Below are 57,671 nucleotides of genomic sequence, written 5' to 3' on the forward strand. Positions count from 1 at the left end.
CGCCGATCACGGTACGTCCCAGGGAGACCATGGCGGCTGTGCCCAGACCTTCCAGCTTGAAGACCTCCACATAGTTGCTCCAGTGGACCCCCTTGGGCAGGACGGTGATCTTGCCGGCGGCACTCAAGGTGTTGTCGGAGATGCTGTTGATGATCAGGTAATAGAACGGGTAGACGCAGATGAAGGCGAAGAGGATGAAGAAGGCGATGTTGAAGACATTGAACACCTTCTCGCCCTTGGTCCGCTGCAGGAGGGGGGAGACACCCTTCGATTCGATTGCCATGCTGTCACTCATGATTGTTTTCCCCTCACGCTCAGATAATTGACTCGCCACGGGTCCGCTTCGAGGCCCAATTGACCAGGAACAGGAGGACCACGCTGACCAAGGATTTCAGCATGGATATGGCCGTTGCCAGAGAGAGGCTGTTCTGACCCATGCCCACGTTGTAGACGTAGAGGTCAAGCACCTGGATGTGCTTGAGATTGAAGGCGTTCTGGAAGACGAAGTACTGATCCATCCCGTTGTTCAGGAAGTTGGAGACGCTCAGCATCAGCATGACCAGGTAGGTGGGCATGAGCTGTGGGACCGTGACATGGATGATCTGCTGGAAGCGGTTTGCCCCATCCACCTGGGCGGCCTCATAGAGTTCGGGGTCGATGCCTGATATGCCGGCCAGATAGAGGATGGACCCCCAGCCCAGACCCTTCCACAGGCTCCACAGGAGCATCTTGAAGTAGGTCCCACTGTCGGAATCCAGGAAGTGGATGGGCTGTGAAATCAGGTGGATGTTCTGTAGGAGCTGGTTGATCATGCCGGTGGAGGAGAACATGGCGAATGCCACGGCGTAGACCAGGACCCAGCTGATGAAGTTGGGCAGGGTGGTCAGTGTCTGGATGACGTTCTTGAAGTGTTTATTGCGAATCTCATTGAGGCCGATGGCGAAGAACAGCGGGAAGAACGAGGTCAGAATACCCAGGCCGCTCATTACGAAGGTGTTAATCAGAACCTGGCCGACCGTGTGTAGCTGGGCCGGATTCTGGACAATCATCTTGAACCACTGGAAGCCAACGAACTGGCTCTCCGACAGGGGAATTGGAGGCTGGTAGTCATAGAAGGCATATACCCAACCGAGCAGGGGATAGTAACTGAAGAGGATGACCAGTATCAGAAAGGGGACGGTCAAAAGGAAGAGGTTGATGCTGTGTTTCTTCCTGCCGCTTATGCCCTCTTGGCGTTTAGCCTTACCCCGCCGGGTGGCCTTCAACGGAATGTCGCCAGTTGACATCCTGCCCTCCTGTCTTTTCCCATAAGCCCGCTCCCTTGCGTTGCCAGCCATGCGCCGTATGTATCCGCTACATCTGGGCGCCGCGTAGATCGTAGTCGGCTTATTTATATGTTTGTAAATAGATTAGTACACCGATTTTACTAAGCTGTCAAGCCGCGGTACTCTACAAGGCATGTCACCACATGAGGCAGGGCCACTTCCGCTCATGAATCTTGTCAGGAGGATCGGACACCCTCTTGACCGGTCCGTCCGGCAGATGGTTCTGTAGCCGACAGAGCGGGAGACAGAACAAACGGGATGGCCGCGTTCACTCTCCTGCCCGCGTGCCGCCGCCAGACGAGCTGACAGGTAGAGTCGAATAGGAAAGGCGGATCATGCACTTCAACCTCGAAAGCCCCTTCTGGCAGTTCGTGAACACCCTGCTCAGATTCACAGCCCTGAACCTGCTCTTTGTCGTCACCTGCATACCCCTGGTCACGATAGGACCCGCCCGCAGCGCCCTGTATGGAACGGTCTTCGCCTATGACGACCACGAGGACATACCCCTCTGCCGACAGTACCTGCAACGCTTCATCCGGGAGTTCAAGCAGTCCATCATCGCCTTCATCATCCACCTGGCGCTGGGTGCCATCGTCATTTACTCACTGGCCTTCTGGCTGAATATGAAGGGGGCGATGACCTATCTCGCCCTCATTATCCTTATCATCGGAACCGTCCTGCTGGTCCTCTCATATGAGTTCTTCTACCCCCTGCAATCCCGCTACACCAATACAGTCTGGGGTTTCTTCAAACTCTCCGTCGGTGTTCCCATGGGGATCCCCCTCTACGCCGTCTGCCTCCTGGCCATCGACGTGGCCTTCGCCTTCCTCATCTACTCTGTGCCCTTCCTGCGGGTCCTGGTCATCATCTTCGGCTTCTCCTGGCTGGCATACGCCAAGTCACTGATCTATCTGCGGGCCTTCGATCGTTTCGAACGCGGAACCAAGGGAGACACCAAGACTACCTACAAGAACGGTTCCCTGTGAGGTCGTATGGAAGTAGGCGTATGGCTGGTACCCCCTTTCACGCGAAATAGGCGCAGGGCAAGACCGGGACGACCCCATCACCCTGCTACCTGACCCTCCGAATGGCAGGGCACACTTCATACGGATTGTCCCGCGCACAGCCCGAGATGCGCAACGGTTGTGTCTTCCTCGCAAGGGTCTGGCGAAGACCAACCTGCTGTGGTCCAGGCTTGCTACAGTTTGGAACGGTTCGTGCTCCAACATAACAGGACGGTCTTTGGCAAATGGGATTCATACACTGGCTCATCAACCTACTCAAGGATCCGCGCAGCGCCATCGCAGGGTGGATTGCCATGGGACTGGTGCCTACATATGCATTCATCTTCCTGATCATCTTCATCGAGACGGGCGTGGTCTTCATGCCCTTTCTGCCCGGCGACTCCCTCCTGTTCGCAGCCGGCGTCTTCGCACACGACCCCACCAGCGGGATGGCATTGGACATCCTCCTGCCGGTCGTCTGCCTGGCTCCGATCCTTGGCGACCAGAGCAACTACTTCATAGGGCACTTTTTCGGACGGGCCATCATCAGGTCAGGCAGGGTGAAGGCCTTGACCCCGGAGCGGCTGGCCAAAACCGAGGGAATGATAGACAAGTGGGGGCCCTTGGCGGTATTCCTGGGCCGTTTCTTCCCCTTCATCAGGACCTTCATGCCCTTCATCTCGGGAATCTCGGGAATGAAGTGGAGCCGGTTCACCCCCTTCAGCGTTCTGGGGGGCCTGGTCTGGTCCACCCTCTTCACCCTCCTGGGTTACTTCTTCGGCGGCATTCCGGCCGTCCAGGAGCATTTCGAGCTGGTCATCATCCTTATTCTGCTCATATCCGTCATGCCGACCGTCATCGGACTGATCAAGGCCAGGGCAGGCAAGGGCAAAAGGGCCGAATCCGCGCAGACTGCCGCTGACCGGGACGATCTCGGGGAAAGCAAGCAGGACGGGAACCCCAGCGACTGAATACGACAACCCATCCGGCAGCCGCGGAAACCGAGCCATGGGTTTGTAACACGGAGCCATGGCACAGACCGTCCAGATTGCGTTTGTGCCCACCGTGCGATACAGTACAGTCTGTTGTTCGGCTACGGTCGGGCAACGAATGGGGCTGTAGCTCAGTTGGTAGAGCGCTTCGTTCGCATCGAAGAGGTCGGGGTTTCGACTACCCTCAGCTCCACTTTTCACCAGTAATTCCGGGCATGCATGCCTGGCCCGTCAGTCGGCTCGGCCTCCGCTATTTATTCTAATGATTGAACTATAATATCTGTATGAGATTCTGCCACAGTTGGCGGGCTCACTAAGGCGACATAATACGGATTGTGCCGCGCAGCTGCATGCTCAGAGCAGCACACAGGAAACATCCGGCAGGTCCTGTCCTGCAGGCAGAGCCTGCCCAGTCATGGAACAGGGGATTGAATTGACGATGAAGCGATTCAGATCATTTATCACGAAGACATGCAAGACGGGAACGACAGGGTGGGGTCCGGCCCTGACCGCGGCCACAACGGCCCTGACCGCCATGGGGCTGGTCCTGGCACCTGCGGCGAGCGCGGACACACAAACCCGCACCGAATCAGACCCAGAGAACATCACGGCCTCGACTACCATCCTGCCGAAGACCGGGCTGACGCCTTCTCTCCGGTTCGCCAGGGAGATGGGCAGGGGGTGGAACCTAGGCAATTCCTTCGACGCGGTGGACACCAATTGGTCCTCCCCCGATCAGGGCGAACAGGCCTGGGGGAATCCCAAGGTGACTCCCGACCTGCTCAAGGCAGTCAAGGACAAGGGCTACACCAGCATCCGGATTCCCATGACCGTCTACCGGCGATACCAGGACCTGGGCTCGGCCAACAAGGACGGCTACCGTTACCTGATCAATCGGGATTGGCTCAACCGGTATCGCCAGGTGGTCGACCAGGCGACCGGACTGGGAATGCACGTCCTGGTCAACATCCACCATGACTCCTGGATCTGGCTGAAGCAGTGGAATGGGCAGGTCGGGGCCAAGGAGGAGGTCATGTTCTCGGATTTCTGGAAACAGCTGGCCAGAACCTTCGCCGACGAGTCGGACAAGGTGGCCTTCGAGACCATCAACGAACCCCAGTTCAACACCTGGGACTACCCGTCCGCCCAGGAGAAGTTGGACAGATTGAACACGGAGGCGCGCTCCATCATCCGCTCCGTGCCCGGCAACGAGCACCGCATGATCGTCATGCCCACCCCTTCCACCACCCCTTCCGACGAGTACACCAGGCATCTGGCCTCCCTGATCAAGAGCTTCAACGATCCATACCTCGCGGCCACGGTCCACTACTACAGTGAGTGGCTCTACAGCGCCAACCTGGGGATCACCGGCTTCGACGAGAGGATCGGCACCGACAACCAGGGCCGCCCGACCACGGCCAGGACCTCGGCCGCCGCCACCTTCAGGACCATCCAGGACAACCTAACCAGCCAAGGCATCGGCACAGTGATTGGCGAGTACGGCCTCCTGGGCTATGACACGGGCAGCGACGTGCTCCAGGAAGGGGAGGAACTCAAGTACTACGACTACATGAACCAGATGGCCCGCCAGGGCGGAATTGGGCTCATGCTCTGGGACAACGGCTCCATGATTTCACGTCAGGCCCCGTATGGGTGGAAGAGCGCCCGGATCGGCTCCGAACTCCAGGCGGCCATGGGCGCCGTCTCTTCCTATGCCACGGGTCCCGACACTGTTTATCTTGCCTCCAAGGCTCAATCGGGACTGACCATTCCCCTGACCCTGAACGGGAACTCCTTCAACTCGATCAAGGGCCTGAAGGCCGGTTCCGACTACACCTACGACGCTTTCTCCCAGACGGTGACCCTGACCGCCTCCTATCTGAACCGGATCCTGTCTGCCCCTAAGGCACCGGCCTACGGTCAGCTGGCCGATCTGACCCTCACATTCACCGCCGGCGCCGACTGGCATGAGTATCTGGTTCGAGCAGGGCAGGCCACCTCCTCGCCCGCCGTGGGCCAGCGCAGCGGAATCACACTCCCCATGGACTATGAAGGGAACGCCGTCCGCAGGGTCTCCGCCAAGGAATACGGGCGGGCCGTCGGCCCCAACTCCTCCTGGTGGTCCTATCTCCAAGCTGGTTCAGCCTTCTCCAGTGACAGGAGGGCCGGCACCTTCACCCTGAATGGGAATTTCTTCTCCGACCCCAGCGTGACTGATGGAACCGTAGAAGTGACCATCGAGTTCTTCAACGGCTCCTCGATCATCGTCCCGATGACCATTTCATCTGGCTCCGTACAGGCAGGGGCATCGCGCCCGGCAGACCAGTAAGCGCAAGAGCGGTATGTGGTAGCGTTCGGCCCCGGACCGACACGAAGACGGGTCGGGGCCGAACGTTGGTGCTCATGCCCGTATTAGCCTCGGGGATGGGCGAGGATGCCGGAACGGGCCACCTGACCCAGCCAGGCCAGGGAGGGCTTGGGATGACGCTCGAAGGTCTCGTGGTCCACGGATACCAGGCCGAAGGTGGGTTTGTAGGACCCCCACTCGTAGTTGTCCAGGAGTGACCAGTGTAGGTAACCCTCCACGCGCACACCCTCATCCATGACCTGATGAAGGCCGGCCAGGGCGTCAAAGGTATAGTCGATCCTCCGACTGTCATCGGCTGTGGCGATCCCATTCTCGGTGACCACGATGGGGATGTGCCCGGCGGTCCGCCAAGTGTGGCGCACGGCCTCCCCCAGGGCGGCAGGGTAATACTCCCAGCCGGTCAGGGTCTTCTCCGCATCCTCCGGGACCCGTCGGGGGCCGTCGTGGCCGATGAAAGTACGCAGGTAGGCCTGCACCCCTATGAAGTCGTCGCCTCGTGCGGCCTGGGTGAAAAAGTCCTCACGAGGATAGCGGTACTCCTCCATGTCCTGCTCACAGCCCGGCAGGGCCTGGAAATCCTGACAAGCAATGGTCCAACCGGACTTGATTCCCGGTCGGCGGGAAAGGACTGCCCGAGCCCTCCTGTGGGCCTTGACCAGGGATTCGGAGATGCCCGGATCGGGGGTGGGTAGGGAGGCGGCAGCCATGTCGCTGCCCTCCTGCCCCCCTTGGGTCAGAGCCACCATATTGGGCTCGTTGATCGTGCAGATCCAGGTGACACCTTCCAGAATGGGGATGAGGTGCTCCACGTACCGGCCGAAGAGGTCTGCGGAGGCAGGATCGCGCCAGCCCCCCCGCCTGGCCAGCCAGCGGGGCAGGGTCATGTGGTTCAGGGTGACCATGGGGGTCACCCCGGCCTGGAGGCAGGCTTTGATCATGGCCCGGTAGTGTAGGAGCTGGGCCTGGGAGAAGAACCCCTCCTCAGGCTCCACCCTGGCCCACTCCACTGAGAAGCGGTAGGTGTTCAATCCGCTGTCGGCCAGGAGGGATATGTCTTCCGCGTAACGGTTGTAGCTGTCGTCAGCATCCCCCGAAGGCTCGCTGAGGTCGCTGTCCGGCCGGTGCTCACGCTCCCACCAGTCGGCATTGATATTGTTGCCCTCTATCTGGTGGGCAGCCGTGGCCGCCCCCCAGAGGAAGTCCTGTGGAAACGTGTATGTAGGCCTTGGCATGTTATGTACCTTCCTTGTTGGATTTGGTGGGCTGACCCTGCCGGCACCTTCCAGACGGCTGGATTCCCTTACGCGATTCGATTGCCGGTAGGTGCACGACGCCGCGAAGATAGCGACACCGACTTCCCCGCAAATCGCAGACTGTCGCTCTGCGTGTACAGACACCCTGCCCACTTGGCCGAGAAAGGCAGGCGGACGACCTGCTGTCGAACAGCTGACCGCCCAGCCACCTCCCTTGTAGAGATGGGTGTCGGCACTTACTTTACGGTCTGTCCGTCGACTGTGAGGAAGATGTCGATATGGTCAGCTCCGGCCAACTGGCCCTGCGTCACAACCAATCCGCCCTTGCGGTAAGGCAGATCCAGGATCCGGCCCTCAAGCCTGTGTCCATCGGCCTCAACCCTCAAGCGGTCCGAACCTGTACCCTCTGAGCCGGTGTCCCCTGGTCCAGCGATCGGCCCACCAGCCACATGGTAGCGGATGGTACGCGGCTGGCCGAATAGGGTCATGGTCACCTCCAGTCCGTCATCTTCCTGGGACAGGACCGGGTCGAAGACAACCAGCCCATCGTGCAGCTGGAGGCCGAAGAGGTGCTGGACCACTTGTCGGCAGTAGATGCCGGGGCCGGAGGAATAAATCCTCCATCCTCCCCTCACACCTACGGGGTCCTTGGCCCCCTCCTTGAGTCTCGACCATTGGGAGGCGGCCGTGTATCGGTCGGGGAAGTCGGCATCCGACGAAGCGAAATAGCAGTTGCGTTGCCTGGGCTCGCTTGTAGGCAGGCGGCGGAATTGGCCCACCGGGCTGATTCTTAGGAGTTCCCTACCCAGGCGTGTCCTGCCCAGTAGGCCCAGGGCCTCCGTGTAACGCACATGGGCGTGCGTATACATCAGGCCGATCTCCCGGCCCACGTTGGCGGCCTGTTCGGCCCTCTTGAAAACCCTGGTCACTCCGTCATGGAAGGAGGCCGGGCAATCCATGAGCCTGACTCCGTCCGGATAATGAAGATTGCCTTCGATGATTCTCTCATGGTCCGCCTCCTGGTCAGGTGTGAGCAGGCCAGCGATGATGGAGCGAGTCATAGGAATCAACCTGTACCGTATCTTGGTCCTGGTATCTGAGGGGTGTATGACCGGGCGGGGTTGCCCATCGACGAAATTGACGTATCCGGCCAGGACCCCTTGGAATATAAAGTTATCGGCGAAGTCGTCCTTGATTCTGCCGGCCTCCCCGGCAAAGCGGGAGGCCAGGTCGGTCCGGCCGGCGGCCTCAAGGAGCGGTTGCAGTCCGCAGCAGGCCTGGTAGAGGAGGGCGATGGTCCATGTGGAGGCCATCTGTCTTTTCATGGACTCCTGGGCCGGTTGCAGGGTATCGTCCCAATCCCCCTCGCCATAACAGAAGAGGTCGGTGTCCGGGACCCTATGCGACTGGATATAGTCCAGCGTCCGGGCAAGATGGTCGGCCACCGTGGGCAGGCCGGAAGAGGGGCTACCTTGACTGACCGGGCTTGCATCTCCAACTGGTCCCACTGATGCGCAGGGGTGGGTGGCATCATCCCGCCAGAAAGCCACGGGCTCATCCAGGATGTCCAACCTACCGCCTGCTTCGACGTACTCAGCCAGCGCCAGCAGGGGCCAGACGGGGATGTCCCCGTGGGAATCGTGCTGGTAGAAGTCCGCATACTGGTCGAACATGAACCACTGCGGCAGGGAGCCGTCGGGGTTCTGGTGGGCGAAGACCTTGAGGAGGATGGTCCGGGCCAGATCGGTATGACCGAAGGTCAGGGCCAGTTCAAGAGGCCCCTGGCAGACATCCCGTGTACCCCAGGCGGCGCCCCCATACTGTTCCAGCCCGTGGGGTGACAGAAAATGAACCAGGGCGTTCTGCACCAGCCAGGGCAGGAGGTCGTTGAATTCGGCGAATCTTCCCTCCCCTGCCACATGCAGTCCCTGCATGAAAGAGGTCATGGCCAGGTAATGGGCATGGAGGAGCTCCCGTTCGGAGGGGGCGGGGGCCGTATCGGGTGTGCTCTCCTCGCTTGCGCCACCATTCATGGATCCGGCGATGGTGACGGACAGGGCCCGGCCCCCGTCCGACAGGAAGGTGACCATGGCCGGATCGGTGGTGTGGACCCCTGCGCCCGGCTCGAAGAGGGGACCGTCATCCCCGGCCCTTGCATCGGGCGATGAGATGACATAGCTCAGTCCCGGACAACGTTCAGCCGTCAGGCTGCCCGGTGCAGGGGTAAGGGAAATGGCCCCCACCATCCCCCGGGCGACATCGGCAGGAGCGAACCTCCGGATCCAGGTGGATGGATCGTCCAGGCTGACGGTCAACAGAGCCCGGATCGGACCGTCGGCCTCCAAATGGATGTCGATGGCGGCCCTGTCCAGGTGGGCGATGGTGGACACCGTCAGGGTCCTGCCTTCCAGACGGTAGACCCAGCGGGATCCGCCCAAATCCATGATGTAGGCCGAAGGAACACCCAGAAGGCGCCAGGTCCCATCCACCTGGACCAGGATGCGGACCCCCCGGGAGCGCAGGAGGCCCAGACCGGTCTTCTGGACGGAAACCAGCAGGTTCATGTTGGTGTTGCCCAGGACCACCTGGGAAGCGAAGACACCCCCGGCGTAGGTGGTGGCGGCCATGGTGGGCCGTGACGGGTCGGTATCCGGGTTGCCGGACAGGAGAATCTGCCCGTGGGAGCGGTCCACCTCCAGTTCCTTGCGTGCGCTTACCACATGGCAGGCATCATCTCCGAAGTAAGAGAGCAGATGACCTGTCTGGTCCGCCTCCGGCTGGCGGACGGGCCCTCCGCCCAGTTGACTGAACTCATCCTCAGGCAGAGAGTCGCCATTCAGCAGTGCGGAAGAGACCAGGAATGAGGTTGCCGGCTCAGCCTGCGGGGCAACGGGAGAGGCAGGTAAGGTGTCGTGGGAGCCGGTGGACGGACCGTCATCGGCCTCGGTCTTGCCTGCACGACTCCGACTTTGCTCAAAGGCCTCTGCACAGGCGGCGCAGGCCTTGCCCAGGTCACCCCTGTAATCGGACAGTGCCGTGTTCCACACCTGCCAGGTGAGGCCTCCCCGGGTCAACGGCGCCCTGGGAGAGAGGAGGCAGGCCATGGCGAACTCATACTGGTCTACGCCCCCCCGGTCCCAGTCGGCATCACCGAGGGCCGCGGGCTGACCGTCCAGACGCGCACCAAGCCCGTAGAAGTCGTAACCGTCAGTCATGAATGCCCTGCACCCCTGTGAGATTCCCGTGACGTACAGGGGGAGCCGAGGGGCGCAACCCATCGTCTGACGGGCTGACAGGACGTTGCCAGAATCGGGGACGTCCTGCACATGGTAGGCGATGTACTGGGAGATGTAGGACTCGGCGCCGGCAGCCATGGACGGCTCCACCAAGGCCAGGTCCTGAGCGGAAACCAGGTCCCACAGATCGTCAGGCAAGACGGCGTCATCACATTCCTGCCTCTCAATACCAGAAGTCGAGCCACCCTGGTCGATCGTGACCGACACCACCCAGGTCCAGGACGCCCCCCTGCCAGTCCCGCCGCCTTCGCCACCTGATGGAAGAGCCAGGGAAAGCGCAGGAGATATGGCGCTTGGAACAAGTCGAACCCACCAACGGACGCCCATGTCCCTCCCCTCCCAGACTGGGCTGCCGGCTGCCGGAGCGAAGGAGGCCCGGGAACTTGATCCGGTCAGTTGGATGGAATCGATCCGCCCCTCCCGATGGCGGCGGAGCCAGAGACCGGCAAGGGGACGGTCATGGATGCCTGGCCTGAACTGGGTGACCTGGATGCCCCCCGCATTGATCAGTGTCAGGTCCCCGTTGAAGTTGAACGAAGCCGAGAAGTCCCTTCTCTCGACGGTCATGCCTTGGGGCCGCCGCATCCGGTCCCCGTCTCCCTCGCCGTCACCTGCGCCCCGATCGGGAGACTTGCCGCGTGGAGTCTCTGTGTTCATCTTCCCCGCTTTCATTGCTGATGGGCTTATTCCTGCTGAAATTCACCGTTCGTTCTGTACAGAAGTCCAGAAGTCGTCCAGGAGGGCCGCCGTCTCCTCAGGCCTGTCGATGTTGGGACAGTGGCCGGCACCCGCAATCACCTCGTAGCGCGCGCCCAGCAGGCGGGCCATCCTGGCCTGCCAGTCCTGGGGCCAGGAGAAGTCGTCGTGCTCGCCATGGAAAACCATCATGGGCAGGCCGGTGGCAGCCAGCTGTTCGGTTCTGTCATGCAGGTCGGCCAGCTGGTCTATGGTCCCGATGAGCTGGTCCCGGCTGGTCCGCTCTGCCCGAAGACGCTGGAATCTGTCTTGTGGATTCAGCTCCTCGTCCGGCAGGCTGGCCCTGTCCGGGTTATCCAGCCTCCACAGATCCCCACCAGGGTGGTCCAGGAGCCGCTGACGCAGGTCCGCCTTCCGGCCCGGCCAACCGTGGGGGCCGGACGACATGAGGGTAAGGCTGGCAAAGAGGTCAGGGTCGGCCAGGAGGGCCGCCTGGGCCACCACCCCGCCGAAGCTGTGTCCCAGGAGGTGGACCCGTTTGGCCCCGGTGTGCTCGATCAGGATACGGGCTACATCCAAGGCATCACCGGCCGTGGCCCCCCTGTCATAGGCCTTCCTCCCTTCAGGGGCCACCGAGTCTGCCTGCCCCCTCTGCGAGTAGGACCAGACATCCCAACCATCCTCTCCCAGGATGGAACTGATCCGGTAGAAGTCCTCCTTGGAACCTGTGAAGCCGGGAATCATCATGGCCACTCCCCGCGCCCCCCTTACCCCCTTGGGGGCATGGAGGGCGGTCAGGTCGCCCACGGGGGCATGTATGACCATGGGCTCGATGTTCTCCGGCAGGGGTAGGTCCCCAAAGGGCACACCCCTGTCCACGACATGGTGGGATAACATTGTTTCTCCTGTGGCTTTCTGCCCTCAGGCCTGCGTGCGCAGGCTGGGGATGGCGTCGAGCAGCTTGATCGTGTAGTCGTTTTCAGGATGCTGAAGAACCTGGGCCGTCCGTCCCCGCTCCACCACCGTGCCCTTGTTGAGGACCATGATCGAATCGGTGATCAGTCGGGCCGACAGGAGGTCGTGGGTGATGTAGAGCATGCTCACGTTCAACCGGACCCTCAGGTCGTCAAGGAGGGCCAGGATTCCGGCCCTCAGGGTCATGTCCAGCATGGAGACCGGTTCATCGGCCACCAGGACATGGGGGTTGCTGGCCAGCGCCCGGGCTATGACCACCCTTTGGCGTTGCCCTCCCGACAGCTGGTGGGGGAGTTTGGCGGCATACTGTTCCACAGGGGTCAAGCCCACCGTGTCCAGCAGTTCCAACATCCGCCTGCGCGCATCGTCCCCCCTCAGGTCCGTGTAATTGAGGATGGGCCTGGTCAGCGTGTACTCCACCGTGTGGAGAGGGTTGAGGGCCGAATAGGGGTCCTGGAAGATCATCTGGATGTCGGAACGCAGGGACCTCAGATCCTTGCGCCGCTTCATCTGATCAACCCGCCTGCCGCCCAGGGTGATGTTGCCTGAGGTCGGCCTTTCCACCCCGGTGAGCATTTTGGCTATGGTGGACTTGCCGGATCCGGATGCTCCGACCAGGGCCAAGGACTGACCCGGGGAGAGGGTGAAGGAGACATTGTCGACGGCGGTCACCGAATCCTCACCCCGCTTGCGGGAGGGGTAGATTTTGGAGACGCCGGTCACCGTGACCGTCATGTCTTCCTCATCGTCGGCCTGCGAAGTGGTTCCACCAACCGAGCCGGAGGCCTCGGCCTCATCGCGAGGCTTCAAGCCGGGCACTGAAACGTGTTCGGCTCTGGGATCACCATAATGGCTGAGGAGCATCTTGGTGTAGTCGTCCTGGGGATCGGTCAGGATCCGCTCGCTGGGGGCATCCTCCACGATCCGTCCGTTGTGCATGACCAGGACCCTTTGGGTGGACTCAAGGACCACACCGAGGTCGTGGCTGATCAGGATGGCGGTGAAGCCCTCCTGTTTCTGCAGCTCCCGGATGGTCCCCATCACCTCGTGCTGGACCAGGACGTCCAGTGCGGTGGTCGGCTCGTCGAAGACCATGAGCTTGGGCTCCAAGGCCAGGGCCAGGGATATGGAGACCCTCTGCCTCATGCCGCCCGACAGTTCGCCCGGGTAGGCGTCAAGCACGGAGTCCTGCAGACCTACCTTCTCTACGAGCTGCCTGGAATGCGCCTCGTAATCCTTCTTCTCCACGTTCCCGTGGGCCTTGTAGATGTCCACGAAGTGCTTGCGTACGGTCCGCACCGGGTTCAAGGCGTTCATGCCCGACTGGAGGACCATGGCGAATCCGCCGCACCGCTGTCTGCGGAGCTCCTCCTGGCTGAGAGTGGTGATGTCCTTGCCCCCGAAGAGCACACGCCCCTTGCTGATCCGGGCCGGCGGCTTTGAGAGTCGTGTGACGGCGAAGCCCAGGGTGGACTTGCCCGACCCCGACTCACCGACCAGGCCCACGAATTCACCCTGGTCCAGCGAAAAACTCACGTCCTCGACCGCCTTGACCGGTTCCTGGTCTGGGCTGTCATATTCGACGGACAGGTTCTCGACACGTAGCAGTTCCATCATGCCTTCCCTTCACGCAGACGGGGGTTGCTCAGGCGGTCCACACCGAAGTTGATGAAGGTCATGGAGACCGCCAGGAGGGCGACCATGAGACCTGGCGCCAGCAGGAGTGCCCACTGGCCGGTCAGGATCACATTGTTGTTCTGGGCCCAGTAGAGCATGGTGCCCCAGCTGACCGTGGTCGAGTCACCCAGGCCCAGGAATTCCAGGCCTGCTTCCGACAGGGCGCCGGAGGTGGCCGCACCGAAGAAGTTGTTGATGATCAGGGAGAGCATGTTGGGGAAGATCTCATGGAAGATGATCCGCCAAGAGCTGTCCCCCGCTGAAGGCCGCTGCAGTGACGAAGTCCCTGGAGCGCAGGGACTGGGTCTGCGAGCGCAGGACCCGGGACCCCCAGGCCCAACCGGTCAGGACGATGACCAGTATGATCACGCTCATGCCTCCGTTCTGGAGGTAGGCGGCGATGATGATCATCAGTGGGAGGGAGGGGATGACCAGGAATAGGTTGACGATGAAACCGACGAATTCCCCGGCGAAGGAGCGGATGTAGCCCCAGCTCAGGCCCACCAACACGGCGATGCAGGTGGATAGGAGACCGGAGACCATGGCCACCATGACGGAGACCCTCCCGCCCCACAGGAGCTGGGAGAGGACGTCCTGCCCGTTGCTGGTGGTACCCAGCCAGTGCTGGGCGCTGGGTCCGATGCTGGCCTCGAAATCGCCGGCCTTTGGGTCATAGGGGCTGAGCCAAGGGGCGAACAGGGCCGAAAGGACGATCAGGGCCAACAGGACCAGGCCGAACCTGGCCTTGGGCACCTCCCAGACCGTCTTGAACCCCTTGCCTATCACCTCCAGGGCCCGGAGGACGGGATTCCGGTCCCTGGCGGTACGGGCCTGTGGCCCTTGGGGGTCATTCCCATCACCTTGTGCGGAAGTCTGCATCCCTGTGCTGACGATGCTGTTCGTCATCGCCCTCACCTCCTCGTCCTCGGGTCAAGGACCCCGTAAAGAATGTCCACGATGAAGTTGGCCACAAGCACGCTGATGGTGATCATCAGGAAGATGGCCTGCATCAGGGGGTAGTCCTGGTTGGTCACGGCCTGATAGAGCAGGAGGCCGACCCCCGGATAGTTGAAGACCTGCTCGACCAGGAGGGAACCGCCGACCACGCCGCCCAGGACCAGACCAAAGGAGGTCAGGTTGGGAAGGAGGGCGTTCCTGGCCGCGTACTTGAGCATGACCGTCCGCTGGCGCAGGCCGTTGGCTTCGGCAAAGGTGACGTAATCGTCCCCCAATGTGTTGATCATGGTGTTGCGCATGCCCATCACATAGCTGCCCAGGGAGGTCAGCAGGATGGTCAGTGCCGGCAGTATGGAGTGCTCCACGGCGTCGGATATGAAGTCCATCGAGAAGTTGGGTATCGCGGTGGACGAGTAGGCGCCGGAGGTCGGGAAGATGCCGGCCCTGTAACCGAGGAAGAAGAGGAGCATGAGGGCCAGCCAGAAGGAGGGGAAGGCCGAGAGGAAGGAGCTGGAAATCGTACCGGTCACATCCACGGCGGTCCCCCGCTTCCAGGCCATGAGGGCCCCGAGTGCAGTCCCGACGATGAAGGAGACGATCGTGACCAGCCCCACCAGTGTCAGGGTCCAAGGAAGGGCAGCCCCCACCAGGTCCGATACGTTCTGCGGGAAGTTGCTGTATGAGACGCCGAAGTTCAGGTGGACCACATCCCCCAGATACTGCCAGTACTGGCTGAGCAGGTTGCCCTTGGGCATGCCCAGCTGGGCTTCTATGGAAGCCCTGACCTCAGGGGTGACCGGCCCGTTCTGGGACAACTTGGCTATGGCCGCGTCGGCAGGTGATCCAGGCATCATCCTGGGCAGTAGGAAGTTGACGGTTATGGCCGCCCAGAGGGTAACGAAGAATAGACCAATTTTCCCGAAAAAATATCGCACGTGACGACCTTTCATCCGTCAGGGGCGGGGGGCGGCCCAGTAGGCAGACAAGGAGGGACCGGCCGTCCCGACGGCCCGGCAGGACCGCCACCGAACCAGCCCGCTCCTCTTCTGCCCTGATGGGCCCGGCCTCTCAGGCCTTCTTGATATGGGTTACCACCATGAGAACCGACTGGGTCCAGGTGCTGGGTGAGGTGTAGGGGTCGTCCTCACTGGGCCAACCCGTGTAGTTCCGTGTGCTGAACAGGCCCCAGAGACCGCCGTAGAAGAGACCGATCACCGGCACATCGTCGTAGACGATCTGCTGGAGCTGGTCGACTATGGCCTTCTGGGACTTCTCATCGGCCGCCTGCTTGAGCTGGGCCAGGAGTTCATCGGCCTTGGGGTTCTTGTAGCGCTCGAAGTTGGCGTTGGCTGACTGACCCACGGGAACCGCGAACTCACTGTTGAGCAGGCCGTTGTAGTCCTGGAAGACGCTGCCGGTGCCTCCGAAGGAGGAGATCAGGAGATCATAGTCGCCGTTGTTCTGCGCCTGCGTGTATGCGGCGGGCTGGGGCTGGGTGAGCTTGACGGCTATACCCAGCTTGGTCAACTGGCCCTGCATGGTCTGCACCCCGCGCAGCCAGTCGGTGTAGCCGCTGGGCACGGTGATGTTGACCTCGAGCTGCTTGCCGTTGGAGTCCACCAACTGGTCGCCCTGCTTCTTGTAGCCGGCCTTGGCGAAGTACTCGAGGGACTGGGCCTCGTCCTGGGAGACCTTTCCCTTGTTGGGAATGGAATCATTGACCCACTTGTCATGGTTGGGCAGGATGAGGCCGGTCTGGGTGGCACCATCCACATAGCCTTCCTCGGCGTCCTTGGCGATCTTGTCGCGATCAAGGGCATAGCTGAGGCCCTTGCGGAAGTTCACGTCGCTGAAGGGGGCTTTGGTCAGGTTCGGATAAAGGGAGACCGTGCCCCCCGGGGGGAACCAGTAGTGGTTGTGCTGCTTGTCGGCGCCCACCCATGTCTTGTCCACGTTGTTGATGAAGGAGTAGGCCCAGTCATACTTCTTATTGACCAGGTCCAACTGCTTGTTGGAGGCGGGAAGGACGATGGTGTCGGCCGCAACCTTCCCGGCCTGCCAGTAGTCCTTGTTCTTCGCCAGGGTGTACTGATTGGGCTTGAAGGTGCCCAACTTATAGGGGCCGGTCCCGACGGGGTTCTCATTGGTCCACTTGAGGGGGTCCTTCACACCCTTCCAGATGTGCTCCGGGACGATGTTCTGCTGACTGACGATCGACACCGCAGGCACATCGTTGTCCTTGAACTGGAAGGTCACTTTGGACCCTGAGGCCTCAAGGGAGGAGATGTGCTGCCAGACCCCCAGGGAATCCATGGCCGCATCCTTCTTGACCAGGTTGAAGGTGAAGACCACGTCCTGAGCCGAGAAGGGCTTGCCGTCGCTCCACTTGACCCCGTTACGAATCTGGAACTCCACCGTCTTGGGGTCCACGATCTTGTGCCCGCTGGCCAGGAAGGGGGTTGAGGTCCCATCGAGGCTGTTGACTACTTCGAGGGGTTCGTAGATGAAGTTGATGCCTATCCTCTTGCTGGTCGAGAATGGGTTGAAATTACGGGTGAAAGTTGGACTGCCACTGTCACCACCGAAGAGGATCTGATTGCCTGCGGCAGCCTGCTGTGTTGCCTCGGACTTACTTCCGCATGCCCCCAGTCCCAGGAGGGTGACCCCTGCAACCAGTGTTGCAAGGATTCTCACCGCCACTGTTTTCCGTCTCATATGTCTCCTTTGTCTGCATTGACATTCACGGGCCAAATCCGTCCTCTGCTATCGGGGTGTAGTCGGCACGCGCATGCACGGGTGGGTTCCCGGACCTGCACGGCATCCTCTGACCGGACCGGATCAACCATCGTGCTCTCTACTGTATGCGCTTACATTTAAATGTGCAAATCATTCCCATCAGGAGTTTTTAAGCGTGGAGATTCCTTCATTTACTTATATAGTTACCTATATTCCCAGATAAGGAGCATTGATGTTAGCGCTATCAAATCTTGCAATCAACTGCACGTTTCGATGGTATGCTGTATGGGATGTATGAAAGAAAGGAAAGCGGATGGCAAGGAAACCGACCGTATACGATGTCGCCCGCGAGGCCGGCGTATCCATAGCCACCGTCTCCAGGGTCCTGCGCACACCGGAGATGGTGAGGCCCGAGACCAGACAGACTGTGCTCAAAGCCATAAACCTCCTGGGCTACCTCCCCAGCGGCAGCGCACGGAGCCTGGCCGCCCGGCGGACCAACACCATAGGCCTTTTTCTGCCAAACATCGATCAATTGGACCAGATCAGCGACTTCGAACTGGTCAGCGAGGATGCCGCCGACATCGTCGTCGATCCACCCCACGATCAGAAAGACAATACGGATTCCCTCTACTTCGACGAGGTGTTAAGGGGGTGCGAACTGGAGTCCTGGCGGCAGGGCCTCAGCCTCATGGTCAGCATCGGCCTGAGGGGGAAGGGTGACGACATCCCCCAGCTGATCAGCACCATGTCGGAAAAGGTGGATGGTCTGATTGTCCTGGCAAGGTCCGTGCCTGACAGCGTCCTGGCCTTCCTGCGCAAACGCCTGCCCGTTGTCATGATCGCCAATGCTCCATTCAACCAGGAAAGCGAATTCGATCTGGTCCGCGTGAGCAACCGCAAGGGCATGTACACCCTGGTCAGGCACCTGTTCGAGAAACACCGGGTACAGCGGATGGCTTACATGGCGGGCATGGATGATTCTCCAGACAATGGCAAACGCTACGAAGGGTTCTGTGAGGGTCTGAGGTCAGAGGGGTTGGAACCCTCGGCCGCGCCAATCTACAGAGGGCAATTCTCGCAGTCCGTCGCCTATCAGATCGCTGCCAGCCTGGTCAGGCAGGGCACCCTCCCCCAGGCCCTGGTGTGCGCCAACGACCAGATGGGGCTTGGGGTACTGAGGGCCCTGTCTGATGCGGGTGTAAGCGTTCCCGACCAGGTCATCGTCACCGGGTTCGACGGAATCAAGGAGGCCTCCGTCTCACAGCCCCGCCTGACCACGGTCCGACAGCCCATGGTCGAACTGGGCCGGGCCGCCGTCTCCACCCTGGTCAGGCGCCTGAACTCACCGGAGGAACCGCCCATTTCCACCGAACTCCCCGTGAAGGTCCAACTCCGGGAGAGCTGCGAGGGAACCATGGCCTGACCCATGCGGTCTGACCGGTCACGCCGATAGAACAGCGGGAGCAATCAGTGGGACTTGACCTGACGGAAGGGATTATTGTCCCGTCTCCGTCTGCCTCCGCGGTGCCTGTGATCACCGTTGCGGTAGGTGCGACCGCCGTCGTCGAAACGACCGCCATCGTGGCGACCCCGCCCACGAGCTGTGCCCGCACGGCCACGATTGCCCCTGCCTCGATGGCCACCGGCTTGGACGGCTTGATCGGAGTCGGCATGCCCGTGCCGCCTACGTCCGTCGAAGGGGCGATCCTCGTCAAGCCCGTCAGCCCACTTGCGATGGGGATTCCTTCCATCACCGTCACGTCCCCGGCCAGAGCCCCTCGGCCGCCTGTCGAACCGATCGTACCCCCGTCTCCTACGGGCGGGCCCACCGGATCGACGACTACGAGAACCGGCCTGCTTGCCGTCCTGTGATCCTCGGGTTTCCGCTATGGCGGCCTCCAAGGACCAGCCCTCAACCAGGGGGGCATGGGGTCCCACAAGATCGCCTACCTCCTGGGAGTTGGCCGTGACCCCGACCGGCTTGGCATCTATATGGGCCATACGCAGCATCCGCCGGGTATCTCGCCTCTGATCGGGCAGGACGACCGTCACCACGTCGCCGGAGTGGCCAGCCCTTGCCGTGCGCCCGGAACGGTGGAGGAAAGACTTGTAGTCGGCCGGAGGGTCCACCTGGACCACCAGATCCACCCCGCTGACATCCATGCCTCTGGCCGCCACATCGGTGGCCACCATGACCCGGACCAGGCCCTCCGAGAAAGCCTTGAGGTTCCGGTCCCTCTGCCCCTGGGAGAGGTTGCCATGCAACTGGACGGCAGGGATGCCATTGTCAATCAGATTCTTTGCCAGCTTCTTGGCTTGGAACTTGGTCCGGGTAAACAGGATCCTCTTGCCCTGCCCTGCGGCCAGCGTGCGGACCAGGTCGTGCTTAGCAGCCTGCGTCGTCTCGAAGATGTGGTGGGTCATCAGATCCACATGCTGGGTGGCGGAATCCACCTCGTGAATCTTGGGATCCTTGAGGAAACGTTTGACCACGGCATCCACTCCATGATCCAGAGTGGCCGAGAAGAGCATGCGCTGACCGCCCGGTCTGACCTGGGCCAGAATCCGCTCCACGGCGGGAAGGAAGCCCATGTCGGCCATCTCGTCGGCCTCGTCCAGCACGGCGATCTCCACGTCCTCCAGGCTGAGCTTGTGCTGGCGAAGCAGATCCTCTAGGCGACCCGGGCAGGCCACCACGATCTTGGCACCGCGCCGAAGCGCATCGACCTGACGGCCCTGGCCTACCCCGCCATAGACAGTGCAGGTCCGCATGCCGTAGGCCTGGGCCAGCGGATTGAGAACCTCATCAATCTGATTGGCCAGCTCGCGGGTGGGAGCCAGGACAAGACCGCGCGGGCGTGGCAGACTGCCTGATCCGGCGGGTCCACCGCGACCATGGGTGGCCCGTCCTCCCTCGTCGGCAGCCAGTCGAGCCACCAGAGGGATGCTGAAAGCCAGGGTCTTGCCGGAACCGGTCCGGCCCCGGCCCAGGATGTCACGGCCAGCCAGGGCATCGGGCAAGGTATCCCGCTGGATGGGGAAGGCGCTGGTCTTGCCGTCCTTGCGCAGGACGCGGACCAAGGGTTCAGGTACACCCAGCTGGTCGAAGGTCACGGGCTCCGCGGCGGGTTGTCCGGAATTGGATGAATTGGAATCGGGCATGGATGAAGCAGTCACAATGACCTTTCACAACAGGGAAGAAAACGGTACTGTCGGTCGACAGTTCGCAGGCCGCGTGCAAAGCAGAGAATGACGAATTTCGCGCAAGCGGTTTCCCCGTACTCAAAGCATTCAGGCGACAGTCAGCCGCAGCTCTTGGGCGAGCGGCCAACCTGTACACCATAGCACAGGCCCCTCACCTGTCTCAGGAGCGTACGCTCCAGACGATCAGCGATTTGGAATCAGTCGGATCAGCCTCGTCATGCGTCGTATCCTGCCGCCAGAGCCGGGCCCTGCTGGACCGCCTGACTTCGACAACCCGACCGTCGGCAGCGGCTGCGAACATACTGGACCCCTGTGACTGGTGGGAGCGCCGCAGCTGGCGCCTCAGCTGACGATTCTCCTCGGCCAGGGCCAGAATCCTGGTCACACCGGCCAGGTTGATGGACTCGTCCTGGCTCAGATGCTGGGCCTGGCCCAGCCGGTCCAAATCCCGCAGGGAGTATCGGCGCGCACCCCCTTCGGTCCGTTCCGGCACAATCAGACCCAGCCGGTCGTATTGGCGCAGGGTCTGCGGATGGATGTTGGCCAACTGCCCGACCTGGCCGACGGTGAAGACCGGCAACTCGATGTCCAAGCCGGCATCGTCGGCAGCATCCAGGCTGATGTGCCCGGCCACCAGGCCGCGAGCGCAGGCCAGATAAATCCGCCTGGTCTCGGGATCCACCCTGACCATGATCATCACTCCTCCCCGCTGTTCGTTCCGACTTAATCCGGCACCCGGATTGTCATATCTTCATGCGCTCCCCGGCGATCTGCTCGTCGAAGTCACCGCTGGACTTGGCAAAGTCACGCATGGCCTTCTTCTGGGCCATGCCCAACCGACCAGGCATGCGAATCTCAAGCCGCCCCACCAGGTCGCCCTTGCCGCGCCGGTCCTGGACTCCCTTGCCGGCGATGCGGATCTCGTCGCCGCTGGAGGAGCCGGCCGGAATCCTGAAGGTGACGACCTGGTCGTCGATGTCCCGGGCCTGGACCTTGGCCCCCAGGGCAGCCTCGGAGACCGTGACCGGCAGGGTCATGACCAGATCCCTATCCTTCATGGTGAACCGCTGGCTGGGCTGGACGCTGATCTGCAGGTAGAGGTCGCCATTGGCGCCCCCGTCCCTGCCGGGCCGACCCTTGCCGGCCAACCTGATCCGCTGGCCGTTGCGAACCCCAGCGGGGATATGCGTCTTGAAGCGCTTGCCGCCCACACTCAGGGAGACCGTGGCCCCCTTGACCGCCTGACGGAAGGACAGGCCGATTTTCGAGTTGCGATCCTCACCCTTGACGGGCCTGGGCCTGGTCTCCTGGTAAGTGGTCCGACCTCCACCGCCGGCACCCCCACCGAAGGAGGAGAAGATGTCAGCAAAGTCGGGTTGTCCCGAACCATCGCCGAAACGGATGCGGGTGCCTCCCGGCGCCCCGGCCCCGCCGAACATGGAGCCGAAGATGTCCGAGAATGCATCGGTGTTGAAGCCACCCTGGCCTGAGCCTCCGGCGAACCGGGCTCCCCCCATGCCGAACTGGCGGATGGCATCGTACTTCTGACGCTGCTCCTTGTTGCTGAGCACGTCGTAGGCCTCGGAGATGTCCTTGAACTTCTCCTCGGCCTCCTTGGTCTTATTGAGATCGGGATGGTATTTGCGGGCAAGCTTGCGGTAGGCCTTGGTGATCTCCGCTTCGCTGGCGTCCTTGGAGACACCAAGGACCTTGTAATAGTCCTTGCTCAGCCATTCATTCTCAGCCATCCATGTCTCCTTTCCTCATAAGCTACGAATATATCGAATTGGAATCCGCCCTTTCGCGTGCGGCGGCGGGCAGGACCATACCCACCAGCCGCCGCATGCGAAGGCGTCGATTCAGCCTGCGGAAGGTCCGCAATCACCGTCCCTGCTACTGACCGGGCGAGGTCACCACTACCCTTGCGGCCCGGATCACCCGGTCGCCGATCCGATAGCCCGCCTCGACCACCGTGTCAACGGTCTCTTTCTTGGCATCGGGGTCCGGCTTGTGCAGGATGGCCTCATGCTTGGTGGGGTCGAAGTCCTCGCCTTTTTCACCGAACTTCTCGACACCGAACTTCTCGAAGGTCTTGTCGATCTTCTTGGCCACGGCCTGGAAGGAGTCGTCCATCTGCCCGTGCTCCTTGATCCGGTCAATGTCATCAAGGGCCGGAAGAAGGGCGGTCAGTACATCCACGATGCCATGCTGGCGGAAGATGTCCTGCTCCTTCTTGGCACGGTTGCGGAAGTTGACGAACTCGGCCCGCTCGCGCTGGAGGGCCTCCAGATAATCGGCGGCCTCCTTCTTGGCCTGGCCCAGAGGAGTCAGCCCGTCTGATCCCTTGTCGGTGCTCTCCTCCTTGGCCGAGTCAGCATCAGTCTTGTCATCAGCCTGAGCATCCGCTGACGACGCGTCCTTGGCGGAGGAATCCGACGTGGTCTGTCCGGCAGCCTGGCTCCCGTCTGCTGCGCCCTTGTCGGCGTGACGTCCGCGAGCCGCTTCCTGGTCGGGCGTCGAGGCGGCGTCAGAGGCCTTGGCCTCGTTCCCGTCCGGTCCGCCGGCGGCGGCCGGGTCACCCTTCAGTGGCCCGGCATCATCCTTGTCGAAGGCCGACATGTCACTCGCCGTCCTTCTTCTTGTCGTCGTCGTCCACGACCTCGGCATCCACCACGTCGTCATCGGCGGACGAGGAAGAGCCTGCACCCGAGGCAGCACCGGCGGCACCTGCAGCGCCCTGAGCGCCTGCACCGTCAGCGGAGCCCTGCTGGGCGTAGAGGGCCTGGCCGATCTTCTGGGCAGAGGTCATCAGCTCGCTTTGGGCGTTCTTGATCTTGTCCATGTCCTCGCCCTTCAGAGCCTCTTTCAGAGCGTTGACCTTGTCGGTGACCTCCTTGGCCACCTCGTCGGAGATCTTGTCCTTGTTGTCGTTGACCAGCTTTTCGGTCTGGTAGGCAGCGGACTCGGCGGCGTTGCGGGTGTCGGCATCCTCACGACGCTGCTTGTCCTCGGCCTCGTGAGCCTCGGCCTCCTTGACCATGCGATCAATCTCGTCCTTGGGCAGGGCGGAGCCACCGGTGATGGTCATGGACTGCTCCTTGCCGGTGCCCTTGTCCTTGGCGGAGACGTGCACAATGCCGTTGGCGTCGATGTCGAAGGTGACCTCGATCTGAGGAACGCCACGCGGGGCCGGAGCGATGCCGGTCAGCTCAAAGGTCCCCAGAGGCTTGTTGTCGCGGGCGAACTCACGCTCGCCCTGGTAGACCTGGATCAGCACGGAGGGCTGGTTGTCCTCGGCGGTCGAGAAGACCTCGGACCGCTTGGTGGGGATGGCGGTGTTGCGGTCAATCAGCTTGGTCATGATGCCGCCCTTGGTCTCGATGCCCAGGGAGAGCGGGGTCACGTCGATCAGCAGGACGTCCTTGCGGTCGCCCTTGATGACGCCGGACTGCACGGCAGCGCCGACGGCCACAACCTCATCGGGGTTGACGGTCTGGTTGGCTTCCTTGCCGCCGGTCAGTTCCTTGACCAGGTCCTTGACGGCGGGCATACGGGTGGAGCCGCCGACCAGCACCACATGATCGATGTCCTGAACCGAAATGCCGGCATCGTGCAGCACGTTGTTGAAGGGCGTGCGGCAGCGGCCCAACAGGTCGGAGGTCATCTCTTCGAAGTGCGCCCGGGTCAGGGTCTCGTCCAGGTGGACCGGGGTCCCGTCGGGGGTCATGGCCAGGTACTGCATGGAAATGCTGGTGGACGAGGAGGAGCTCAGCTCCTTCTTGGCCTGCTCGGCGGCCTCCTTGAGCCGCTGCAGGGCGATCTTGTCCTTGGACAGATCCACGTTGTACTTGTTCTTGACCTCGGTGACCAGCCAGTCGATGATCTTCTGATCCCAGTCATCGCCGCCCAGCTTGTTGTCGCCGTTGGTGGCCTGGACCTGGATGGTGGAGAAGCCGTCGTCATCCTTGCCGATCTCCAGCAGGGAGACATCGAAGGTGCCGCCGCCCAGATCGAAGACCAGGATGCGCTCATCCTCCTTGCCCTTCTCCAGACCGTAGGCCAGAGCTGCAGCGGTGGGCTCGTTGATGATACGCAGGACGTTCAGACCGGCGATCTTGCCGGCATCCTTGGTGGCCTGGCGCTGAGCGTCGTTGAAGTATGCAGGGCAGGTGATGACCGCGTCAGTGACGGGTTCGCCCAGGTAGGACTCGGCATCCCTCTTGAGCTTCATGAGGATCTGGGCCGAGATCTCCTGCGGGGTCCACTTCTTGCCGTCGATCTCAACGGACCAGTCGGTGCCCATGTGACGCTTGACCGAGCTGATGGTCCGGTCCACATTGGTGACGGCCTGGCGCTTGGCCACTTCGCCGACCAGAATCTCGCCGGACTTGCTGAATGCCACCACCGACGGCGTGGTCCGCGCGCCCTCAGCATTGACGATTACGGTGGGCTCGCCGCCCTCCAGGGTTGCAATGCAGGAATTTGTGGTTCCCAGATCGATGCCAACTGCACGTGCCATACTCGTTACCTCCTGATGAAATGGGGCGTAGGGTCTGACCCCGCACCTCGACGTTCACGTTCTCCGCTCGCGCTTCGTTCGTGGTCCCGATGGCCGACTTCCGTCGACCCGGACAAGCAGCCATCATGACCACTCCGAAACTTGAGCCTACATCACTCAACTTCTTCTGGCAAATATTATTCCCATTATCAAGAACGCTACTGAAAAACGAGCAAATACCGGGATGGCAGGAGTCCGGCTCACCCTTTCTGCATAATCCCGGCAAGTGCGCGGACACGGGCCATATCGAACACCTTGTCAGCACTCACTGCTTGCCCATGTTCATCAGCCAATGGAACGCGCCAATTGGGGTATTCATCGACTGTGCCAGGCTGATTCTGCGAACGAGCCTCGCCCACTCCATCAACCAACGCAGCGACCTTGAGCAGGCAGGGGGACTCGGCAATGGCACGGTGCATAGCCTGCACAATTTCCTGCATATGGCCGTCCTCATCACTGGCAGCTGCCTTATCCAACCAGCCATGGTCCTGCAGAAAGCGCAGCATGGCCGCATGCTCCTGCTTGGCGGCATGTTCAAAACTGGCGGGCGACGTGTTCAGCAGGTGCAGCTTCTCTCTGAGTCGCACATGCTCATAACGAAGATATCCAGCCGTGGGAGGCAGATCATGCGTAGTCACGGCCGCCAATGCACACTGACGGTACTGTGCCGGATCTGTAAACCGTCCATCTTGCTGCTCAAACCACTCAATGACGGTGCCCAGAATGCCACGTTCAGCCAGAGCCTGCGAAGCGTAACGGGGAACGACACCCAGATCCTCCCCGATGACCATCCCTCCGGAACGAGTCGCTTCAATGGCCCAGACCGCCAGCATGGCATCCTGATCATAGGACACGTAGGCTCCCTGGCTCGCAGGTAACCCGTCAGGAATCCACCAAAGTCGGAACAAGCCCAAGGCATGATCGATGCGGACGGCCCCGCAATGAGCGAACATGGCATGGACCAATTGCCTATAGGCCAGAAACCCGGTCCGCTGCAAGCTCATCGGGTCAAGCGGCGGCTGCATCCAATTCTGCCCCTGCTGATTGAAATCATCTGGCGGGGCGCCCACCGTAGCACCGGATGCATAAGATTCCGGATGGGTCCAGACATCGGCCCCAAGAGGATTGACACCAACAGCCATGTCTTCCATCAGACCAATAGCCATGCCGGCATCCCGGGCAGCCCTCTGCGCCCCTTCCAGCTGCTGATCAGCAACCCATTGCATCCAGACATAGAAATCGAAGTCGTCATGATGCTCCTGCAGCAGGTTACTGACGGCGACAGAATCCGGGCCGAGTCTATGAAACCATGAGTCGGGTCCGGACTCAGGTCTGCCCCAGCATTGGTATGCCAAGCACCACAAGGCGAAGTCCTTGAGCTCAACGCCACCGGAATCAATAAACTGTTCCAGCTGTCCAGCACGTTCCTGACTCAGCTCACCCTTGTCATAGATGATCCGCAAGGCTGCCTCTTTGCACTTCCAGCTATGATCCCTGTCAATGACGTCGGGATTGGTGTCATCCATTGATACCTGTTTCAGGAGCGCACGGATACCATGCTTATCCCCTGCCGACAGATTCTGGTATTCGTCGATCAGCTCAGGTCGAATATAGAGGGGATTGATAAACACACGAGAGGCCGGGAAATACGGCGAAGGCGTCATTGGAGGCACTGGCTCGGCGGCATGGATGGGATTTATCAGCATGAAATCAGCCTTGGTCTTATCAGCAGCATCCACAAGAAGCCTACGTAGATCCCCGAAATCGCCGACACCCCAGGATTGCGGCGAGCGCACCGAATACAGCTGAACCATCCAGCCCCATCGTGGATGCTCGGCAACCGCAGCCGGCAGATCAATATGTCCCGGCGCAGCAATCACCGTCGACACTGCGCTCCGCATGCCGTCCGATACGGTGAGCTCGTGGTACCCAATCGGAATCCTGCCGTCCAAAACCAGAAAGAGGGATCGACCGTCATCCGGGCCGCCTCCCGACGTGATGACCAGCGACGATGATTGATCTGTTCCGTCCTCGAGCTTCAACGAAGCTCGCACGGAACCTGCAGCTGCACGAAGCGGCACCCTGACAGCATTGCCCACGGTCTGCACGATGGTCGGCGGACACAGCTGTTCATTCCGGTCACGAAGTATGCGCTTCAGCGATAGATCGATCTGAGCATCGCTCTTGGCGGGAACGCCCATTGCCCCCAGCACCCTGACGAGCACATCGGCATCTATATGCTGCAATTCGCCTTGCTGATCCTCATATTCAGCAGCGACACCGCACAAAGCGGCAAGACGTGCCAATGCGCCTGTAGTGTCAGGCAATGACTGCACTGCTTTCGCACTCATGATTCGACCTCATTCCACCCTGCGCAACGTGTACCTTCCTGGCGTCCCAATGGCATTACCCCCGGACCGTCGCCCCGTGACATAGTTGATCTCCTTTGCTTACTTTGGCAGCAGGTCGAATACCGGGAGCAATCGCACGAGGTTCAACGGCCACCAAGATTGTTCTTGCAATCGTTGTCATTCCTTAATTGGCATTGCATCGCCTTTTCATTTACATCCGAGTCAATTTGATGGAATCGTATACATGTTTATGTCTATTGCGAATTGCCGGTCCGATACCTGTCAAGGGTGGGTTTCTGGATCGGCGTATGGAGCATGACAAGTGTTCCATACCCTAGAACCACGAGAAGAAAAAGCCCCTGGGGAAGACGAAGCCAGCAGACGGCCAAAAGCAGTAAATACGCCAAGTCCATGACGACCAAAGCCGCTGTGCGCGGCCAATTGACAACGCCAATGACCAGTGCATTCAGCATGGTCCTCAGGACAGTATTTTCAAAACCGGCTTGCAGCGACCAGACCCATTCGAAGACGATGGCCCATAGCAGCCCCAGGGCGAATCCAGGTATCAGCAAGAGGGGTACGCGCACCAGGAGCCATCCGCATATCAGCAGGCAACCGATCGGGCCCAATATCAGCCATATGCACGTGGACTGCATAAATTCCACTCGAAAGGCATGGAAAAAATCGGCAGTTACATGGCCTCGCCCCTGAAGGGACCTTCGAGCAGCGTAATGTCCTGCCGACAAAGCCGCACCAATGGTAACCAAGGGCAGACCCGTAACCAGCATGAGCATGTTGATCCAGATGGCATCCGCCAGATCCGACAATCCGCGCATAAACCCTGAATCGGGAGAAAGAAAACCCATCAAACCTCCATGCAATGATGATCGGCACAGGAGCCCGCCCCAGGGAGGAACAGCCGGGCAGGCCCCCATGTCTGAAACATCGGCCTACCCCTTCACTGCTCCGGCAAGCACACCTTTGATGATGTACTTCTGGCAAATCAGGTAGAAGATAACGATCGGGATGATTGCCAGCACCAGGCATCCCATCATGGCGCCCATATCCACACTGCCATAACCGCCTTTAAGGTACTGGATGGCTATGCTCATCGTTTTGAACCTGCGCATGTCCAAGGTCAAATATGGCAAGAGGAAGTCATTCCATATCCACATAGCCTCGAGGATGGCGACTGAAACGATCGAGGGCCGCATGATTGGCACCACGATTCCAAAGAAAGTACGTGGAATACTTGCTCCATCAATCATGGCTGACTCCTCCAGCTCCCGGGGAATGCCCTTGATGACGCCAGTGAAAATGAAAACGGCCAGACCAGCCCCGAATCCAAGATAGACAAGGCACAATCCCCAAGGTGTATTAAGCCCCAGCATGTCCGCCAGCTTGGACAGCGTAAACATGACCATCTGGAAGGGCACGACCATGTTGAACAGGAACAGGACATACAAGGTTCTGGCCGCCCAATTATCGACGCGGACGATCCACCATGCACACATGGAGGTGCAGATCAGAATCAACAGCACCGATCCAACCGTAATGAGCACCGTCCATCCAAAACTGGCAATCAAGTCGGTCCGCTCGATGCCACGCCGGTAATTCTCCAAACCAACGAATGCCCTGCCTACAGGTATCGAGAAGGCATTGCGCGATATATATGCCTTGTTTTTGAAGGAATTGACCAGCACCAGCACCAGAGGGAACACCCACAGTATGGATACCAGAGTGAAAAAGACGCTCCATAAGCCGGATTTTTTGGTTTTCTCACTCATGCCGTTACCTCCTTGCTGGTGGTAAGCCGGTTCTGTATCAGCGCAATCAGCGCCACGATAACGAAGAACACCACTGCCTTCGCCTGCCCGACGCCCTCAAACCCGGTCCTGCCATAAAACGTCCGGTAAATGTTCAGCGCCAGGAGCTCAGAGGTGTTCGAAGGCGCGCCATTGGTCAATGCCAGGTTCTGATCGAACATCTTGAACCCGTTGGTCACTGTCAGGAAAGTGCACACAGTTATCGACGGCATCATCAGGGGTAGCGTGATCATCATCAGCCGTTGCCGGCTATTGGCACCATCGACCGAGGCGGCTTCCAGCACATCACCGGGAAGAGCCTGCAGGCCGGCAATATAGATGATCATCATGTATCCGATTTGCTGCCAGCAGTACAGGAGCACCATTCCCCAGAATCCGTACATTCCCGAGTAAGTGATGGATCGGCCCCATCGGGAGAGCACGCCGTTGAGCAGCAGCAGCCAAATGTATCCAAGAACGATGCCGCCGATCAGGTTCGGCATGAAAAAGACAGAGCGAAACACATTCGCCCCTCGGATCGCCTTTGTCAGCATGTAGGCCACCGCGAATCCAGCTACGTTGACAACAACAGTCGTCACTATGGTAAAGGCGACGGTATAGACCAAAGCATGCCAGAATTCCCCGTCGGCCAGCGCTGCACGGTAATTGGCTAACCCGATGAATCGTGCATCAGTCACTGTCGTAAAACGACACAGGCTCAGCCACACACCCATAAGAAAGGGGACAATAAATCCGACTATGAAGGCCACCACTGTGGGCACGGTAAAAAGGACCCACCAACGCCGTATCGATCTGACTACCATGGGTCATCCATTCCTTCCCCGGCTCCATCCAAGCCCGCCATGACCATTCCTCAGAAATTCGGACAAGTCCATGACGGGCAGCTGCTCATCTCAGCAAGCGAATGGAAGAGCCGACGCTCTATATATCAGGCCTGACGATTGGCCTGATACTCCTTGGCCCAATTGTCTACGAACGCCGACTTGACCTTGTCCCAGTTGCCGGTGCCCTGAGCGTACTCCAGAAGGGCGTTGCCCAGGTCATTCTTCCACTGCTCGGAGGGCATCATGGTGAAGTTCCAGCTAACCTGGGTCTTGCCGGACTTGGAGTCTTCGACTGCCTCCTCAACAAGAGGGTTGTCGGATTTTACATCGTCGAAGCTCTTGAAGGGGGTGGTAAAGCCCATATCGCTGCTCATGGCTTTCTTGCCCTTTTCGGACGTTATCATCCAAGCCAGGAATTTCTCCGTCGCCCGCTGATCATCCTTGGAGGCCTTCTTGTTGATGCACCAGTAATTCTCCGAACCTGTCGCCAGTCCCTGATCCTTCTCGCCGGGAGCGCCGATGTAGATGGGCATCATGCCGATCTGATCCTTGGACATACCTGCTTTCTCCAAATCAGTCCATGCCCAGGTTCCATTCTGATATAGAGCGGCCTCTCCAAGAGCAAATTCCGAATTGGCGTCATCGCCGGTCTTGGAGCTCAGCTGCTTGGGATCAGTGGTGGAATCCTTCAGATAAAGATCGAAGATTTGTTTGAACTGAGGCAGATAAGTGCCCTTGACGGATTTTGGCTGAGTGGTGATCTTATCATCCTTGAGTTCGTAATAGAGAGGGATATTGGCCAAATGCGTCTTGAAGCGCCAATCGGAGCTTGAGTCGAACCCCGCCGAGGTAAAGGCACCCTTGACGCCAAGCTCATCCTTGTGCTGCTGAATGCCATCAGCAACCGCCTTGAGCTTGTCAAATGAATTTATATCCTTTACGGACTTGACCTTGGCATCAGACAACTTCATGTACTTGCCCATGATGTCCTTGTTATAAATCAGCCCATAGGTCTCCATGGCATAAGGAACTCCCAGGACCTGCTGACCGTCATCCGACTTGAGCGCCAGGTCTTGATTGGTCAGTTGACGATACACTTCGCTTTTGGACATGTCTGCCGTATAAGACTTCCAACTGGCTAGGCCCACGGGCCCATTCACCTGGAATAAGGTCGGAGCCTGCGATTTGGCCATCTCCGACTTCAGCGTCTGTTCGTATGTATTGGAGGCCGCCGTTTGCACATCAACCTTGACGCCGGTTTCCTTGGTATATTCTTCAGCGATCGCTTTCCACTGGTCCGCTGCTTCTGGTTTGAAATTCAGGAAGAAGACCTTGCCAGCGGCTGTCTTACCACCATCAGCCGATTGAGCCGATCCGCAGGCGCCCAAGGCTCCGACGGACAAAGTCAGAGCCGCCAATAGACCAATTCCCTTGGTTATCGTATGATTCATCATCGAACCTTTCTTTCTTGTTCAGTCGAATTCCTCGCTGTCACTTGTGTCCAGCCAGCGACTCGTACCGAACTGAAATTCGACCTACTTCTATTGTCCACAAAAAACGGAAAAATGCAAACGATAGCAATAAGGGATAGCGGGATGCGATTTGCTAAGTCATTTCATCGACATGTCCGTTCTATGATTCGGCTCAACATGACTCTTTTAAGCCCACAAGACTCAGGATTCTCTATAATTCAATCGTTGTCATCAATGCGTCAGCCTTTCACACGGTGGCTTCAACAGCATTCGTGCGATCGATTTCAAAACCTATATAAAGACTGCAAACGCGCTACTTCCCGGATATAACATCTGCGACGGATTAGATCTGCATCCCAGGTTCTATAATAAAGATGAAGTAGATGAAGAAGGAAATTGCTATCGTTATCTATCAGATACGAGGGCAGGCTCCGTCACATCGAACTGGATCATGGAGGAGGATTCGAATGAGGTGCTGCATCATAACGGCATCCCCAGCGAACGTCTCCTCTTCGGCAATCGGAGGCACCCAGTGAAATCCACCATCCAGGACGTTGCCAGGAAAGCCGGCGTATCAGTCTCCACCGTATCCCGGTCTTTCACTCGTCCACAGCTGGTTTCCGCGAAAACACGCGCCAAAGTCCTCACAATTGCCCGTCAGTTGGACTTTAGCATATCAAGATCGGCAGCAGCGCTGAAGTCAGGACAATCGATGCGCATTGCCATGCTCATAAGCGACAGTGTGACCAAATGGTTCAACAGCCATGTCTTCGCGGGCCTCAATGATGTTCTTCAACAATCAGGCTACGATATCTCCATTTATACAATGAATACCTTTGAAGCACGCAGCCGGTTTTTTTCCGATTTGCCAGTTCGTCGGAACGCAGACGCGGTAGTGGTTTGCTCATTCAACATAGAGCCGGATGAAATCGCCAGGCTGGGGAACATGGATGTGCCTATCGTAGGCATCAACATCCCGGCCATCAAGGAATTTGACGCAGCCGTTTATATCGACGACCGCGACTCCATGCGTCTGGCTGTCAACCATCTGATCGGCCTAGGCCATCGACGAATAGCATTCATTAGGGCAGGGCACGGTTCACCCTTCCGCTATAGGGCTGACGAGCGGCTTGAAGGCTTTATGGATGCCTGTCGCAAGGCGGACATTCAGGATGAGGCCACTGCCATACAATGTCCTCTCGGGCAGGATGTCTACAACTCAGCCTTGTCCCAACTCCTGGCACTGGAACCAGCGCCGACAGCTGTATGCTTCCAAACTGATGAATTGGCTATACCAATTCTTTACCGTCTTCATCGCTATGGCCGAGAAGTCCCTGACGATCTATCCGTTATAGGTTTTGACGACAGCACCTACAGCGACGCAATCGGACTGACCACCATACAACAGGATCCTTACGCCATGGGCAGGGCGGCAGCAGACAAAATACTCAGCCTGATCACAGGAAAGGATGCGGGGGAACTTTACCAAATGTTCCCCACGCACCTGATCCTCAGGGATACAACCAAACCTCCCCGGTGACCTTCCTGCAATCGTCAGGCCCCGCTTATCTGCGTGTTCCTGGCATCCAAATCCGGGTCAGATAATCCTCTACCGCCCGATCGGAACTGAAAGAGCCACATCGGGCGATATTGAGTATGGCTTTGCGAGCCCACTGATCGGGCTGTCTGTATGCTTGGTCAATCCTGCGCTGAGCATCCATGTAGGCTCCGAAGTCAGCCATGACCATGAATTGATCGTGCTTCAGCCAATCCTGGACAAGCTTGCGATAAGTATCACGATCACCATGCGAAAAGGCTCCTGATGCCACCATGTCAATAGCAGCTCTCAGACGAGCATCCTTGTCGTAATATGCCATAGGAGCATATCCCTCAGCATCCAAAGCATGCACCTGATCCACGTTCAGCCCGAAAGCAAAGAAGTTCTCTGCACCCACCTTCTCGCGTATCTCCACATTTGCCCCGTCCAAAGTTCCGACAGTCAGAGCCCCATTCAGCGCGAATTTCATGTTGCTTGTCCCGCTGGCCTCCTTGCCGGCCTGCGAAATCTGCTCATCAAGGTCCGTGGCGGGAATCAGGTGTTCCGCCATGCTGATGTTGTAGTTTGCCGGGAAATACACCTTAAGCAATCCATCGGTCCGTGGATCCGCATTGATGACTCTGGCCACATTGTTGATCAGCTGGATGGTCAGCTTGGCCATGGCATAACCAGGGGCGGCCTTTGCACCGAAAATAACCGTTCTTGGCTGCGCCCGATGATTGTCGGATCCTCCGGCGATTATATCGGAGTAATCAGCAATGACCGCCAGTATCTTCAATGACTGCCGCTTGTACTCATGCAGGCGCTTGACCATGACATCGAACATGGTTGAAGGGTCGGGGCTGAAGCCATACCGTCGTTGAGCATAGAGAGCAAAATCCCTTTTATTGTCATCCTTGACGTGCATGAAGCGCGCCACGAAGCCGTCATCATCGGCCAGCGGTTCCAAACCAGACAGTTTGGAAAGGTCGGCAACCCAAGAATCAGTCCCCAAACCCTCCGTAATCAGATCCGAGAGCCGCGGATTTGCCAGTCTCATGAAGCGTCTAGGAGTCACTCCATTGGTTACGTTGGTGAACTTGCCAGGATAAACGGTGTGAAAGTCCCTGAGCGTGACCTCTTGCAGAAGTCTGGAATGCAGCTGTGCAACACCGTTGACCTTGGTGGATCCAACCGTAGCCAGATAGGCCATGCGAATTGTAGGATCCTCGCCTCGCGTGATGATACGCATGGCATCAATCCGCTCCTGGTCAACCTGTTCGTCCCTCAAATATCTGACAAAATCAGCATCGATGCGCTCGATGATCTCCATATGCCTGGGCAACAATTCCGCAAAAAGCGAGCGCGGCCACTCCTCCAAAGCCTCTGGCAAGAGCGTATGACAGGTATAGTTGAAAGTCCTCTGTGTGATCTCCCATGCCTGTGCCCATTCATAGCCGAAGTCATCCAAAAGGATGCGCATCAGTTCGGCGATCCCGATGACCGGATGCGTATCGTTCAACTGGAAACAAATATGATCAGGCAGAGCACTCAGATCAGGATGAGCCTGACCATGGTAGAAGGTCGCTATGGCATCGGCCAAGGATGCAGCGACAAAGAAATACTGCTGCTCCAATCTGAGACGCTTGCCGTCCGCAGTGGAATCCTCGGGATAAAGGATCGCGCTGATGGTATTCGCTCGCACCTGAGCCTGTACCGCGCCATCGTAGTCCGACTGGTTGAAGCGTTGCAGATCAAAGCCGTCATATGCTTCAGACTGCCAGAGACGAAGCGTATTTATACGCCCGGATGCATAACCAGGGATCGGATAGTCATAGGGAACCGCCTGAACCGACCAGGCCGGGCGCCAAACCCTGTGGCCATCCTGCCCCGTAACCTGTCCTCCAAAAGCAACCCTTTGCGCTCTCTCCACCTGTCGATATCCCCAGGCATCGCCGGCAGACAACCAGTTATCGGGCTTTTCCAACTGTCTGCCATCCGCATCGAAGACCTGCTCGAATATGCCATAGCGGTACCGAATACCATACCCGATGGCCGGCAGATCAAGCGAGGCCAAAGAATCCATAAAGCAGGCTGCCAGTCTGCCCAATCCGCCGTTGCCCAAACCGGGCTCATGCTCTGCTTCGATGACGTCATCGGGGTCAAAACCCAATTCCCGCATGGCTTCATTAAATTGATCAGTCATCCCTGCGTCCAGAAGAGCATTGGGCAATTGCCGCCCCAGCAGATACTCTGCGCTCAAGTAGCCCACAGTCCTGGTCGTGCCTTCGGCCATGCGTCGATTGCTGCACTTCCAAGATGGCGCCATACGATCGCGTACCAGCTGAGAAGCTGCTTGATAAATCTGAACCGGCGATGCTGCAGCCTCATCGACTCCCCAGCGTTGAACCAGTCGTTTGCGAACCCCCTCAGCAAACTCGGCTGCTGATATTGATGCTCTTGGCTCAGTCAATTCCGTCATTGGGCAGTTCCTCCATTCTCGCCATTGATGCCAAACCTCGCCTCGGCCCGGTCTGCTTTGACAGTGGCCTTCCCCGTCCTTGCCCGGAAAGGCCATTACCAACACCGAATCGCCATCAATGACATAGCGCCAAGCGACTACTTGTATTGCACACGTTATCATAATAAGAAACTTGTCTGCCTGCAAATCATTACTCAGCCTTTACGATCACTGGAGAAACAGCAACTATCCTTCAATCTGCGGCAAGTCTTAGAGACGAAGAGATGACATATATTAATGACACCGTTTGCAATTCAAAATCAGCTCTACTGTCACAAAATCCTCCGATGATGCAGACAGGCAGACTGAGGCTCCTGCTCAGCACATACCGTCCGCGGTATTGCAACCAGGCTAGCCAAACAGCCTGTCGGAGGAATGAAAATGGTCCCCGGGCCTAAGAAAGCAGCCCAGGGACCATGGAGGAATTGCAGTTTCAGCCCTTTACAGCACCAGCCAATACTCCACTGATGATGTACTTCTGACAGATTACATAAAAAATGACTATGGGAATGATAGCCATGACAAGACATCCCATCATCGCTCCCATATCGACAGTCCCGTAACCGCCTTTGAGATATTGCACTGCAATGCTGATGGTCCGATATTTTCGCAGATCCAAAGTCAAGTAGGGCAGCAGGAAGTCATTCCAGATTCCCATGGCTTCCAGAATCGCCACTGACACTATGGAGGGTTTCATGATGGGCACAACAATCTCAAAAAAGGTCCTGGGGACACTCGCCCCGTCAATCATGGCCGACTCCTCCAGCTCTTGGGGGATTCCCTTGACCACTCCGGTGAATATGAACACCGGAAGTCCGGAGCCGAACCCAAGATATATGATCCACAGGCCCCAAGGCGTGTTGAGCCCTATAATGTCGGCCATCTTGGACAGGGTGAACATCACCATCTGGAAGGGAACGATCATGTTGAAGAGGAAGACCAGATAAAGCGATTTTGCCGTACGATTGTTCACCCGGACGATCCACCAGGCACACATCGAAGTACATAGCAGAATCAGTGCGACAGATCCTACCGTTACCACTACCGTCCATCCAAAACTGGCAAAGAAGTTGGTCTGTTCAATGCCCTTTCGGTAATTGTCGAGGCCCGCGAACATGTCGCCCAGCGGAAGGGAGAAGGCATCATGAGTGATATAGACTTTGTCCTTGAAGGAATTGATACCCACCAGCACTATCGGGAATACCCACAGTAGGCACACCAGTGTGAAGAACAGTGTCCACCAGCCTGAATGTTTGGCTTTGGCACTCATGCGGTTACCTCCTTGCGAGCGGTAAGCCTGTTCTGCAGGATAGCGACAAGGGCCACGATGACGAAGAAAATAACCGCCTTGGCCTGGCCTGCTCCCTCGAACCCAGCCCGTCCGTAAAATGTCCTATAAATGTTCAACGCAACCAGTTCTGAAGAATTGGACGGTGCTCCATTGGTCAGAGCCAAATTCTGATCGAACATTTTAAAGCCATTGGTGATCGACAAAAACGTACAAACGGTTATTGATGGCATCATCAGCGGAATGGTGATATGGAACAGGGTCTGGGCGCCGCTTGCTCCATCAACCGATGCAGCTTCGATGACATCACCGGGCAGGGTCTGCAACCCGGCGATGTAGATAATCATCATGTAACCGATCTGCTGCCAGCACATCAGCAATACCATTCCCCAGAATCCGTACGTACCTGAAAAGGTGATGGACTTACCCCAATGCTGGAGGACACCGTTGAGCAACAGCATCCAGATATAGCCGAGCACGATGCCACCTATCAGATTGGGCATGAAGAAGATCGACCGGAAAAGATTCGCTCCCCTTATCGCCTTCGTTAGCAGACTGGCGATCGCGAAGGCACACACATTGACGATTACCGTAGTGACCACCGTAAACAAGGCCGTGTACCACAAAGCATGCCAGAATTCAGGATCCGATATGGCTGCAGCGTAGTTTTTCGTTCCTATGAAATTGGCATCTGCAATAGTCGTGAAACGACATAGACTCAGCCAAATCCCCAATATGAAGGGGATGACGAATCCAATCACGAATGCCACAAACGTAGGCAAGACGAACAAGGCCCACCAACGGGAAATCGTCTTGCCGGCCATCGATATCATTATCAACCTCCGAGACAGAATCCAATGATTCATCCATACCGGTGCGCATCCAGCCGAACAGACATCCCGTGTTCGCGCGGCATGCGTACCGTGTATATCCTTTACTCATGCACAACCGCGCCAGTTCCACTCCGATTACGGCGCAGTCAAGCTTCCCTCACGACTTGTGAACCGTGTTGTACTCGGATGTCCACCCATCGACGAAGGACGATTCAACCTTGGACCATGGCCCAGTCCCCTGGGCGTATTCCAACATCGCATCGGCCATGGTCAAAGCCCATTGAGCCGTGGGAAGCGGGCGGATGACCAAGTCATAGCAGTTCCGCTTGGCATAAACATCATTGGCACGCAGTATGGGATTCTTCGTTTTGAAACCCGCCTTGGCATAGGATTTGAAAGGAGTCTCGAAGCCCATGGTGTCAGTGACGATTTTTCTGGCTCCAGCGTTATCGAGCATCCAGTCCAGAAACTTCTTGGTAGCGTCTTTGTCTTTTTGCGAGGCTTTGCTGTTAATGGCGAAATAGTTGGAGCTGATCGTTAACCCGGAGTTTTCCTCACCCGGGATTCCCATATACAGCGGGAAAACTCCCATATCCTTATCCGAGACTTTCTTGCCGCGCAGCTGTGGATACGCCCACGATCCCATCTCGATGAAAGCCGCATCACCAAGCGCAAATTCCGAAATAGCATCGTCCAGAGTCGCACCTGAAAGCTGTGTTGGCGCAACCGTCTCGTTCTTGATCATCAAATCGAATATCTTCTTGAGATTAGGCACATACTTGCCCGATACCTTTGAAGGAATCACCGTCGTGTTCTGATCTCGATATTCGTAAAACACCGGTATATGCGGCAGCATGTCGCCGTACCTAGGCCGTGAACTGGCCTCGAATCCAGCAGAGGTGAATGCTCCTTTGATGCCTAGATCGCTTTTATGAGCCTGAATCTCTTCGACCATTTTTTTGAGAGCATCAAATCCTCGGACTTCCTGTTCGGAGTGAATGCTCGCCCAGTCTGCGGCGAAATATTTTTTCAGAATCGCACGATTGTAGATAATGCCATACCGGTCAAGCACAAAAGGAATGGCCTTGACTGTATCGCCATCTTTGAGCACATAATCACGGTTCTGCAGATCCTTGTACATGCGCGTCCCGGAAAGATCATCGCAATAATCCACCCAGTTGGGAAAGTCATTGTTGTCCAGGCCGATAAGCGTCGGCGCATTGGTCTTGGCGAGTTCGCTTTTCAGGGTTTGCTCATAATTGCCTGGGGAAGCAGTCGTAATATCGAATGGTATGCCCGTATCCTTAGTGAACAGCTTTCCTAACTGAACGAACTGTTCATTGTTTTCGCCTTTCTGATTCATGTAGTAGACCCGACCTTGCGAGCTGCTACTAGCCCCTGTTCCTCCACAACCCGAGAGAACACCCATTGTGAGTACCGCGGCTGCGATTACGGCCGTCGTTTTCCTGACTGTATTCATGCCTTCCTCCATTGGAAGCCTTGACTCATCATCACATCCTGTATGTATGCCTAGCATAAGCGCTTAAGCAATTGCTGTCAGCCTCAACGATGTTCCCCGTCATCGCATAACGCCTTTATTGTTTTACAACTATCATCTCCTTACCGTATTTGATATCCAAGCATTCGAGAGTGTGAGGGAGCCGTCGGTTACGAACATGCCGACGGATCCACCGCCGGACCGATACATTCTGGTGCTCAAAGCCTCCCCGTCAATGTATAAGGTGGCAATCGTATCGTCCACAACGACTTGCAAATGATGAGCACTGTCTGCATCCAGGCGCACAGGTCTGGTCAGGCCTATATTCATGGTGTTAAACCAAGGATAGTTCGGACTTCCCTCAAACGTGCATCGGTTGTCGTCAACCTTGCAAAGGAACTGATAGCCTGCTTCGGTATCCGGATCCTCCTCCAAGACGATCCCGAAGGAGCGAGTGGAAGGGGCGAATCTGACATCGGCTTCAAAGGCAAAAGGACTGCCAAGATGGTCGGCGATCCTATGTTGCACTCTGCCATCGTCACCTTGCATGGCAAAGTCATCGATGGGCTTCCGATCAACAAAACCGTCCCAGAGTGTAGTGACTGGCTTAACGCCTAAAGTATGGTCCGGCCGCTGGAAGATCTCATGAGGCACGAATGCGCCGCCCCATTCATAATTGCCAGTGTCCTGATTCCCTTCCTTGGTCCCAACCCAGCCGAACAGGATACGGTGGCCGTTCAAGGCGAAGGTTCGTGCGGCATAATATGCGCTTCCTTCCAGACCGTCGTCCGGCGGCTGCAGCCAAGGCCCATTCAAGCTCCTTGACATCCTATAGGTCATCCCGTGTCTGTCGCTGTACTCGGTGACTATGTGATACCACCAGTCTCCCATTTTGAACAGGTCCGGCATCTCATGCATCGTATACAGGCCCGGGGCCCAAAAATCGCCCTCAAATTTCCAATTCATGAAATCCGGTGATGAAAAGCAGACTGTCCTGCCGGTTCGTCTTGTCTTCGGACCGGGCTGTCGAGCGCCCAGCAAGACCAGATACCGGTCTTGCTCATCGTCCCTGACCACCCAAGGATCTCTCCAATCAGAGGGGTCATACCCATCTTGAGGCAGGAAGGGCAATGGTTCGTCCACTTTGCGCCAGTGATACAGGTCGCTGCTGACAGCATGCATCGGAACCTGAGAAAGCCCTCCTTCGTTCTCGATATTTCTGTTGTAGCCGGTGTAAATGATGTGGTAGCAATCATCGACTTTGCAAACAGAGCCGGCATAAATGAACTGATCCTGATCACGCTCACCACCGTGTGGGATTACCACGCCATGATCTTCATAATGGATGAAGTCCTTTGTCGTAACCAGGGACCACCCGAATGGCTTTCCAAGCGGCTCTGGATCCCTATCGTCGCGTTGGTGGAAGATGTAAAAGGTATCGCCCTCGCCGAAAGGCATACAATCCCCCACCCAATACCCCGGGGCTTGATAGTATAGCGTGTTCACTAAGTCAGTCCAATCTATTCTTGTCGTTTCGATCAGCCGTGATCGATGAATCTGCGATTATTCTCCCTTGTTTAATCGCTTAAGCACTATCCAGAATAGCTGCTTCCCTGTTTTTGTCAAATCACGGTCCAGCCTGTCGCAGGCGGATGTGTTGCTGAGCGCAAGGCCTACTTATTAAGTAAAACCATCAGCGCGCCGGCACGGCAATAGAGCGCCTGACCACTGAGGGGCAAGAGACATGCACCGGCTGATATTCCTGCAAATCCTTGGGTCCTGGTCTTACAGCGGGGGCACTTTCCGCATCCTTTGAGTGTTTCCTGTCCGACGACGGCTCAAGCAGCATGCGCACTCCAAGTACACCGAGATCGTATTGAGGAAGAGCCACGGTTGTCAGACCAGGATGAAGGTGGGCCGCAATCACTTCCTGGTTGTCGAACCCAACGACCGAAAGATGATCGGGAACACGCACTCCACGCTCCCTCAAAGCGTCGTACAGGCCCATGGCCGTTCTATCGTTATGGCAGAATACCGCAGTAGCCCCTGTCTTCATCAGCGCGTCCACTGCTCCATACCCACCCTCTTGATCGGCCTTGGCAAGAATCACCAAGGAGGGGTCGAAGGAAATCTGCGCCTGTTCCAATGCCTGACGATATCCCCGCAAACGCCCAACCGAAGCAGGTGAAGATTCCGACTGATTGATGAACGCTATCCGTTTATGACCCGCAGCAATGAGCAGATTGGTTGCGGTCAAACCACCCTGTACCTCATCTGGCACGACTGCCGGGTATGTACTGTCACGGTCATAGCAATTCACCAGAACCGAATTGACCTGCCTTAATTCTTTAGGAGGGACTACTTCGTGATGCACCCAACTGGAATAGACGATGCCTTCAACCTGCCTCTCCAGCATGAATGAAAGCGCGCTGTGCTCTATACGCGAATCGCCGTTGGTATCGACCACCAACAGTATTTTGCCATTGCGCCAAGCCTCATCCTGAGCACCGCGGATGACCTGACCTGCAAACGGAGAAGTAGCAACCCCGTCACTGATGAATCCGATTGAGTCGGACCGCCCGCGCGCCAAGCCGCTTGCCAGGGCGTTTCTTCTGTACCCCATGCTCTTCGCTATACGCCTTACGCGCTTCTTGGTCTCCTCAGGAATTCTGACATCCTTATTGTCATTGACAGCCCACGAAGCGGTCGCGATCGACACCCCTGCCGCGTGTGCGACATCTTGCAATGTAACCATCCCAGTCCATCCTAATGATCCTGTGCGGTCATAGGGCTTAATCGTCACAACAACCGAAACATCAGTGGATGCATCAGCATACTCATATCATTGAATTGTTGAAGTTGCAATGATACCGGTCGATAGCGGCGTCCGACCTGTCTTTCGTCCCCGTCCATCGATGACATGCCCTCGCACTAACAAGCTTATCGGGTTCTGTGCACACCGCATCTATCTGGACAACAGACTAGAAGCATCAAATATTCGAGAGAGTCCCATTCGGATGATGACTCACACGTTCCACTGCCTGAGCACGCGTTCTCCCTGGTAGATGCCAAGAACACCGTAACGCGCCGTATTCATCCTGAACAACTGGGCCTTGCTTGGGTCCAGGGCCAACCACTGCGTGGTCAGGATGCGCAGGATATGGGCGTGCGCCACCAGGAGCACATGCCGCCCCGCGTATACCTGGGGTTCAAGCCATTTGACTATCTCTCGCGCACGAGCGGCCACCTGATCCAGACTTTCACCGCGGGTCACGTGCACTGGAACACGATTGCCTGAAGGCAGAACGACCACTCGGTCACCAGTCAGTTCGTTGATGCCCAAGGCCTGCGGGCCGTCGACCCACAGTTTCCAGTCACGGCCGAGACTAGCCACCACATCTTGAGGACGATGCCCTTCGGCCGGACCATAATCCCACTCCAGAATCTCGTCCATCGGTGTCGGATCAGGAAAGCCGGCCAGTTCGGCTGTCTGCCTGGCACGTTGCAGGGGGCTTGAAAAAACACAACCAGCATCAAAGCCCTTGGGGAAGGCTTTGGCCAGCCTCCGACCAGCCTCTCTAGCTTGCTCACACCCTTGGTCAGTCAAGGGAATATCAGTGCGTCCCGTATACTGTCCTGTTTTGCTCCAAATAGTCTGACCATGCCGTAACAGCACGGCGTAGCCCTCACTCTCAGCCGAGGCATCATTGCCCGCCGCGTTTTTCACAGTATCCATGCATGGTATTTTAACCCCATGCGTGTGGGATAATGGACCTATGACGGACTCAGGACGGGAACCTGGCGGGATGGCCGACCAAGTGGTCGGCATGCTTCATCAGGTGGACGGCAAGGTGAATGACATGCGCAACTCTATTGAATCGGATCCGGACTCGCTGACAGACAAGCTGGTCAAGTTCGCGCTTCCCGGCATCGCTGCATTGCTGGCAGGCAAACTCTTCCAGGCCTTCTGGAGCCGACTGGTCCGCAAACGCAACGGAGGCGTGGACAGCCCTGAAGAGGATCAGGAGAGTGCTACTGACGGTCTTCTCTTCAGCGTTCTGTCGGCAGCCGTTATCGCCTTGGTCTCAGGTCTGTCCGAGCGGGGTTCCCAGGCTCTGATCGACCGTCGTCACCAGCGCTGAAAGCAAGGGACGCTGACCGATAACCAGACCAGTCCAGATAACGCTGATTGCGTGATTTTGACGACAAGGTCTTGCATTGGAAGGCATTGACGGTCAGAATGTCAAAATGACCTTATCAAACGCGCAGAAAACCCCGGCCACGAATCCGGCCGATAATCCCACCATACGAACCTTGCTTGAGCGGCGCTCAATCCGCGGATTCACTGAAGAACCCGTTGACGACCAGACCGTCGCCTTGCTGGAGCAGGCGGCCCAACATGCTGCGACCAGCCGCTACTTCCACGAATGGTCGGCCATCAGGGTCACGGATCATGATGAGGCACTTGCCATTGCCGATATGGCCCATCAGCGCTATGTCGCCGAAGCCCCGTTGCTCTACATCTTCCTGGCAGACCAGCGCCGCAATGCCGACCTGGTCCGGCGATTCGCCGATGATCTGGACCCGGATACCACCCTGCTCAACACCGGTTATGTCTTCCTGCAGTCGCAGAACGATGCTGTCCTGGCCCTGCATGCCATGGAGACCGCCGCCAACGCGCTGGGCCTGGGCGGAGTCATTCTGGGCAGCGTCATCAATGACACGAACAGATTGATCGATTTGCTGAAACTACCCAAACTGGTCTATCCGGTGCTGGGTCTTGCCATCGGGCACCCGGCCCAGGATCCGGATCCCAAACCAAGGATGCCTCGTCAAGCGCAAATCTTTACCAACACCTATCAGCGGGCCGATGATGATGCAGACATGAAGGATGCCCTGGCAGACTTCGACCAGACGGTCACCCGCTATTATCGCGACATCCGGCACATGGACGATCCCCACCGCTCATTCAGCGCCATAATGGCCGACAAGGTTCGCAATCCCGCCTCCGGTCATGAACCCATGCTGGATTCGATCCGCCGACAGGGCTTCGACCCGGCCTGCTAGGCAACGAAATCCCTGCCAGCCGCACAGGCGTATGGCACACCCGACAAGCTCACCGGCCTGGTTGGTGGAGGGATAAAGTCCGATCGGCCCCGAGCAGCGAAATCAGCGGAATCCAATCTTGCTGCTCGGGGCCGGCGGAATCAATCAGAATCAACCAGAATCAGCTTGGTAATCACCAGGAATGCATGGGCTGCAGGGCAATGACTGCCTCACCTGCGACGAGGCTTGTACCCACGTTTACGGCTGTGCGGTTTCGAAGCTCGCGAGACCGCCCTCATGCGCTGGTAGGAGCCCGGCTCGTGGCTGGTCAGATGCCAGCTACCGCAGTAGCCACAGCGGTAGACCCATAGAAGAACGTCGCGTTCGACCATGCTGCGGTCGGCGGCCTGCTGGGCCTTGACCCGATCGTGATACATGATCTTGGACGTAACAGCGCAACGTCGTGGGGTGAAATAATGCATGACAGCGTACGACTACCTCGAAACCGATCCGACTATCCTTCTGTGCATCTTTTGTACTCACGGCGCCCGATACCCAGCCAGGCAAGCCCTGCCAGATGACGCAAGAAAATCAATGCAAGATCAGACTGGCAGGGCACAATCCTTCATAACATGAAACGGTAAACCCAGGCAGAACCCGGGCGGACGTGAGCGACCATGCAAGGGGATCAGGGCAGATCGTGACCGGCGCTCAGGTAGAGGTCGTACCATTCCTGGGCTGTCAGATCCACATCCGCACCAGCAGCCATCTGGGTGATGCGCTCAGGGTTCATGGATCCCAGGAGCACCTGTATGCCGGCGGGATGCCGCAGAATCCAGGCCACAGCAATAGCGCTCTTGGCCACTCCATGCTGCTTGGCCAGTTTGTCCAGCTCGGCGTTGAGTTCGGGATAGTGGGGATTGTCCAGGAAGACACCGTCGAAGTATCCGGTCTGGAAGGGGCTCCAGGCCTGAATGGTCATGGACTTAAGCCGCGAATAGGCCAGAAGACCACCATCATGGTCCAGGCTGGGGTCGTCGCCCATGTTGACGTGAATCTCCTGGTCGACCATGCCGGTATGTCCCAGACCGAACTGCAGCTGGTTGACCTCCAGCCGCTGACTTACAGCGCTCTGCAGCAGCTCCACCTGCATGGGGTTGACATTGCTGACGCCGAAGTGCCGAACCTTTCCACTGGATTGCAGTTCATTAAAAGCCTCAGCCAGATCATCCAAGTCGACCAGGGTGTCGGGCCGGTGCAGGAGCACGAAGTCGACGTGGTCGGTCTGAAGGTTGACCAGCTCCTCATCCAGGGCCTTCAGCAGATGGTCCTTGGAGAAGTCATAGCGGGTGATCTGGTCGCTGTCCGGGTTGCGGAAGATGCCGAACTTGGTCTGGATGCCCACGCTGTCCCGGTCTACGCTCAGATCCTTCAAAGCTTGTCCCAAGGCACGGCTGCTGGCCCCGGCGTGGTAGCAATCTGCTGTGTCGAAGAAGTCCACGCCCGCATTCATGGCCGTCTCCACAATGGTCCGCGCTTCCTCGCGGCTCTTCTGATCGATCCGCATGACCCCCAGGGCCACGCGGGAGGCCCGGAATCCTGACCGTCCTAAATTCATGTATCGCACAATGTCCTCCTCGTAATAGACGTCTAGGCTCGAGTCTACCCGTCCCAGCCAGCTCAAGCCCTGTGCGGTTACTCCAGCAGGTTGCTGCGCAGGGCCTCCACCTGGTCCGGTCCGAACCCTAGAGCCTGCTGGGCGTAGGCGAAGACATCCCCGTATGCCTCGAGCATGGTCTGTTGGGCATGAGCCAGGTATTCCCTCTTGACGCAGAGCGCAATCTCTAGTGCGTCCAGTGAATCCTGGTCGAAGCCCTTGGCGCGGAACTGGTCCAGCAACTGATTGTTGGCCGCGACCCTCTCCTGGTTGGTCTTCAGATAGTCAGCGAATATCCGGTCGTCGTCCACCTCCAGCAGCCAGAGCACCAGGGCCGCGGCGAACCCGGTCCTGTCCTTGCCGGCAAAGCAATGGAAGAGCGTGGCCCCCTGAGTGTTGCCCACGACAATGCGCAGGAATCTCCCATACCCCTGCTGGGCCGCAGGACTCATGACCAGGTCATGGTAGACATTCAGCATGTGCCCATTGACCTGATCCGCTAAACCCAGCGAGGCGAAGTCGTCCAGGCTGGCGCCGTTGGTACCACTTTGCTCCAGCAGGTCGATGTTGGTGAAGGTCACACCGTCGATCCTGTCGTCCGGACTTTCCTGTATCTCGAAGGGCCTTCGGAAGTCCACGACCTGCGTCACCCGGTAGCGTTCGACCAGATCCCTCCTGGTCTCCTCGTCCAGGCCGACCAGCTGCCCGGACCGGATGAACCCGTGGGGACGGACCCGGCGGCCATGGATGGTCCGCATGCCACCCAGATCCCGAAAATTGGTGATGTTCATCGACGACCTCCTTAAGATCCTTCCTGTATCCAAGCCAACCGCATCTTCCCGAAGATCACAGGGGCGCAGTGTGCAAGCACGCGATCAGCAGCGACAAGCATTGCAACCAAGGTACCATTACCGTTACTGTATATACTTTCGGCTTGGCGTCGTTTGGCGTCAGAACTGATCTTGAAGAATTGGCGGGGTCTGTCACCGCGTCGCGGTCAGGGCCTGTCTGATGGGCGTGCCACCTGCGATGATGTTGTAGATCCTGCCTGTGGTCTGGGGGAGGTCGACGCAGTCGGCCAGGCATTGTGCAACATCCGCGATCGGTATGGGTCCGGGGCCGTCCGGCTCTACCTGGATGGCTCCTGTGCCGTCCTGTTCGGTCAGGCTGCCTGGCTCGATGATGGTGTAATCCAGTCCGGAGCTGATCAGGTACTGGTCGGCCATGTTCTTGGTCACGTAGTAATCGGCGAGGGCGTCAATGGCGGGCTTGACCTGGGGCTGCTCCCAGCGCAGCCAGTCGGCTGCGTACATGGCTCCCAGCATGACGTACCTGGTGATGCCGACCGCTTTAGTGGCCTCTATGGTCTTCATGGCTCCCAGGGCGTCGATCTGGTTGATGTCCTTGCCGCGCGAGCCTGCGGTGAAGACAACGACATCCGCTTGCGCCTTGCGGAATGCATCGGTTATCTGGGAGAGCGGGTCGTGCAGGTCCAGGGTCATGGACTCCACCTGCTGGCTGGCCGGGATCTTCGAGGCTCCTCGTGCGCAGGCTACCACCTCATGTCCGGCACGGACCAGGTCCTCGAGGGCCAATGCGCCCACTCTGCCGGTGGCTCCTACAAGAATGATTCTTGTGCTCATGCTCATCCACTTTCTTTGTCTATGTGTTTGCATGCCTGATTTGGCTGCTTTTCATTCTAGGTGTCCCGGGCCGTGAACAACAGGCGGCAAAGCAAACCAGGGGTTCCGGATCAATGCTTTCGAATATCAAATCGCAGGCTGCTCAAATGCAAGTCAGCATGAGTACGAAGTAGCTTTTTCATATTCCGCTTAACCGTGTTCAGTTACTTGGAATGTGGCTTTGCTAGAAGGCATGAATTATTAAGCCCAGGTCTATTGCGGATATGAAAAAAGGAGGCATCTTCAGGATTTCCTCCTGAAGATGCCTCCGATATTTCCGTGTAATGGCGGCGGTGTGCTACTCTCCCACACTCTTCCGGGTGCAGTACCATTGCCGTGCTGGGTCTTAGCTTCCGGGTTCGGAATGGGACCGGGCGTCTCCCCCAGGCCATGACCGCCGCGAATCTTCAATTCTTCCAACCCCCGTGTGAGGGGTCGGGGTCTTCTGGTGGTTCGGGGACCGGATGGTGGACGCGTGTTCCGTTGTCGATCGCCTGTGGCCGTTCCATGCTCATTGCCGCAGGCAGGATGCGCAGTAGGGTTGATGCCGCCACCCCTCCAGGGGGTGGATGGTGTGTTGTCCTCGACCATTAGTGCCGGTCGGCTCCGCCCCTTGCGGGGTGTCCACGTCCGGTCTATCGACCATGTGTTCTGCATGGGGTCTTCAGAAGCCCGGAGGCTTCATGGAATCCTTATCTTGGAGGGGGCTTCCCGCTTAGATGCTTTCAGCGGTTATCCCATCCGAACGTAGCCAACCGGCCGTGCCGCTGGCGCGACAACCGGCATACCAGAGGTTCGTCCACCCAGGTCCTCTCGTACTATGGGCAGGGCTCCTCAAGATTCCAACGAGCGCAGAGGATAGAGACCAAACTGTCTCACGACGTTCTGAACCCAGCTCGCGTGCCGCTTTAATCGGCGAACGGCCGAACCCTTGGGACCTGCTCCAGCCCCAGGATGCGACGAGCCGACATCGAGGTGCCAAACCATCCCGTCGATATGGACTCTTGGGGATGATCAGCCTGTTATCCCCGGGGTACCTTTTATCCGTTGAGCGATGCCGCGTCCGTACGCCGGCACCGGATCACTATCTCCGACTTTCGTCCCTGCTCGACCCGTCGGTCTCGCAGTCAAGCTCCCTTGTGCGATTGCACTCGACACCCGATTGCCAACCGGGCTGAGGGAACCCTTGGGCGCCTCCGTTACTCTTTGGGAGGCAACCGCCCCAGTTAAACTACCCGCCAGGCACTGTCCCTGGCCGGGATGACCGGCCGAGGTTAGAGGCCAGATGAGGACAGAGCGGTATTTCACATTCCGGCTCCACGGATGCTGGCGCACCCGCTTCGAAGCCTCCCGCCTATGCTACACAGTCCGCACCTAACGCCAATACCAAGGTATAGTAAAGGTCCCGGGGTCTTTTCGTCCTTCTGCGCTTAACGAGCATCTTTACTCGTACTGCAATTTCGCCGAGCTCCTGGTCGAGACAGTGGGGAAGTCGTTACGCCATTCGTGCAGGTCGGAACTTACCCGACAAGGAATTTCGCTACCTTAGGATGGTTATAGTTACCACCGCCGTTTACCGGGGCTTGAATTCACCGCTGCCCCCTCCGAAGAGGGATGACGGATCCTCTTAACCTTCCGGCACCGGGCAGGCGTCAGTGCATATACAGCGACTTACGTCTTCGCATGCACCTGTGTTTTTGGTAAACAGTCGCTACCCCCTGGTCTGTGCCGCCCCAGCCGGCTCCGCGCGCAAGGCGCCTCACCGGCCGGGGCCTCCCTTATACCGAAGGCACGGGAGTGATTTGCCGAGTTCCTTGACCAGGATTCGCTCGATCGCTTTGGTATACTCTACCTGACCACCAGTGTCGGTTTGGGGTACGGGCGGCGCCAATCCTCACGCCGAAGCTTTTCTCGACGGAACGGCACACCGGATTCGGGGCACAAGACCCCCCATCATCACACCTCGCGCTCATGCCGGGCGGATTTGCCTGCCCGACGCGCCGCATGCTTGACCACGGATAACCACCACCGCGGCCCGGCTCCCGTTCCGTGTCACTCCCGCGCTACCCGCCACGCATCCACACGCCGGTCCCATGCCATCGGACGGTCCGAAGACCACCACCCGACACAGGTAAGGGCATGCTTCCACGTCTTGGATTGGACGGCTTGACGCCGGTAGGAGAATATCGACTCCTTCATCCATTCGACTACGCCTGTCGGCCTCGCCTTAGGACCCGACTCACCCGGGGACGACGAACGTGGCCCCGGAACCCTTGGTCATCCAGCGGACGGGATTCTCACCCGCCTCTCGCTACTCATGTCTGCATTCTCACTTCCACGCGGTCCACGGCCGGCTCACGCCGCCGCTTCACCCCACGCGGAACGCTCTCCTACCCAGCACAGCGAACTGCGCTGCCGCGTCTTCGGTGGCGTGCTTGAGCCCCGCTACATTATCGGCGCGGAACCACTAGACCAGTGAGCTGTTACGCACTCTTTCAAGGATGGCTGCTTCTGAGCCAACCTCCTGGCTGTCTATGCGACTCCACATCCTTTCCCACTTAGCACGCGCTTGGGGACCTTAGACGACGATCTGGGCTGTCTCCCTCTCGACGACGGAGCTTATCCCCCGCCGACTCACTGCCGCGATACACCTCACACGTATTCGGAGTTTGGCTGCTGTCGGTACCCGATACGGGCCCTCAAGCATCCAGTAGCTCTACCCCATGGAGGCACTCACGCGACGCTGCACCGAAATGCATTTCGGAGAGAACCAGCTATCACGGAATTTGATTGGCCTTTCACCCCTAGCCCCAGGTCATCGGCCCGGTTTTCAACCCAGGTCCGTTCGGTCCTCCACGCGGTCTTACCCGCGCTTCAACCTGCCCAGGGCTAGATCATCCCGCTTCGGGTCCAGGACACGCGACTGGAAACGCCCTTATCGGACTCGCTTTCGCTACGGCTGCCCCACACGGGTTAGCCTCGCCACGCACCACTGACTCGCAGACTCATTTTTCGATAGGCACGCCGTCACCCCGAAGGGCTCCGACGGATTGTAGGCACACGGTTTCAGAAACTCTTTCACTCCCCTCCCGGGGTGCTTTTCACCTTTCCCTCACGGTACTCGTACGCTATCGGTCAGACAGGAATATTCAGGCTTACCCCACGGTCGGGGCGGATTCACACGGGATTCCACGAGTCCCGCGCTACTTGGGAACAAGAACCGGCAGGCGGCGCGCCTTCGGCTACGGGGCCATCACCCTCTACGGCCGGGAATTCAATCCCGTTCGCCTCACACGCCGCTTTATCACTGCCGCCGGGCCCGTCGGAGCCCGGACGCCAAGTCCCACAACACCCATGCCGCAACCCCCGACGGGTATCACACGGCACCGGTTTGGCCATCATCCGCTTTCGCTCGCCACTACTCACGGAATATCCTTTCCTGCAGGTACTGAGATGTTTCACTTCCCTGCGTACCCCCCGCACGAATGCGGTGCCGGCCCATCACGGCCGGCGGGTTACCCCATTCGGACACCCTCGGATCAAAGCCCTGTCGGCGGCTCCCCGAGGCCTATCGCGGCCCCACGCGTCCTTCATCGGTCCTGTCTGCCAAGGCATCCACCATGCGCCCTTGCCGACAACACGACCACAGGCCATGCCACGACAACAACAACTGCGAACTGCCAGACGACAAATCATCACACTAAACGATCACAAAACGATCGACCCGAACCCACTCAAAAATAGGCTCGGACGAAACAATACAGCAGACAACCGGCCCGAAAGCCGGCCATCCGCTCGCGTCCACTATCCAGTTCTCAAACCACCAGCACACCGACAGGACCCGACGCGGGACAAACCCCACGCAGGAACCCGACGGGCATCAGGAACACCACCCACAAAGGTGGCGGTCCGGGAACCCAACAGCGCATCCATGCCACAGCCTCAAGACCGTTCCACGCCAGCACGCCCACACCATCCGGCCATCCGGCCGGACCCGCAGGCACGACCCCCACGCATCACACGCAGGGGATTTCCATAATCTCCGTAGAAAGGAGGTGATCCAGCCGCACCTTCCGGTACGGCTACCTTGTTACGACTTAGTCCCAATCGCGGACCTCACCTTAGACGGCTCCCCCCCAAAAGGGTTGGGCCACCGGCTTCGGGTGCTGCCCACTTTCATGACTTGACGGGCGGTGTGTACAAGGCCCGGGAACGCATTCACCGCGGCGTTGCTGATCCGCGATTACTAGCGACTCCGCCTTCACGGAGCCGGGTTGCAGGCTCCGATCCGAACTGAGACCGGTTTTCAGGGATCCGCTCCATGTCACCATGTCGCATCCCGTTGTACCGGCCATTGTAGCATGCGTGAAGCCCTGGACGTAAGGGGCATGATGATCTGACGTCATCCCCACCTTCCTCCGGGTTAACCCCGGCGGTCCCCCGTGAGTTCCCGGCACGACCCGCTGGCAACACGAGGCGAGGGTTGCGCTCGTTGCGGGACTTGACCCAACATCTCACGACACGAGCTGACGACGACCATGCACCACCTGTGAACCGGCCCCGAAGGGAAGCCGCGTCTCCGCGGCCGTCCGGCACATGTCAAGCCCAGGTAAGGTTCTTCGCGTTGCATCGAATTAATCCGCATGCTCCGCCGCTTGTGCGGGCCCCCGTCAATTTCTTTGAGTTTTAGCCTTGCGGCCGTACTCCCCAGGCGGGATGCTTAACGCGTTAGCTCCGACACGGAACCCGTGGAACGGGCCCCACATCCAGCATCCACCGTTTACGGCGTGGACTACCAGGGTATCTAATCCTGTTCGCTCCCCACGCTTTCGCTCCTCAGCGTCAGTGACGGCCCAGAGACCTGCCTTCGCCATCGGTGTTCTTCCCGATATCTACACATTCCACCGTTACACCGGGAATTCCAGTCTCCCCTACCGCACTCCAGTCCGCCCGTACCCGGCGCCGATCCACCGTTAAGCGATGGACTTTCACACCAGACGCGACGAACCGCCTACGAGCTCTTTACGCCCAATAAATCCGGATAACGCTTGCACCCTACGTATTACCGCGGCTGCTGGCACGTAGTTAGCCGGTGCTTATTCGAAAGGTACACTCACTCTCGCTTGCTCCCAATCAAAAGCGGTTTACAACCCGAAGGCCGTCATCCCGCACGCGGCGTCGCTGCATCAGGCTTTCGCCCATTGTGCAATATTCCCCACTGCTGCCTCCCGTAGGAGTCTGGGCCGTATCTCAGTCCCAATGTGGCCGGTCGCCCTCTCAGGCCGGCTACCCGTCGAAGCCTTGGCAGGCCATCACCCCGCCAACAAGCTGATAGGACGCGACCCCATCCCATGCCGGTAAACCCTTTCCCACACCATCATGCGACAGTGCGGAGCATCCGGCATTACCACCCGTTTCCAGGAGCTATTCCGAAGCATGGGGCAGGTTGGTCACGCATTACTCACCCGTTCGCCACTCTCACCAGGCAGCAAGCTGCCCGGATCCCGTTCGACTTGCATGTGTTAAGCACGCCGCCAGCGTTCATCCTGAGCCAGAATCAAACCCTCCACAAAAAACCATGAAGAAGGCCGAAACAGCCCACATCAATAATTGACGGGCCGGCTTCCATAAGGAGGAAACCAACCCACGAAAAACCCCGACACCCCTCACAACGCTCCCACGTACCCGACAACAGCCGGGCGGGCATCGGACTGGCAATCAAAAAGCTATAAGTAGCACAAACACGCTCTTGAGTTCTCAAACCACCACCACACCAACAGCTCCAAGCCCTCCGAAGAGTTCTCATCACTGCCGGGCAGCAAGATGTAAACTTACACGAAGTTGGGTTATCCCGCAAATTGGCATAGAAAAATATCGAAGGAACCCAATGATTCCGGGGATTCTACGGCGTGTCGATTTTCATCGACATAGTCCCCGCTTCATCGACCTTCGTCAATCCAGGAACCCCGCACGCTCTTCAGCGAGGCTCAAACCAATATCTTCAATGATTGATATTAGTAGATTTCGTCGCGCGCAGCATGTATTTCCACCATGCGGATGAGCCCGAACGGTGAGGTAGCTGTTTCTTCATCGATCATGCACTACAGGCAGATGGCTTTAACCGTTGCCGCGAACCGTTCTGGTTCATCCCACTGTGGGCAGTGCCCGGACCGGTCAAAGCGAATAAACCGATGCGGGCTCTTCAACCCATCTGCGAACCGCTCAACCAGACTGCCTGGCAGATGACGGTCATACTTGCCGCTGATGAAATATACCGGCACCTCGAAGGAGGTCTGCCCACTGAAATCGACCTGCTCCAGCTCTGCATTCAAGCGAGCGCGGGATTGAGCCACCCCCTTGGCATGGTTGAGCAGACGCGACCAATTGTAGTAGGGCGAGCGCAGGTAGGTCATGATCCGTCCCAGGGATCCAAACAGCATGGCAGCCCCGCCACGAGACAGCAGCTCATTGATCATCAGCACCATGTCGGCGGCCCCGCTCTCTCTGCTGACGATCGAACCGAGCCGGGGACCCAAACTCTGTTGCCCCCAACGCCGTCTTAAACGAAGAGCAGCGCGCATGCTGACGACCTGCCCGAGGCCGATGTAGCAACGGACCAGTGAGGGATACCGCTTCACCATCTCCAAACCTAGGACGCTGCCCCAGGAATGACCGATGAGAATCACGGAATCCTGTCCGTAGGCTCGAAGCAGCTTCAGCACGAACTGGTGAACATCTTCGACCATCGAATTGATGGTCACCACCTCGTCAGGCGCAAAAGGATGGTAAGACAGCCCGCTGCCCCGCTGGTCCAGGTTGATAAAGCGGAAATCGCGCTCCAAGGCCGCGTTGTAGCGCATGGTCAGCGGAATACAGGCATCGCCCGGACCACCATGGAGGTAAAGGATAATAGGGGCACGGCGAGGGGCCGGATTCATCGAGAAGACCAGACGCGTACCTCTAATCCACATCCAATACAAATGTGAATGAGTAGAACGCTGAGGCTGAACACAGAATTTGCCTTGGGCCATAACAGAATTCTATCGGGAAACGGACCTCAAGAATCTCTCATTCGAACAACAAAACGAGCAAGAGAGTAATCCTGGTTAGTCCCATAACACCCGTCAGGGAACCGATCGCAGCGCCAAAATAACAGTTTTATGCCGCCCACCAAGTCCGCTTTAAACACTCTTTTCTTTGGAACGTGCCGGGTGTCGACGGCATCAAGAAGATTTCCACGAACCTTCCAACATTTGACAGGCCTCACCTATTGAAACCGCATGATTCTTGGAAAGTACATCCCCCCCCCCCTGACTTTACGGTCAGCATCATGGGCCGCCAAACATAAAACTGGGGCAACCGTTGAATCACGGTTGCCCCAATTGGGCTTGGATCCAATGATTGATCAGATGTGGATCCTTGGATCCTGAGCCCTTACACCATTACGCCTTGACCTTTTTACGGCTCTTTGGCTTCTTGTAACGGTCCGGGTTGGCCTTTTCGTCAAGTCCTCGCCGCACAATCCAGAAAACGATGAGAGCTGCCACAACTACGATAGCCACATCAATTCCGTAGAGCAGTTTCTTCCAAGGACTCATGGAATATCCCAGCCGTGACCTTGGAGTGATGCCATTCATAGCGTTTGAGTTCACTGTGGCGTAGCCGATATTGTGTAGGGCCTTCCTCATGGCCATCCGAGCGGTTGGGCTGTCGTAATCTTGCGCAGCGTTCTCCATCTGGTTCATGAAGAGATCGTTGCCTGCACGAAGGGTCATATCGCGCAACTGGTGCTGCTTGGTCGGATATAGGTCCGTAATTACTGCACCATGGAAGCCCCACTCGCCGCGGAGTACATCTGTTAGCAGACCACGATGCGCAAACCCAATCACACCTCCAATGCTGTTCTGGGAAGACATGATGCCCGTAGCCGAACGAATGACCTTGGTCGTCATCGTCCCCTTGCTGTCACCAATGTACTTCTCAGTGCTCCTAGCCTCCTTGACGGCAATTTCAAAGGGCTTCAAGTAGATTTCGCGCACTGCTTGTTCATTAGCCCAAGTAGCCAGGTACATATCGCGGAAGGTCTCCTGCTCGTTGAGCGCAAAATGCTTCAAATAGCTGAAGATGCCCTTATTTCCAGCACCGCTTATCGAGGCCGCAGCCAGCTTCCCGGACAGGAGGCCATCTTCAGAGTAGTACTCGTAGACACGACCGCTGAAGGGAGACCGGTGAGTATTGACTCCAGGAGCATACCAAGCGTTCAGACCAGACTGCAGACCCTCCTCACCCAGGGCCTCACCCATCTCCTTCAGAAGATTTACGTTCCAAGTGGAGGCTATGACATTGGCGCCTGCCCAGGATGAGGCGCCCTTGATACTCCATCCCATGGCACCGTCCTTATCCACAGTTGCAGGCTTGTCGATGGACGGAATCGCAGCGGTTTGGTAGGCAGCCTTGAAAAGAACCTCAGTGATGCTCTTCTTATCACCCTGCCAATCAATCTGATCCAGCAACTGGTCCCACTTCTTGCTGTTGTAATCCTCGCCACGCAGGTCGATCAGAGCCAGATCGTGCTTGGCTTTGGATTTAGGCTCCTTGTCTTGGTAGACCTTGCTGGCCTTGTCATTGCCTAGAACCTTATCGGTATCAGGGTCGAACTTGTCAAACCAAGAGAATTCATCCAGAGCAACCTGTGGAGCCACACCCTTACGTCCCTCTGGGGCTGTTGGGAAGGTTCCCTTCCAGTTGCTACGTGAAAGCTGGGTGACACCCTGTTCATCCATATAGGCGTTCATGGTCTGGAAACGGTTGCTGGGCGCCTTGAAACCGGCCTTCTGTTCAGGTTTGCCTGTCGGTTCACCCTTGTCGTTGAGCTTGGATTGTGCATCCTTGTCAGACTGCCGTGGATTGTTGCCTTCATAGAACTGGGTATTGGCAACAGTGAACTGGTAGGTGTCCAGGACATCATGGGAATTGTTCTTGAGTTGCAGCATGTAATTCCCGGCCTCCAGAAGATAGGCACCGGTGGAACCGTCATGATTCCTATGGTGGTAGTCGTAGGAAGCCATATCGTCCTCGGAGAACTTCAGTTTGATCTCCTGCCCAGCACCAGGCTGTAGAAGCTTGGTTTTGGCGAAGGCGCCCAGTTCGGTGGCAGACTTCTCCACATGATTGCTCCTGTCATAGTCGGTGTAGGGAGCTGTGTAGTACAGCTGGACGGTATCCTTGCCAGCGACCTTGCCGGTATTCTTTACTTCGACGGTGGCTTCCACCTTCCCGCCGGACACCTGAACATCCTTGAGTTTCCGGTCAAAAGAGGTGTAGCTCATTCCGTAGCCGAAAGGATAGGCCACAGCGCCAGGTTGGACGATGCCGCCGTTCTTATTCAGCCTGCCATAGATGAAATCAGGATCTTCGACACTGGCCGTCTCATAATAGCGGTAGCCAACGTATATACCTTCTTCATATTCGACATAAGGACGATCGATGGTGCCGCGGTTAGCTCCAGGCATGAAATCGCCCAAGACTGATTGATCTTTGACCTTGGTGTTGGTGTAGTGGTATTCACCAAAATTGGCAAAAGTTGGGTCTTTGGTGAAATCGGTCGGATAGGTATCTGTCAAGCGACCGGAAGGATTAACCTTTCCGCTCAGTATCCTGCCAAGTGATTCAAACCCGCGAGAGCCAGTGGTGCCGGTCCATACAATGGCATCAGCCTCAAATTCTCCACCCATAATTGGGGTCAGCTCCATAGGATTTGCACTGTTGAGCACCACAATCACCGATGCGCAGTGATCCTTGGCAAACTTGATTGTGTTCTTCTCCGCTGCAGTCAAAGCCAGATAATGTGGAGTTCCATCGTCATACCCCTGCGTGCGCTTGTCGATTCCTTCGGAACCTGAACGCTTGATGAAAACTATGCCCGTTGTGTCCTTGACCTTGTCAGCAAGAGGCGTATAGATGCTGGGATCATACTCATCGATATGAGCTGACTTCCCCTTGTCCATGATGGCTTGGACCGAGTTCTTGTCAGCATTCAGTGCCTTGGTGCCTGGCGCAGCACCTGGCGACGAAGTCTTAGCTCCCTTCATG

Annotated in this window: 40 protein-coding genes, 1 tRNA gene and 3 rRNA genes (2 of these 44 cut by a window edge); 8 read left to right on the forward strand and 36 right to left on the reverse strand. The window is 58.0% G+C overall.

Features of this window, described 5'->3' with window-relative positions; translation table 11 throughout:
• Both H3V04_RS06555 and H3V04_RS06560 read right to left on the reverse strand, forming a co-directional pair.
• A protein-coding gene (locus H3V04_RS06555) for a carbohydrate ABC transporter permease (protein ID WP_198176963.1) crosses the window boundary here: on the reverse strand, positions 1 to 283 show its 5' end (the start). 647 nt of this gene lie to the left of the window's left edge; only the first 283 of its 930 coding nucleotides appear in the window; its start codon is at positions 281 to 283; the stop codon falls past the left edge of the window.
• A 31-nt stretch (positions 284 to 314) separates the two neighbouring features.
• Positions 315 to 1,286: a sugar ABC transporter permease gene (locus H3V04_RS06560; protein ID WP_232342615.1), complete on the reverse strand. Its 972-nt coding sequence runs from the start codon at positions 1,284 to 1,286 to the stop codon at positions 315 to 317.
• A gap of 374 nt (positions 1,287 to 1,660) precedes the next feature.
• Here H3V04_RS06560 and H3V04_RS06565 point away from each other — a divergent pair, with 374 nt between their 5' ends.
• From H3V04_RS06565 to H3V04_RS06580, 4 genes are all read left to right on the forward strand, one after another.
• The gene (locus H3V04_RS06565; RefSeq protein WP_198178574.1) at positions 1,661 to 2,311 is read left to right on the forward strand and encodes a YesL family protein; all 651 of its coding nucleotides are present in this window, start codon (positions 1,661 to 1,663) and stop codon (positions 2,309 to 2,311) included.
• Between the two features lie 263 nt (positions 2,312 to 2,574).
• Positions 2,575 to 3,300, forward strand: a complete 726-nt coding sequence (locus H3V04_RS06570; protein ID WP_198178573.1) for a DedA family protein — start codon at positions 2,575 to 2,577, stop codon at positions 3,298 to 3,300.
• A 141-nt stretch (positions 3,301 to 3,441) separates the two neighbouring features.
• Positions 3,442 to 3,514 (forward strand) — tRNA-Ala (locus H3V04_RS06575).
• 246 nt (positions 3,515 to 3,760) lie between these two features.
• Positions 3,761 to 5,650 carry a cellulase family glycosylhydrolase gene (locus H3V04_RS06580; protein WP_198187625.1) on the forward strand — a complete coding sequence of 630 codons (1,890 nt, stop codon included), beginning with the start codon at positions 3,761 to 3,763 and terminating at the stop codon, positions 5,648 to 5,650.
• Between the two features lie 83 nt (positions 5,651 to 5,733).
• Here the strand turns inward: H3V04_RS06580 and H3V04_RS06585 are convergent, their stop codons facing one another.
• The 8 genes from H3V04_RS06585 to H3V04_RS06620 all read right to left on the reverse strand — a co-directional run bounded on the left by H3V04_RS06585 (position 5,734) and on the right by H3V04_RS06620 (position 17,258).
• Positions 5,734 to 6,921: a glycoside hydrolase family 1 protein gene (locus H3V04_RS06585; RefSeq protein WP_198187627.1), complete on the reverse strand. Its 1,188-nt coding sequence runs from the start codon at positions 6,919 to 6,921 to the stop codon at positions 5,734 to 5,736.
• A 257-nt stretch (positions 6,922 to 7,178) separates the two neighbouring features.
• Positions 7,179 to 10,895 (reverse strand): hypothetical protein, encoded by a 3,717-nt coding sequence (locus H3V04_RS06590; RefSeq protein WP_198187629.1) that lies wholly within the window; start codon positions 10,893 to 10,895, stop codon positions 7,179 to 7,181.
• Between the two features lie 42 nt (positions 10,896 to 10,937).
• Complete coding sequence (locus tag H3V04_RS06595) at positions 10,938 to 11,831, reverse strand: alpha/beta fold hydrolase (RefSeq protein ID WP_198187631.1); 894 nt, start codon at positions 11,829 to 11,831, stop codon at positions 10,938 to 10,940.
• A gap of 24 nt (positions 11,832 to 11,855) precedes the next feature.
• The gene (locus H3V04_RS06600; RefSeq protein ID WP_198187633.1) at positions 11,856 to 13,526 is read right to left on the reverse strand and encodes an ABC transporter ATP-binding protein; all 1,671 of its coding nucleotides are present in this window, start codon (positions 13,524 to 13,526) and stop codon (positions 11,856 to 11,858) included.
• A complete protein-coding gene (locus H3V04_RS06605; RefSeq protein ID WP_198188008.1) occupies positions 13,523 to 13,798 on the reverse strand; it encodes a hypothetical protein in 276 nt (91 codons plus the stop codon). The genes H3V04_RS06600 and H3V04_RS06605 overlap by 4 nt, the downstream gene beginning before the upstream one ends.
• 13 nt (positions 13,799 to 13,811) lie before the next feature.
• The gene (locus H3V04_RS06610) at positions 13,812 to 14,492 is read right to left on the reverse strand and encodes an ABC transporter permease (RefSeq protein ID WP_198187635.1); all 681 of its coding nucleotides are present in this window, start codon (positions 14,490 to 14,492) and stop codon (positions 13,812 to 13,814) included.
• A 5-nt stretch (positions 14,493 to 14,497) separates the two neighbouring features.
• Entirely contained in the window at positions 14,498 to 15,397 is a 900-nt protein-coding gene (locus tag H3V04_RS06615; RefSeq protein ID WP_232342616.1) for an ABC transporter permease, read from the reverse strand.
• A gap of 214 nt (positions 15,398 to 15,611) precedes the next feature.
• On the reverse strand, positions 15,612 to 17,258 hold the full coding sequence (locus tag H3V04_RS06620; protein ID WP_198187639.1) for an ABC transporter substrate-binding protein: 1,647 nt from the start codon (positions 17,256 to 17,258) through the stop codon (positions 15,612 to 15,614).
• Positions 17,259 to 17,592: 334 nt separating this feature from the next.
• Between H3V04_RS06620 and H3V04_RS06625 the strand changes: the two genes are divergently transcribed.
• Positions 17,593 to 18,705, forward strand: coding sequence for a LacI family DNA-binding transcriptional regulator (locus H3V04_RS06625; RefSeq protein ID WP_198201706.1), 1,113 nt, complete (start codon positions 17,593 to 17,595; stop codon positions 18,703 to 18,705).
• Positions 18,706 to 18,749: 44 nt separating this feature from the next.
• Here H3V04_RS06625 and H3V04_RS06630 read toward each other — a convergent pair whose 3' ends face one another.
• The 10 genes from H3V04_RS06630 to H3V04_RS06675 form a co-directional block, all read right to left on the reverse strand.
• Positions 18,750 to 20,459 (reverse strand): DEAD/DEAH box helicase, encoded by a 1,710-nt coding sequence (locus tag H3V04_RS06630; protein ID WP_373564700.1) that lies wholly within the window; start codon positions 20,457 to 20,459, stop codon positions 18,750 to 18,752.
• A 187-nt stretch (positions 20,460 to 20,646) separates the two neighbouring features.
• Positions 20,647 to 21,177, reverse strand: coding sequence for a heat shock protein transcriptional repressor HspR (locus H3V04_RS06635; protein WP_198176978.1), 531 nt, complete (start codon positions 21,175 to 21,177; stop codon positions 20,647 to 20,649).
• 52 nt (positions 21,178 to 21,229) lie between these two features.
• A complete protein-coding gene (locus H3V04_RS06640; RefSeq protein WP_198183477.1) occupies positions 21,230 to 22,234 on the reverse strand; it encodes a DnaJ C-terminal domain-containing protein in 1,005 nt (334 codons plus the stop codon).
• Between the two features lie 145 nt (positions 22,235 to 22,379).
• Positions 22,380 to 23,105 (reverse strand): nucleotide exchange factor GrpE, encoded by a 726-nt coding sequence (gene grpE / locus H3V04_RS06645; protein ID WP_232339225.1) that lies wholly within the window; start codon positions 23,103 to 23,105, stop codon positions 22,380 to 22,382.
• Between the two features lies 1 nt (position 23,106).
• Positions 23,107 to 25,005, reverse strand: a complete 1,899-nt coding sequence (dnaK, locus tag H3V04_RS06650; protein WP_046322242.1) for a molecular chaperone DnaK — start codon at positions 25,003 to 25,005, stop codon at positions 23,107 to 23,109.
• A gap of 239 nt (positions 25,006 to 25,244) precedes the next feature.
• Positions 25,245 to 27,395: a 4-alpha-glucanotransferase gene (gene malQ / locus H3V04_RS06655; protein ID WP_198187641.1), complete on the reverse strand. Its 2,151-nt coding sequence runs from the start codon at positions 27,393 to 27,395 to the stop codon at positions 25,245 to 25,247.
• A gap of 254 nt (positions 27,396 to 27,649) precedes the next feature.
• Positions 27,650 to 28,261, reverse strand: a complete 612-nt coding sequence (locus tag H3V04_RS06660) for a YesL family protein (RefSeq protein ID WP_198187643.1) — start codon at positions 28,259 to 28,261, stop codon at positions 27,650 to 27,652.
• 84 nt (positions 28,262 to 28,345) lie between these two features.
• Positions 28,346 to 29,182, reverse strand: coding sequence for a carbohydrate ABC transporter permease (locus H3V04_RS06665; protein WP_045934909.1), 837 nt, complete (start codon positions 29,180 to 29,182; stop codon positions 28,346 to 28,348).
• A complete protein-coding gene (locus tag H3V04_RS06670; protein WP_198187644.1) occupies positions 29,179 to 30,024 on the reverse strand; it encodes a carbohydrate ABC transporter permease in 846 nt (281 codons plus the stop codon). Before H3V04_RS06670 ends, H3V04_RS06665 begins: the two co-directional genes overlap by 4 nt.
• 125 nt (positions 30,025 to 30,149) lie before the next feature.
• Complete coding sequence (locus H3V04_RS06675; protein WP_198187646.1) at positions 30,150 to 31,499, reverse strand: ABC transporter substrate-binding protein; 1,350 nt, start codon at positions 31,497 to 31,499, stop codon at positions 30,150 to 30,152.
• Between the two features lie 469 nt (positions 31,500 to 31,968).
• Between H3V04_RS06675 and H3V04_RS06680 the strand changes: the two genes are divergently transcribed.
• Complete coding sequence (locus tag H3V04_RS06680; protein ID WP_198187653.1) at positions 31,969 to 33,057, forward strand: LacI family DNA-binding transcriptional regulator; 1,089 nt, start codon at positions 31,969 to 31,971, stop codon at positions 33,055 to 33,057.
• 25 nt (positions 33,058 to 33,082) lie between these two features.
• On the opposite strand, the gene H3V04_RS06685 is transcribed toward H3V04_RS06680, so the two are convergent.
• The 7 genes from H3V04_RS06685 to H3V04_RS06715 all read right to left on the reverse strand — a co-directional run bounded on the left by H3V04_RS06685 (position 33,083) and on the right by H3V04_RS06715 (position 42,930).
• The gene (locus H3V04_RS06685; RefSeq protein ID WP_198187655.1) at positions 33,083 to 35,536 is read right to left on the reverse strand and encodes a glycogen/starch/alpha-glucan phosphorylase; all 2,454 of its coding nucleotides are present in this window, start codon (positions 35,534 to 35,536) and stop codon (positions 33,083 to 33,085) included.
• 472 nt (positions 35,537 to 36,008) lie between these two features.
• Complete coding sequence (locus H3V04_RS06690) at positions 36,009 to 36,845, reverse strand: carbohydrate ABC transporter permease (RefSeq protein WP_198187657.1); 837 nt, start codon at positions 36,843 to 36,845, stop codon at positions 36,009 to 36,011.
• Positions 36,842 to 37,696 carry a carbohydrate ABC transporter permease gene (locus H3V04_RS06695; RefSeq protein ID WP_045934904.1) on the reverse strand — a complete coding sequence of 285 codons (855 nt, stop codon included), beginning with the start codon at positions 37,694 to 37,696 and terminating at the stop codon, positions 36,842 to 36,844. Before H3V04_RS06695 ends, H3V04_RS06690 begins: the two co-directional genes overlap by 4 nt.
• A 157-nt stretch (positions 37,697 to 37,853) precedes the next feature.
• On the reverse strand, positions 37,854 to 39,188 hold the full coding sequence (locus H3V04_RS06700; protein ID WP_232342617.1) for an ABC transporter substrate-binding protein: 1,335 nt from the start codon (positions 39,186 to 39,188) through the stop codon (positions 37,854 to 37,856).
• Between the two features lie 120 nt (positions 39,189 to 39,308).
• Entirely contained in the window at positions 39,309 to 40,652 is a 1,344-nt protein-coding gene (locus tag H3V04_RS06705) for a glycosyl hydrolase family 32 (RefSeq protein WP_232342618.1), read from the reverse strand.
• A 235-nt stretch (positions 40,653 to 40,887) separates the two neighbouring features.
• The gene (locus H3V04_RS06710) at positions 40,888 to 41,949 is read right to left on the reverse strand and encodes a LacI family DNA-binding transcriptional regulator (RefSeq protein WP_198178555.1); all 1,062 of its coding nucleotides are present in this window, start codon (positions 41,947 to 41,949) and stop codon (positions 40,888 to 40,890) included.
• A 270-nt stretch (positions 41,950 to 42,219) separates the two neighbouring features.
• A complete protein-coding gene (locus H3V04_RS06715) occupies positions 42,220 to 42,930 on the reverse strand; it encodes a histidine phosphatase family protein (RefSeq protein ID WP_198176990.1) in 711 nt (236 codons plus the stop codon).
• A 40-nt stretch (positions 42,931 to 42,970) separates the two neighbouring features.
• Between H3V04_RS06715 and H3V04_RS06720 the strand changes: the two genes are divergently transcribed.
• Both H3V04_RS06720 and H3V04_RS06725 read left to right on the forward strand, forming a co-directional pair.
• Positions 42,971 to 43,336, forward strand: a complete 366-nt coding sequence (locus H3V04_RS06720) for a DUF4235 domain-containing protein (protein WP_198187661.1) — start codon at positions 42,971 to 42,973, stop codon at positions 43,334 to 43,336.
• Between the two features lie 106 nt (positions 43,337 to 43,442).
• Entirely contained in the window at positions 43,443 to 44,261 is an 819-nt protein-coding gene (locus tag H3V04_RS06725; RefSeq protein ID WP_198187663.1) for a nitroreductase family protein, read from the forward strand.
• Between the two features lie 209 nt (positions 44,262 to 44,470).
• Here the strand turns inward: H3V04_RS06725 and H3V04_RS06730 are convergent, their stop codons facing one another.
• From H3V04_RS06730 to H3V04_RS06770, 9 genes are all read right to left on the reverse strand, one after another.
• A complete protein-coding gene (locus tag H3V04_RS06730) occupies positions 44,471 to 44,722 on the reverse strand; it encodes a hypothetical protein (RefSeq protein ID WP_198187665.1) in 252 nt (83 codons plus the stop codon).
• A 206-nt stretch (positions 44,723 to 44,928) separates the two neighbouring features.
• Positions 44,929 to 45,867: an aldo/keto reductase gene (locus H3V04_RS06735; RefSeq protein ID WP_198176994.1), complete on the reverse strand. Its 939-nt coding sequence runs from the start codon at positions 45,865 to 45,867 to the stop codon at positions 44,929 to 44,931.
• A gap of 68 nt (positions 45,868 to 45,935) precedes the next feature.
• On the reverse strand, positions 45,936 to 46,688 hold the full coding sequence (locus H3V04_RS06740) for a tyrosine-protein phosphatase (protein ID WP_198187667.1): 753 nt from the start codon (positions 46,686 to 46,688) through the stop codon (positions 45,936 to 45,938).
• Positions 46,689 to 46,880: 192 nt separating this feature from the next.
• Positions 46,881 to 47,540 carry an SDR family oxidoreductase gene (locus H3V04_RS06745; RefSeq protein ID WP_198187669.1) on the reverse strand — a complete coding sequence of 220 codons (660 nt, stop codon included), beginning with the start codon at positions 47,538 to 47,540 and terminating at the stop codon, positions 46,881 to 46,883.
• Between the two features lie 324 nt (positions 47,541 to 47,864).
• Positions 47,865 to 47,981: ribosomal RNA gene (gene rrf, locus H3V04_RS06750) — 5S ribosomal RNA — on the reverse strand.
• A gap of 169 nt (positions 47,982 to 48,150) precedes the next feature.
• A 23S ribosomal RNA gene (locus H3V04_RS06755) occupies positions 48,151 to 51,221 on the reverse strand.
• Positions 51,222 to 51,627: 406 nt separating this feature from the next.
• Positions 51,628 to 53,152: ribosomal RNA gene (locus H3V04_RS06760) — 16S ribosomal RNA — on the reverse strand.
• The 16S, 23S and 5S rRNA genes sit together here, the layout of an rRNA operon.
• A gap of 528 nt (positions 53,153 to 53,680) precedes the next feature.
• Positions 53,681 to 54,550 carry an alpha/beta fold hydrolase gene (locus H3V04_RS06765; RefSeq protein ID WP_198187671.1) on the reverse strand — a complete coding sequence of 290 codons (870 nt, stop codon included), beginning with the start codon at positions 54,548 to 54,550 and terminating at the stop codon, positions 53,681 to 53,683.
• Between the two features lie 471 nt (positions 54,551 to 55,021).
• Positions 55,022 to 57,671 carry the 3' portion of a glycoside hydrolase family 3 C-terminal domain-containing protein gene (locus H3V04_RS06770; protein WP_198219638.1) on the reverse strand. 368 nt of this gene lie beyond the right edge of the window, so 2,650 of the gene's 3,018 nt are visible here — the last part of the coding sequence; the start codon falls outside the window, past its right edge; the stop codon is at positions 55,022 to 55,024.

The sequence above is a fragment of the Bifidobacterium sp. M0353 genome, assembly GCF_016100645.1.
GTDB lineage: Bacteria > Actinomycetota > Actinomycetes > Actinomycetales > Bifidobacteriaceae > Bombiscardovia > Bombiscardovia choladohabitans.

Excerpts from the sequence above, each read along its gene's own strand:
- H3V04_RS06560 (WP_232342615.1), bottom strand. The coding sequence starts at position 1,286 with ATGTCAACTGGCGACATTCCGTTGAAGGCCACCCGGCGGGGTAAGGCT.
- H3V04_RS06565 (WP_198178574.1), top strand. The coding sequence starts at position 1,661 with ATGCACTTCAACCTCGAAAGCCCCTTCTGGCAGTTCGTGAACACCCTG.
- H3V04_RS06570 (WP_198178573.1), top strand. The coding sequence starts at position 2,575 with ATGGGATTCATACACTGGCTCATCAACCTACTCAAGGATCCGCGCAGC.
- H3V04_RS06580 (WP_198187625.1), top strand. The coding sequence starts at position 3,761 with ATGAAGCGATTCAGATCATTTATCACGAAGACATGCAAGACGGGAACG.
- H3V04_RS06585 (WP_198187627.1), bottom strand. The coding sequence starts at position 6,921 with ATGCCAAGGCCTACATACACGTTTCCACAGGACTTCCTCTGGGGGGCG.
- H3V04_RS06590 (WP_198187629.1), bottom strand. The coding sequence starts at position 10,895 with ATGAACACAGAGACTCCACGCGGCAAGTCTCCCGATCGGGGCGCAGGT.
- H3V04_RS06595 (WP_198187631.1), bottom strand. The coding sequence starts at position 11,831 with ATGTTATCCCACCATGTCGTGGACAGGGGTGTGCCCTTTGGGGACCTA.
- H3V04_RS06600 (WP_198187633.1), bottom strand. The coding sequence starts at position 13,526 with ATGATGGAACTGCTACGTGTCGAGAACCTGTCCGTCGAATATGACAGC.
- H3V04_RS06605 (WP_198188008.1), bottom strand. The coding sequence starts at position 13,798 with ATGCTCTCCCTGATCATCAACAACTTCTTCGGTGCGGCCACCTCCGGC.
- H3V04_RS06610 (WP_198187635.1), bottom strand. The coding sequence starts at position 14,492 with ATGACGAACAGCATCGTCAGCACAGGGATGCAGACTTCCGCACAAGGT.
- H3V04_RS06615 (WP_232342616.1), bottom strand. The coding sequence starts at position 15,397 with ATGATGCCTGGATCACCTGCCGACGCGGCCATAGCCAAGTTGTCCCAG.
- H3V04_RS06620 (WP_198187639.1), bottom strand. The coding sequence starts at position 17,258 with ATGAGACGGAAAACAGTGGCGGTGAGAATCCTTGCAACACTGGTTGCA.
- H3V04_RS06625 (WP_198201706.1), top strand. The coding sequence starts at position 17,593 with ATGGCAAGGAAACCGACCGTATACGATGTCGCCCGCGAGGCCGGCGTA.
- H3V04_RS06635 (WP_198176978.1), bottom strand. The coding sequence starts at position 21,177 with ATGGTCAGGGTGGATCCCGAGACCAGGCGGATTTATCTGGCCTGCGCT.
- H3V04_RS06640 (WP_198183477.1), bottom strand. The coding sequence starts at position 22,234 with ATGGCTGAGAATGAATGGCTGAGCAAGGACTATTACAAGGTCCTTGGT.
- grpE (WP_232339225.1), bottom strand. The coding sequence starts at position 23,105 with ATGTCGGCCTTCGACAAGGATGATGCCGGGCCACTGAAGGGTGACCCG.
- dnaK (WP_046322242.1), bottom strand. The coding sequence starts at position 25,005 with ATGGCACGTGCAGTTGGCATCGATCTGGGAACCACAAATTCCTGCATT.
- malQ (WP_198187641.1), bottom strand. The coding sequence starts at position 27,395 with ATGAGTGCGAAAGCAGTGCAGTCATTGCCTGACACTACAGGCGCATTG.
- H3V04_RS06660 (WP_198187643.1), bottom strand. The coding sequence starts at position 28,261 with ATGGGTTTTCTTTCTCCCGATTCAGGGTTTATGCGCGGATTGTCGGAT.
- H3V04_RS06665 (WP_045934909.1), bottom strand. The coding sequence starts at position 29,182 with ATGAGTGAGAAAACCAAAAAATCCGGCTTATGGAGCGTCTTTTTCACT.
- H3V04_RS06670 (WP_198187644.1), bottom strand. The coding sequence starts at position 30,024 with ATGGTAGTCAGATCGATACGGCGTTGGTGGGTCCTTTTTACCGTGCCC.
- H3V04_RS06675 (WP_198187646.1), bottom strand. The coding sequence starts at position 31,499 with ATGATGAATCATACGATAACCAAGGGAATTGGTCTATTGGCGGCTCTG.
- H3V04_RS06680 (WP_198187653.1), top strand. The coding sequence starts at position 31,969 with ATGGAGGAGGATTCGAATGAGGTGCTGCATCATAACGGCATCCCCAGC.
- H3V04_RS06685 (WP_198187655.1), bottom strand. The coding sequence starts at position 35,536 with ATGACGGAATTGACTGAGCCAAGAGCATCAATATCAGCAGCCGAGTTT.
- H3V04_RS06690 (WP_198187657.1), bottom strand. The coding sequence starts at position 36,845 with ATGAGTGCCAAAGCCAAACATTCAGGCTGGTGGACACTGTTCTTCACA.
- H3V04_RS06695 (WP_045934904.1), bottom strand. The coding sequence starts at position 37,696 with ATGATATCGATGGCCGGCAAGACGATTTCCCGTTGGTGGGCCTTGTTC.
- H3V04_RS06700 (WP_232342617.1), bottom strand. The coding sequence starts at position 39,188 with ATGGAGGAAGGCATGAATACAGTCAGGAAAACGACGGCCGTAATCGCA.
- H3V04_RS06705 (WP_232342618.1), bottom strand. The coding sequence starts at position 40,652 with ATGCCTTTCGGCGAGGGCGATACCTTTTACATCTTCCACCAACGCGAC.
- H3V04_RS06710 (WP_198178555.1), bottom strand. The coding sequence starts at position 41,949 with ATGGTTACATTGCAAGATGTCGCACACGCGGCAGGGGTGTCGATCGCG.
- H3V04_RS06715 (WP_198176990.1), bottom strand. The coding sequence starts at position 42,930 with ATGGATACTGTGAAAAACGCGGCGGGCAATGATGCCTCGGCTGAGAGT.
- H3V04_RS06720 (WP_198187661.1), top strand. The coding sequence starts at position 42,971 with ATGACGGACTCAGGACGGGAACCTGGCGGGATGGCCGACCAAGTGGTC.
- H3V04_RS06725 (WP_198187663.1), top strand. The coding sequence starts at position 43,443 with ATGACCTTATCAAACGCGCAGAAAACCCCGGCCACGAATCCGGCCGAT.
- H3V04_RS06730 (WP_198187665.1), bottom strand. The coding sequence starts at position 44,722 with ATGCATTATTTCACCCCACGACGTTGCGCTGTTACGTCCAAGATCATG.
- H3V04_RS06740 (WP_198187667.1), bottom strand. The coding sequence starts at position 46,688 with ATGAACATCACCAATTTTCGGGATCTGGGTGGCATGCGGACCATCCAT.
- H3V04_RS06745 (WP_198187669.1), bottom strand. The coding sequence starts at position 47,540 with ATGAGCACAAGAATCATTCTTGTAGGAGCCACCGGCAGAGTGGGCGCA.
- H3V04_RS06765 (WP_198187671.1), bottom strand. The coding sequence starts at position 54,550 with ATGTGGATTAGAGGTACGCGTCTGGTCTTCTCGATGAATCCGGCCCCT.